Raw genomic sequence first — 57,671 nt, 5'->3', positions numbered from 1 at the left:
GTTGCGATCCGATATCCCTTTCATGATGCCGGGCCCCCGCATAATCATCGGGATGCGGCAGGTCCCCTGATCCGCTGTGCCATGCTCGCCATAAATCCCAAGCTCGCCCATGTTCTCGCCATGATCCGCGGTAATGATAACGATCAGGTCATCCATTACGCCCTTGGTTTCCAACAATTCAAAGATAGCTCCGATATGCTCGTCCATATGCCGAATACCGCAATCATAGCCGTCCACCATCGCTCGCAAATCCTCCATCGTCCGAATCTCTCCGGGATGACGCGGGTAATCGGGGGATACATCACTATTATACATGTTAATTTCGTTCACTCCATGCGGGCCGACCTTCTTCTGATGCTCCTGAAGCACGTCTTCAGTAATCCAATCCGGGAGAGGATCATGCTCGAATGGATTTCCCAGCGACTGAGGCGCCCGATACGGTGTATGCGGATCCCAGAAGTTCACATAGAGCATCCAGTTATCTTCGTCGGCGTTGCGATCCAGCCAGTCCAGCACGACCGGAGATACTTCTTCTGCAGACTCCAAGCCTCCCTTGCCCGTATTATACATTTCATTGAAGCCTGCATAGAAGGTCCAGGCGGAATGGCGTTCTCCGAACGGACTGATCAACGCGGTTTTCATACCGGCCCGGCGGAATATGGCGGGAAAACTCTCCGAAGCAAGCTTATCGCGGAAATCCCGCGTCATGCCTTCATGCCGGACATCGGCAGCTGTGCCTCCATGACCCACAACACCGTTATGAATACCAAACTTACCAGTCATTAATGCGGTTCTTGAAGGAAAACATGGAGCATCCGAGGTATAGTAATTGTCAAAACGCACGCCTTCCGCCGCGATTCGGTCAATGTTCGGCGACGTATTCCGGTGATAGCCATAACAGCCTAAATGATCCGGTCTGGTCGAATCCAAATCCAGTAATAACACTCTCATATCGTCATCGTTTCCTTCCTCTTGTCGAATTCACTTACCCTTCTCCAGGACTCATGTCAGCGTTTACAATAATCCTGCAATTGTCTGAAATTATAGGCCACCACTCTATACGCAGTCGATGTACATTTCATAAATTAGTTGTACGATTCCACTCCATTTTTTAATTATATAAGTAAGTTGAACTAAAGATTCTCAGCCCGAGCATCACTTCGAATACGGATTATTCTTCCGATCGCTGTTGCCCCCAGATTTCTATCAATCCATTAAAATTGGTTGAAATCCGGATGCAGTATATGCTTCCGATGCGAGCTTTCCTTTGGAAAGCTTTCGGGCGACCGCTACCGCTTCTCCAGAATAATTCCGCCTTCTCCGTTGAGGTTCCTCTTTTCATTAGTTCAATCTATATAGCAAGATTATGACAACCTATGAATGGCTACTCATTAGAAGTATTATTGTGCTAGGCTATAGGTATAAAATCACTGCGGGGTGTCGTCCTATGATCCAATTGATGAGCGTGAATTTTGATGATTACATTCCGAATTGGCGGACACAGCTGGAGACGATTGAGTACAATGTCCTGGTTGTGGTAAGAGAAGGCAAAGTGAAATATGAGATCAACGGGGAAGAAATCATTGCCGAAAAAGAAGACATGCTCTTTATTCCCCGATCGACAAGCCGCAGCGGCAGCAACTGGAATGGCATTCCCCATCAGAAACATACCATTCTCTTTACATTGGATCATCAAGGTTCCACAGGCATTCCATTTTTGGATGCGGGTCAATGCACGAAATTCAACCTATCCCATATCCAATATGCCTACCATCGTTGTGAGCGCTTGTACGAGGAAATGCGGGGCGGCAAAAGCTACCGCGCCATGATCTGTCAGGGCATCATGCAGGAACTGATAGGCATGTTGGCCCGTGAACTCGAGAAGACCGAGCTGCCACCAAGCAAAAGGAACTATGCGGATACCATCAAATCGTATCTGTTGGAGCATTACCGCGAACCGATCGAAATCGATGGATTAGCGAAGCTAATCCATCGCTCTCCGAGCTATGCTGCAGCCCTCTTCAAAGAGGTGTACGGTCTTTCACCGATTCGGTATATGCATCAGCTGCGCGTGCTCGAAGCGTGCAACCTGCTGCTTCATTCGGACATGACGATCGCTCATATCGCCCACTATTTGGGTTATTATGACACGTCCTATTTTTATCGGATGTTTAAAAAATACACCGGCCTGTCGCCCTCCAACTATGTGCACCAGGACGATCGGGCCGACGTTTCCATACTATTCACTTAATCTTGCTGGTCTTCACTCAAGTGTTGGCGGCTTCTGCCCCGCAAACTGAATAACATGGGATAAACCCTGATGCCCCTGGCCCTCCTGCCTGACGACCTCCCCCATGAAAAAATGGACAATCCGCCAATCCGCAAAGGGCTCGAGGAAATCCTCAGGTGCGTATAAAAATTGCTGATCTTGCGGCCCCCCGCTGCGATAAGGAATCTGGTACGGTGAATATACTTCGGTGAGGAAGTATCCTCCCGGCTTCACCGCTGTCTTCACACCTTCTAAAGTCCTCGTTCTCAATGCCTTAGGAAAATGTCCGAACACGCAAATAATCTCATCCCATTGATCCTGCTTCCACTGCGCTTCGTGCAGATCCACAAGCTCGGTGCTAATCTCAACGCCGCTGGCTTCAGCCAGTTTATTGGCTTTGTTAAGGCCGGACTCCGCATAATCCCATACGGTTACGCTCATGCCTTCGCGGGCCAGAAACACCGCATTACGCCCTTCACCCTCCGCGATCGCCAGCGCATCACCCGTTAATTCCAACCTCTTATGCATATCGGCTATAAATACGTTCGGTTCTGTTCCGAAGACGTAATCTTCTCCCTGAAACCGTTCGTTCCATGGATTCATCGTTTGATCACCTCACTTATTGAAATCAATGCTACCTAGTACAGGTTAAGGCTAACACTATTCTACCATTCCTGTCACATGGATACAGCATCACGCCTCAGGACCCGTATTTCTTCTTGTAATGGCTTAGGGTCAGGAGCGGCCATATGTGCCGGTAACTGTGATAATGTGAATAGAAGTTGCCTGGAAGACCCGCGCCTGTCGGGTATTTTGTCGTCCAATCGTCTTGCTGCAGCAATTCGATCATCTGGGCAATTCCTTTATTGACTGCAGCAGAAGGCTCCGGCTGAACCGTGATGAGTGCATCGAGTGCCCACGCGGTTTGCGAAGGTGTGCTGTGCCTCAACGGCTTGTAACGCATTACCTGGTCGCTGGTGCAAGATTCCCCCCAGCCACCATCGTGATTCTGAACCTGCAATAACCACTCCGCTCCTTTTCGGATCGCGGCATGGTCTTCCGAAATACCCACAGCCCTTAGACCTGTCAGTGCGGCCCACGTTCCATAAATATAACAAATTCCCCATCTTCCATACCATGATCCATCTTGTTCCTGATGAGAAATAAGCCAACCGGCTCCCCGTTTGATGAAATCGTGTTTCATATCGAATCCGCAGAAATTTCCGAGGTACTCCAATGTGCGTCCGGTCAGGTCGGCTTCCGAAGGGTCGATGGCGGCGGATTTGGCACCGTCTATCGCCAGCCATGTGAGCATTTCGTTGTTGGTATTTTTTTCGAAGGCGGGCCAGCCTCCGTCATTATTTTGCATGGAAATGATCCAGTTCAGTCCGCGATTCAACGAGTCCTGATAGACGGGTGCGGTATGGGCCAAGCTGTGCATCGCTCTTAAAGCCGCCGTTGTGTCATCTACGTCGGGATTCAAGGTGTTGGTGTCAGAGAATCCCCAGCCACCGGGAACCGTACCTCGGTTATGCAGACTCCAATCCGCCGCTTTGTCGTGCTGCCTGGATAAGAGATACGATCCCGCCCTCTGAACGGCTTCATGATGGCTGGCAACTCCGGACTCTTGCAGCGCATAGGAAATCAAGGCCGTATCCCAGATCGTAGAGGGCGAATTCTGAATCGTTGCCTTATCGTCATAACGGTTCTGCATCGCCGTTAACCCTTGAATGGCGTTCATGATGATCGGGTGTCGTTTATCATACTCTAACGAAAGCAATGCAAAAACCATAAGGATCGTGCTGCTTGCGTAACTGTAGAGAGTGCCGTCGGATTCGATTCGGTTTAGCATGAACTGCTCTGCCTTGTGTAGAGCAGCTTCATGGATATAACGGGGAGTCCCGAGCAGTCTGCTGAGACCCATTCGTATACTTTCCACGATCTCCCGGTTTTCCTGGGGGGATGGCTCATCGTGATCTTGGCGGGAATCGATCAGATCGGATAGATCCGGCGCTTTATCGGTTGTTATGGAGAATTTACGATCAGCCATGATCAGCATAGGAATAAGGTGGACGCGGGAATAACCCGAGAACTCAAAGAGATTCATTGGCAAATACGTTGGGAAGAGGATGATTTCCAGCGGTATGAACGAGATCGATGCCGGCCATTTGCGCTGACCCGTCGCTGCGAGAATCGCCTTCGTCAAAATGCTGTTGGATTTTCCTAATCCGCCTTGCGATTGAATGTAACGTTTGGCTCGAATCAACGGCTCGTCCGTTGGTTCACTGTATCCAGAATAGAGCAGTGCATAGTACGCATCGATGGATGCAGATATGTTACCTCCTTCTTCGTCGCGATACCATCGCCAGCAGCCCTCAGGCTGCTGTTCGGCAAGAATGCGAGCATGCAAACGGCTAATAAGCCCTTCATCCTGAATATCCAATATTCGAAAGAGAATGATCGTATAAGCATCCATCGTGATCCCGTTCTCAAAGCAAAAATGCCATGACCCGTCTTGATGCTGCCGCTGCATGAAGAAGTCAGTCAGCTTCATTATTTCCACATCTACCGTGCTCCGTACATTGCCCATTCCTATCGTACCTCCATCAAACGCCATGATGAACATTATATGAACACAGGGAGGAGGAAATGATGTGCTGCGAGTCATCAATCACGTGCGTCTTTTCCTTAAATACACCAAAAAGGCCCCCGAATGGTTCGGGAATAGCCTCTTTGCATGTGATATATAGTGGATCTACCAGGGACAGTCAGGATGCACCTGGAGCCTTGCGATCATAGAATGTCCAGCCAAATTTTGATAGCCGTTGCCAGGATCAGCACAGCCAAAATGATCTGCAGGATCTTCGTGTTCATCTTCTTACCTGCGGCTGCTCCAAGCGGCGAAGCGATGAGACTGGCAACAACCATAATGAGCGCCGGGATATAATCCACTTGTCCCGTGGTCAGCTTGCCCACCGTTGAGCCAATGGATGAGATGAAGGTGATCGCCAGTGAGGTTGCAATGGTCATCCGGGTTGGTATTTTCAATACAACCAGCATAATTGGAACGAGCAGAAAAGCACCCGCCGCTCCGACGATACCGGCCCCGATTCCGACCACAAGAGCCAGTCCAGCGGCGAGCCACTTATTGAACTTGACCTGGTCCAGCGGAATATCGTCCACGCCTTTGTTAGGAATGAACATCATAACGGCTGCAATAAGTGCCAGTATTCCGTAGATGAGGTTGATACCGCCTTCACTCATCATCTTGGAGCCGAAGCCGCCGATAAAGCTGCCCAGCAATATGGCTGACCCCATATAGATAATGAGCGTCTTGTTCAGATATCCGCCCTTGCGGTACGCCCAAACGCCGCCGATCGTGGCAAAGAATACCTGTACGGCGCTTATGCCCGACACTTCATGTGCCGTGAATGCCGCAAGACCGAACAGCGGCGGGATATACAGCAGCATCGGGTATTTGATTATCGAACCCCCAATGCCAACCATTCCGGAAATATATGAGCCAATGAATCCGATTAAAAATATCGTGATGATGAAGGTTATATTCAGTTCCACCCTGTTCCCCCCCTTACTTCTTTAGAAAAGGGAACCCATACTGGTTCCCCTTCTCTTTTTAATCTGTGTTGTTCCAGGCTCCATCTTGTTCTGACTTCTGAACTGAGCATCCTTCGTGCATATTTTGTTAATCCATCTATAAAGAACGGATGGTCCGGTCAGAATTAACGCACCGCACACCGATTCGGTCCGATCTCCATCTCACGCTGCTGGTCCGTGTCAGGATTCAATTTCCCCATGTTCGTTTGACGGATTTCCTGATAGCTATTAGGCTGTGGCGGCAGATTCTTCGTTACTATCGTTCGGAACTCTGCTTCATCGGTTATATTCAGACCATGGTTTTCCCGGTAAAGTTCCCCAAGTTTCTTCGCAGCCGTTCCGTCCTCATTCAGTTCTTCCATGATCATAAAATGGGCTGGCAGCACGATCAAATCATCCGATAATTCGGTATAACGGGCATAAAGCGTCTCCCGCAAATCGCTAACCCAATCCTCTGCAAGACCTGCCAGGTCCGGCCGGCCAATGGAATCGATAAACAAAATATCGCCTGTCAGCAGGTACTGATCATCGATAACAAACGAAGTGGAGCCAATGGTATGCCCCGGGGAATGAAGCGCTTCAATACGGATTCTTGTGCTGCCAATCATCACCTCGTTACCATCCTCCAGCGGTTCGTAATTATACACGACCTCGCCGGCATCCTTCGGCGGAAGCCAGTAAACTGCCCCCGTCTGCTCGGCAATCATTCGTCCACCGGAAATATGGTCCGCATGCAGATGGGTATCAAACACATGTTTAATTTCTGCATCAATCCTCTCAGCAAATTCAAGATAAACCTTCGTCATGCGGGTTGGGTCAAACAATGCTGCTTCCCCGTTCGATACCGCCATATAAGACAAGCAGCCTTTTCCTATTCGAACGAACTGATAGAGCGCGCCGCCGTCTGCCAAGTTGCCGACTTTCAGTGGTACAAGGTGTTCACTCCAGGCTTTCATTCCACCTTTCAAGTACGCGACATTCCGGCCGTGCTCGGCCAACATCTCAGCCACCATCACCGACGATCCTTCCTTGGCGCATACTACGAGTACTTCTTGATCGGACGGAATCCGATCAAGAATATCTTCCACCCCATCGATCAAATCAAAGTAAGGGATATTCAAATGCTGAATTCGCTCGCCTTCAATCTTCCAATCTTCGAAATCCGAAGGGTTCCTTACGTCCAATATGAACAGGCTCTCTTTCTGAATCGCCTTCATGGCCACCTCTTGTGCTTGCATTTCTCTTACTGTCATGTTGTTATTCCTCCTCGTAAGTTTAATCATCTATAAATGCTTCAACCTGCGTTTTAAAGCTCGGAATCACGCAGCATGCTTTAACCGGCGGGCTTCTTAACCATTTGATCAATCGTTTAAGCTCTTCGTTTGTCCACCCCAACCGCTCATGCCCGGCACTACGTTCACAATGCCTGTAAAGCCGTTAGCTGCAAGCTTTTGAGCTGCCATGTCACTGCGGGTTCCGGTACGACAGATGACGTAGATCTCATCCTGTTTGTTCAGCTCATCCATACGTTTATCCAGTTCACCAAGCGGCATGGATACCGCATTCGGAATATGCTCAAAGGCAAATTCCGCCGCTTCCCTCACATCCAGAACAACGATTGGTGCACCGGACTGCAGTTTCTCCTCCAGCTGTGCATGATCCGCGATATGCGGATAGGTTCGTTCTGCCGTTTCTTCTCCGGAAGCTTTGCGCAGATAGTGCTTCAGAACATCACCCTCTTCAATCGTTCCGAGATATTGGTGTCCTGTGCTTTCAGCCCATGCCTTCATATCGGCCTTGGACCCTTTGTCGGTTGCCTCTACCTCCAGCACTTGACCGGCTTCCAGATCCTTCATCACTTTTTTCGTGCGGACGATGGGCATCGGGCATGCCAGCCCTTTTGCGTCAAGCTTTACATTGGATTCAATTGCTGTCATATAATATCGAACCTCCATCGTATTATTTTCCATATACCACCAGGGGTATATTTCGTTTCAAAAAAAAGGTGCTCCAAACACACCTATTCTTTCTCAAATGTGAACACAGCTACTCTGTTTTGCCTTCCCATGCAAGCATGCCGCCCGTCATGTTGACGACTTGATAACCTTGACCCTCCAAGTATTCCGTTGCCCGGCCGCTGCGGCCACCGGATCGGCAAACCATGACATATTCCTTTGATGGATCAAGATCCTGCTTGCGGAATTCAATCAAACCCAGCGGAATGTTGATGGCGCCCGGAATTTTCCCTTCTGCGACTTCTTCCGTTTCTCGCACATCAATAAAATTCATAGTAACCCCATCATTCAGCTTCTGCTCAACTGCTTTTGGAGAAATCTCTCTCATGTTGATAAACAACTCCCTATTACAAATTTAGGACCAGGCACTCATGCCGCCTTTGACATTGGTCACCTTCTCAAAACCTGACTTCCTCAATGATTTGCTGGCTTTATTGCTTCGCATACCACTCTGGCAGATCAATACAACTTCCTGATCCTTGGAAAGCGAATCGCTGCTCTGCAGAAGCTGATCCAGCGGAATATTTCGAAAACCCCGAATGTGATTTCCCTTGAATTCACTCGGTGTACGGACATCAATGAACTGTTTGTTTGTGTCCTTCAGCTCATGCTTCAGCTGTGACGCGGTAATCTGTCTGACTCCCTTGGTCGGGAGAATTCTCCATACGAAAAACAGGACAATTAGTGCAATGAACATGATATTGAGTATATTCATCTTGAATTCCTCTCTTTATAGAGGCATAATTGCCTCTATTCCATTAGATAAACAAGTTCACATTGCCATTCTGGGCATCACCCAAATACGCCGCAACACCCGCGTACTCAATGCCGTCAAGCAATTCTTCCTTTTGCAAACCTAACAGATCCATCGTCATTGTGCATGCGACCAGCTTCACGTCCTGCTCCTGTGCCATCTCAATCAATTGCGGCAGCGGAACGGCATTGTGCTTCTTAATCACACCCTTAATCATTTTGGGACCCATTCCGGCAAAATTCATTTTGGAGAGTCCCATTTTATCGGACCCGCGCGGCATCATTTTCCCGAACATTTTCTCCATAAAACTCTTTTTCTTAGGCAGCAGCACATCCTCTTCCTTACGCAGTGCGTTTAACCCCCAGAAGGTGTGGAATATCGTTACCTCATGGTCATACGCGGCAGCGCCGTTTGCGATGATATAGGCAGCCATGGCTTTATCATAATCGCCGCTAAATAATACGATCGTTGTCTTTTTTGGTTCTGTCACGTTAAAATCTCCCCCTGTGAAATGATTAATGAAATTCGGACATCCACCTTACCCTTACCCCCATGGGTATTATGGAACTTAAAAAAATTTAGCCCTTTTTAATCCAAAATTTTAACACACCGCCGTCCTCTTGATGATCCAGCAATTCATTGCCTGTCGACTTGGCCCATGCGGCCAGATCACTCTTCGCGCCCTGATCGGTTGTATGAATTTCAAGCACTTGACCTGGTTCCATATCCTTCATCTCTTTCTTCGTTTTCACGATTGGCATAGGACATGCCAAGCCTTTTGCATCCAACACTTTTTCCGCGTTCATTATAATTCCTCCTTAGAAGTGATGAAAAAATATATTGTTAAATACCCATATGGGTATATTAAATGATATTGAATGTCGTGTCAATCATGCTTTAGTTTCCATCTTGATATGAATCAAAGGGTTAAGTCCTTCACTTATCTGCTTCTTACGAGCAGATTTACCGCTTCGACCACAAGCTTCTCTGTGTCCTGCCCGCTCTCTTCGGCTTTCTGTACGCACTCGACAAGGTTTGAACTGACTACGACGCCTATGGTGCGATCTATTGCCGTCCGTGTTGCCGAGAGCTGGGTGATCACGTCCTTGCAATCCTTGTTCTCCTCCATCATCTTCAGGATACCGCGCAGCTGACCTTCGATGCGTTTCACCCGATTCTTCATCTGATCATTGTAATTCATCTCGAATCCCTCCTATCCATATACTTTGTTATTTTATTTAACTAGAATTCATATTGTTTTACATGATATTAATATATACCCCCGTGGGTATATTGTCAAGTTCAAGATGCCATATATCCATAACGACTAGTCTGTTCACCACTTGTTTTATCCTGTTTGATATTTGTCACACACAGCATGGCTGCTATATGTTATGATACCCCATAGGGTATACAGATTCAATTCATAATATACGCCAATTAAGGGAGGAATAGACCATGAGCAAAAAAATCGTCATTGTCGGCGGTGTGGCTGGAGGGGCCTCGGCAGCAGCCAGACTACGGAGATTGGATGAGAGCTCTACCATTATTTTAGTAGAACGCGGTGAATATATTTCATTTGCCAACTGCGGCCTGCCCTATTATATAGGAGAAACTATACAGGATCGCAATAAGTTGATGGTTCAAACCGTGCCCGGCCTCAGCAGCCGATATCAGCTGGATATACGGAATCTAAGTGAAGTTACATCCATTCAACGTGATGAGAAGATGGTTACGATTAAAAACCTTAAGACCGGAGAAACCTACACGGAGAGCTATGATCACCTAATCCTGTCGCCCGGCGCGAAGCCCGTGGTGCCGGATATTCCCGGCTTGTCCGAAGCCCGTAACGTATTCACATTGCGGAATATCCCGGACACAGACCGAATCAAACATTTTATAGACCATAACAACCCGAAGGAAGCCATTATTGTTGGCGGCGGGTTCATTGGCCTTGAGATGGCGGAGAATCTTACCGATCGCGGCGTTCACGTAACAGTCATTGAAATGGCGAACCAAGTTATGGCACCGCTCGACTATGAGATGGCCGCTATCGTGCACTCGCATCTTCAGGAAAAAGGCGTTCGTTTGATTCTGGAAGACGGAGTTCAAGCTTTTCATGACGGCGGCCAACGAATCGAACTCTCCAGCGGCAACCAAATATCAACCGATATGATTTTGCTATCGATTGGCGTCCGTCCCGAGAATTCGCTCGCGGTAGACGCAGGTCTTCCCGTCCATGATCGCGGGGGAATTCAGGTGAATGAGTATTTGCAGACCGCTGACCCGAGCATCTATGCGATCGGCGATGCCATCGAAGTGAAGGATTTTGTTATGCAGAGCCAGGCCTTTATTCCTCTCGCGGGGCCTGCCAACCGGCAGGGACGGCTTGTTGCAGATCATATCTATGGGAAAAACAATAGCTACAAGGGCACGCTCGGTTCGTCGATCGCCAAGGTCTTTGATCTGACGGTTGCGGCTACGGGTATCAATGAAAAACGTCTCAAGCAGATACATGCACCTTATCAAGCTATCCATATTCACCCCTCGTCACATGCCGGGTACTACCCCGGGGCGTATCCCATTTCCTTGAAGCTGTTATTCCATCCGGAAACAGGTCAAATCTATGGGGCCCAAGCGATTGGAGCAGACGGCGTAGATAAACGAATCGATGTCATGGCTACAGCGATCAAGGGAAATCTCAGCGTATGGGACTTGACGGAACTGGAGCTCTCCTACGCGCCCCCTTATTCTTCCGCCAAGGACCCGGTAAACTATGCCGGATATGTTGCCACCAACATTTTGGATGGCTTGGTTGAAACGGTACAATGGCAGGAAATCAACGATCTGGTTGAGAACGGTGCAACCTTGATCGACGTTCGTGAGCCTAAGGAAAGGGAAGCAGGTTATATCCCAGGATCCATCAACATTCCGCTTAATGATCTGCGCAGCCGACTGAAGGAATTGCCGGAGAATGAAACGCTGTACGTTACTTGCCAGGTTGGGCTGCGCGGATATTTGGCGGCGCGTATTTTGAACGAGCATGGATTCCGGGTGAAGAACCTGGACGGCGGCTGGAAAACGTACGCAGCGGTTTATAAGCCATTATAATCGCTCCTAATTAAATCTGTCTGGAATCGATGGACATACTGCTTACAATAAAAAACAACATGCAAAAAAGCCCTGGAAAATCCGGGGCTTTTCATCTTTATATGCAATAGATAATGGCTTAGATCAGTTTGTGCGCATACCATTTCTTGCCGCGGAAGCGCCATAGGAAGACCGCTCCCCTTACGCCCCATTCACAGTTCATGGCCAGCCATACGCCGAGAATGCTCCAGCCCAGAACAATCCCCATAATATAACCGAGAATCACCCGGAACAGCCACATGGTCAGCATCGAAGTGATCGAGGTAAAACGCGAGTCGCCTGCCGCACGCAGCGCCGAAGGCAGAATAAAGCTTATCGACCATAGCGGAACCTGTACAAGGGTGTTAATCAACAGCACCACAAACAGATCGTTCACGATTTCCGGAGGCGGGTTGAACAGCCCGACCAGCGGCCGGTAGAGCGGCATCAAAATCAAACCCATCAAGGCCAGCGAGATTGCCCCAAGCCACAAAAAAGATTTGATGAACTTCCGGGCATCCGCTATATTACCGCGGCCGATGCATTGACCTACGACGGTTACAATCGTTAAGGACAACGCGCTGGCTGGAATTTGGAAGACGGCCGCAAGCGAAGACCCGATCGCGTTCGTTGCAATGGCGTACGTACCCAAGCTGACGATAAACACTTGAGTCAAGAGCTTTCCCCCGTTAAAAAACATCTGCTCGGCTGCAAACGGAAGCCCGATAAACATAATTTTGCGCAGCATGGATATCGGGAAGTGAAACAGATCTCGCAGACGGATATGCAGCGTGGCATCCACTCTGAACAGATAGTAGAGTGCGCAGGCCGCACCGGCAAAGCGGGCGATGTTAATCGCCAGCGTCATGCCCATAACGCCCATATTCAGCAGGGTGATGAATACGATGTTGAGCAGAACGTAGAGCAGGTTCATGATTAACGACAATGCCAGTGAAGCCCGGGTCTTGCCGATCCCCCGCAGCGCGCCGCAAACGGCCTGCACGATGGCAATTCCGATAAAGGAAGTACTGCTTCCGATCAGATACACTCGCGCACTCTCCAGCACCTCGGGTGACGCTGAGCCAAATAGCAGATTCAGCACCGGCTGATGAAGCCCAATGATCAGCAGCGCGATCGCTAAAGCGATCATCGCCACCGATGTAACGGTGGCCGCAGAAGCGCGGGATACCATCAAGGCATTGCCGCTTCCCTTATACTGCGCGACAACGACGGTGCCCCCGGTAGCCACCGCCACGAACACATTGATCAGGAAGATGTTCAGGGAGTCCACCATGTTCACGGCGCTGACCGCCGATACGCCCGACGAACTGATCATGGCCGTATTCACCAGGTTCAACCCGATGATGAATGCCTGGTCGATCAATATCGGGAAAAATAAAGCGAAAATCTGCCGGTAGTCCATCGACTCCCCGGATAAATGCTGTTGAAGCAAGCCGTTCATTTGGGTTCGTAATCGAACCAACATCTGTCATCACATTCTTTTCGTTGTAATATAAAAGAAAAAACTCTTCATGCGAAGAGCTTAAAGGCTTACGGTATTTAGAAATGGCTGCCGTAACCGTTCCGCTTGGGAGAGCTCACTCCCTCGCCAAGGGGACAAATACGGATTGATTCATTTGATCCGGATAAACCCCGTCTTTGATTGGAGGATACCACCAGACCCGTGTACTGTCAACGAATGTACGCCACAGGAAAAGACCGTAAACCGCTGATAAACGGAGCAACATGATAGTCTCCAGGTTGTAACCCTTTATATAGAAGCAGAAGAGGCTTCACCTTCTGTCAGAGCCTTTAGAAGGTGGCCTCTTCTGTAAAATGCCATGGATGTAATCAACTTGATCGTTCAGAGCACAAACGTGTCGGCATCCTTTTTCACTCACGCCAAATGTGAGAATTTATTTGCTGTTATCGATACAAGCAATAAGCCGTTTCTCCACATCCTGGGCAATGCCCCGCAGGGATTCAAAGGATTCATTCTCCACCATGCCAATAAGCGCCGTAGGCCTCGGGAGTCCGATCTTTGTTCCCCCTTCAAACTCATAAACGGTGATTTTACAAGGCAGGAAATACCCGGCCAAGTCGTTCTCGCTCAACACTTTTTTCGCCTCAATCGGATTGCATACCTCCAGTATTTCATACTTCTGATCAAACTCGATGCCCTTCTCATTCAATTTGTCCTGAATGCTGAATCGCCACAGCAAACCGAACTTCTCTTCGGCCAACGCTTGTTCCAATGCAGCAATGGCTTCGTCTACTGACTTATCCGTTTCTACCGTATAGTGAAACATGTTTATCCCTCCAGAATGGTAGTCATTTTATAATGCAGGTGCCGATCGCACTCGACTAGCCTTATGGTAGCCAATCCGGTATGGAAATACTTCCGTGACACTAAATAAATTAACCTGAAATAAAATCATGAATCATGGTTCTTCATCTTGATTATTCCGACTTGTTCCAGCGGTCATATGCATCCTGATAGATCTTCAGCATTTCATCCAGACCCATCTTGTTAATCATCTTCACATAATCGTCCCACTTCGTGAGCGGCTCCTGGCCAACAACAAACTTCGCTTCCATTTGATCGACATAGGTTTTAATGTCCGTCTTAATGATATTCAGTCTTTTTTGCTCATCATTGCTGAAATACACATCCGGGTATGCCTGCACCGCATAAGGGTTCAACTTCTCGTCCACCATTTTGTTGTAATCCGGCCCTTTGCCGTTGTCGCGCATAGCGTCAAATTTTCTTTCCTTGATCAATGGCAGTTGTCCGCCACAGTCCGGGGTTAACTTCGCCCGATATTCCTCACTGTTCATTCCTTCTGGAAAATCGAACTCCCACTTCGTTTTGGCGTCATCCAGCCATTTGATGCTGTTTCCGTAAATCCCGAGCTTGCTGCCTTCGGAGGAGTACAAATAATCGACCCACCGCATCGTCGCCTCAGGATACTTATTCTGACTCGTAATCGCGAATGTACCGCGGCGAATTTTCGATGATTTCATCGCCAGCTTCTCGCTGTTGACCGGACTGGTCAGCGTCCCAAGCATGGGATGCTTTAAATTGTCTTCCGGTTTATCAACCTTCAGGACGAGATCTGGAGATGAATGTGGGAAAGCACCGATTTGGTTCGAATTACCTTTGGCCGTCATTTGCTGGGACGTTTGTACAAAGGTTTCCTCATCCATCAGCTTCTCTGTGAACAGTTTGTTTAAATAAGCGAGATATTCCTTGTACTGATCCTGCACCGGATTGAAGCGGACCTTCCCGTCCTTTACCTCCACTTCACGGCCAAGCAAGCCGAATGCTGGCAGCAGCACACTCTGGAAGCCTCCCAGTTTCTCACTGGATATCGGAATTTCGTCATTCTTGCCGTTCTTGTTGGGGTCTTCGTTCTTGAACCGCTTCAGCAGCTCATACAGTTCATCCGTAGTCGTTGGTTCCGTCGTAATCCCCAAACTCTCCATCCAGTCCCCGTTCAGCCACAGTCTGTTCGGAACAAACGCACGAGGTTCATCGATAATGAGCGGAAGGGAGTAGATATGCCCGTCCACGGTGGTGATCGACTTTTTGATATCCGGATTATCCTTCATGAGCTTATTGAAATTCGGCGCATACTCCTCGATCAATCCTTCCAGCGGAATCAGATAACCTTGGCCGCCGTATGTAACTTCATCGTCAGGTGTAAGACCAGCATTGAAAAACACATCAGGCAATTGCTGGCTTGCGAACGCCAGGTTCTTAGCCTCTTGATAGTTAGCTGCTGGAGGCGTATTGAAATTAAAATGGATATTTGTCATTTCTTCCATTTGCTTAAATAGGACCATATCCTCCCAAGGCCCGTGAATGGCCGCTTTCGCTCCCATCATTGTCAACGTGATTTTTTCACCTACAATCGGGTAGCCGCTAGTATTGAAATTTTTCGGTTCTCCCCCACTTTCATTCCCAGCATGATTCGCTTTATTACCCGCGCTGCACCCGGCTAACAGAATTGCGCTGCTTAAAATGATACAGAAACTGCCTTTTAACCATTTTTTCATTTCTTTATTTCCCCTCTCCATGAGCTTGTATTGTTCATCATTTGTGAAATTCCAGGTGGCCCGTTAACCCTTGACGGAGCCAATCAGCACACCTTTCATGAAAAAGCGCTGCATAAACGGATAGATAACGATAATCGGCAAGCTGGACACGATCATGACGGCATACTTGATGATGTCGGCAATCCTGGCCTGTTTGGCCATCGCTTCCATGTCGTCTCCGGTCATCAGCATCGTATCGTTCATCTGATTCTGCACGAGGATTTCACGCAATATTAATTGAAGCGGATACAAGCTGCGGTCCTTCAAGTAAATGATCGCACTAAAGTAACTGTTCCAGTGCGTCACCCCATAATAAAGGGCCATGACCGCGATGATCGGAGCAGAGAGCGGAAGCACGATTTTCAAAAACAGAACGGTATTGGAGCAGCCATCGATTTCGGCCGATTCCTGAAGCTCTTTCGGAATATTGGTTTGAAAAAATGTGCGGCAAATAATCAGGTTATAGACTGCAACTGCATTAGGAATCAGCAGCGCCCACACGGTGTTCAGCATTCCAAGCCAGCTGACGAGCAGGAAGGATGGAATCAGTCCGCCTCCGAAAAACATCGTGAACACGATCAAGCCCATCATAATCCCGCGGCCTTTCAAATCTTTGCGGGAGAGCGCATAGGCCCCTGGAACCGTAAACAGCAGGTTGATGGCTGTTCCTGCAACCGTATACAAAATCGTGTTTCTGTAACCGGACCAAATCTCCGGATTTTGAAACACCCGCTGATACCCTTCAAACGTAATGCCTCTGGGATAAAGCCACATCGTCCCCTGATTCACATAGACAGGATCACTGATAGAAGCGCTGATAACGTATACGAGCGGGTATAAGACGATGATCAGGATGAAGAACAGAAATATGAAATTGATGATTTCGAACACTCTGTCCGATCTAAGTTTCCTTTTCATGTTTGTTATCCACCTTCCTCTACCATAGACTTGTCTCGTTTACTCTCTTGGCGATCCGGTTAACGGTAAGCAGCAGTATGAAATTGATGACCGAGTTAAACAAGCCAATCGCAGCCGAGAAGCTGAACTGGCCTTGCACAAGCCCGCTTCGGTATACGTATGTGGAGATAACGTCTGACGACTCCAGATTCAGTGGATTTTGCAGCAGGAATACTTTTTCAAACCCGACGGACATAAAGCTCCCTACGTTCAGAATGAGCAAGATCACCATCGTAGGCAGGATGCTTGGAAGATTGATATGCCATATGCGCTTCATCCGGGTGGCACCGTCGATCATCGCCGCTTCATGCTGCTGGGGATCGACTCCAGCCAGCGCCGCCAGGTAAATAATCGTCCCCCAGCCCATACTTTGCCATACACCGGATAGTACAAACACAGACTTGAACCAGCCCGGTTCGCCCAGAAATTGCACAGGTTCTCCACCCAAAGCCTTGATGGCCAAATTGACTAAACCGGTTCCCGGAGACAGAAAGGCGATAATCATGCCGCTCATAACGACAACGGATATAAAGTGAGGCGCATACGTTACGGTCTGCACCCACTTCTTGAACGCCCCGTTCTTCAGCTCATTGAGCGCTAACGCGATAATAATCGGGATCGGAAACCCGACGATCATTTCATATAAGCTGATGCCAACCGTGTTCCCTATCAGATCCCAAAAATAATAAGAATCGAAAAAACGCCTTAAATGCTCAAGACCGACCCAAGGGCTGTTCCATATCCCCGAACTGGGGGCATAATCCCTGAAGGCAATCTGCAGGCCATACAGCGGGAAATAATGAAATACAATAAAATAGGCCATCGTGGGCAGAACGAATAGATACAATTCCCAATTTTTGAGAACCGACTTCCATCTGCTTTTCCTTAACCCGCGCCCCGCACTTTTGGCAGCAAGCAGTGTCTTGGCTGTCATGAACCAACCAACCCCTTTCTCAAATTGAACTTGTGAACCACGGTTATTAAATCTCATGCTATCTGTTCGAAGATGTAATCGTAAATCTGTAGATATTGTTCTGGGTTGTTACTTTTTACATTGCCTGCCACGACAAGGCGGATTCATGTAAATTTGTTATTCTTGCTGCGGCTTGTCGATTCTTTACAATTCTGTATCAGCCCTCCTTATTAAGGATTACCTCTTCCCTGACCCGAAGCTAATGGACAAAAAAAGCGCGTCCTCTCGAATCGAAAATTTCGAGTAGAAACACGCGTTTTATCGAAACACTATACGAAGATTTACAGATTTGTACTTACGAATACAGTTTCCGGTATTGCCCAAGCGTTATCCCTTCTGTATTTTTAAATTTGCGCATAAAATTGGAGACGTCCGAATAGCCAACGCTGGCAACAATATCTTTAATCGCCAGATCGCTGTGCTTTAACAGCCGTTTGACCTCCTCCATGCGAAGATGGGTAACATATTCGGTGAACGTATAACCCGTCTGGTCCTTCATGTAACGGCTGAAATAGGAAATGGACATCTGGAAATGATCGGCGATTTTCTCCAAATTCAGGTCATATTCCTGGTAGTGCTGCTCAATATATTGGAAAATCTCGGCCCCCATGGCGCTATTCTTGCTTTCTTTATTGGCCTGCACATAATCGCATATGAGGTCAATGAGTCCGGTCATCCCCGCATCCAGTTGTTTCAAGGTCGTAAATTCCGCCAAATGGCTCCGATACTCTTGAGGAATACTCAGTTTCAATTCATTCATCGTTCTAAGGAACGTGTTGATCAGATCAAAACTCATACAGCGGAAGTAAAACAAGGATACTTCTTTTCCTTCTAGATCGTGCATGATGTTAACCAGTGCGGTTTTGGCGGCTGCATTGTTTCCCTGCTTCATGCTTTGCACAAGGCGGATTTGCTCTTCGATCGGGTACCATTCACTGCCTTCCTGCCATTCGGACATATCAGCGAAATATACGATCTCCCCTTTGCGGATTCGACCACTTTGCTCCATAGCAGCTGAAGCTTCAATGTAAGACCGATTCGCATGAATTAGCCCGGATACCGGGCTGCCCACGCCGACCGTTGGCCGAAATCCGCAGCAGTGCTCGAACAGCCGAGCAATTTCGCCTCCAATTTCCTCTTGGACTTGGCGCAGACATGATTCGTTGCAGCCCGTGCTAATCAGGATGGCGAGGGACTGATCTGGTATGAGTTCTACTCCATACCCAACCGCATCTGTCATGGATATCTCGGACAGCAGCCGCAGCAGCTCTTCCCGGTTCTGCGTGGATATGTACTCACTCCCGTCCATCGGGATAACGGTCACAAAGCAGTTCTCTTCGGGAAGCGATAAATTTTCCCGAGACAAAAAAGCTATCGTCTCCTCCTCATCCTTGATCAAACCTAATATCAGTCGGACAAAAAACTGCTCACGCACAATCGGACGCTGTTCATCGATTCTCTTCATCAGGTCGCGCGTCGCCTGAACGGAATCGCGGATCAAGTCGAGCTCATTATGGCGGCGGTCATCGTTACCATGCGTCCATACCTGTAAAGTCCGTACATAGTCTGCGATGTTCCGGATCGGACGGTATTGTCTAGTCGAGAGCTGTACGGCGATCAGAATCCCGAAGGCGACAACTGCTCCACAAATGAGCAATACAAAGGTCCGCATTTCCAGTACCCTTCCCAAAAACTGGTCGGTTGGCATAACGATGACATAAGACCAACCCGTCCATTTTGATTTAGCCTGCATTAGAGAATAATGTTCGCCGCCTAGCTTGGCATCATGAATGCCATCCTGGGTCTTGGAGACAAGTAACTGTTTAGCATCCTGTTCTGTCAGGTCGTTCTCGTGGCTTCTTGAAGCCAGAATGCTGTCCTTGGAATCCAGAATGTAAACGCTACCATTAAAATCCCCTAAAATAGGACCAACCAGGTCGGTCAGCATCGATTCACGAATGAAGAAGCTAACCGTGCCGTAAGGCGATTGGCTATTGCGTGGAATCGGGAACATATACATCAGCACGTTTTGCTGTTGGCTGCTGCCCGAGACCGTAGTCTGGATACGACGGATCTCAGGAATCTGTAGTCGGCTCATTTCCTCGTCCAGGCGAATCCCGTCCAGGTCACTAAATCCGTATACCCGCTTTGCAAATGTATCAAATGAGTTGATTCCGGACGAAGTATACAGCCGCTCATCCCCATGGAAATAAAGCGCGACCTCATCGACTATCGTATTATTTGCCTTATATTTGCCCAGCTCATCCACCGCTTCAATTTCCTTGTATTTCCCGCTCTTCACTACGAATGGAGTCAATTCCGAGTCAATCGAAATCCTTGAAGCCGTGTTGTCCAGACCGCGTGCCAATAAGTCGAACGTATTCTTGACCTGATTCAGCTTGTATACATTGGATGCCTCAATTTCACTTTTGAACCGTACGACCGCATTATAATACACGACACTGCTAAGGATGATGAACGGTATGGCAAAAATCAGTACATGCGACAGTAGAAATTGATAGAACAAGCGAGAATTCGTTTGTTTGCGCCTCATTGCTCTCCCCCAATATTTAGTTCTGGCAGCAAATTAGACTGGAATGCAGTTTTTCTTTAAATAATACAACTCCTTCCATTTATTATTCGTACAATATAGGCGTTATTCGTGAGTTAGTCAATACAGAAGTGGCAGCTAACCATGACGTATAAAAGGCTTGTAATCCAAAAATCCCGCTCTCTCCGTTGTTACAAGAGAGAGCGGGATTTGGATCACATATGTGCTTCTAGGCGTTAGATTCGGCTGCTTCTTTTTCCGATAAAAGCCAATGTGTAAATCATACCTCCAGCTACGATAACCAACGAAAACAGAAGTAGCAAGTTGCTGTACAAGTCTGCCTCAGCATTCCATAACATCGGAAGAAGCGGGAAATCCAGCCATCGTCTGGAAAGCAAGCCTCCTACAATTGCGACTCCGATCCCTTCCGATAAGAAGCATGCAAAATTAAGCATTCCCATCCCTGCACCCGCTTCTTTCTCTTCCAGAGAATCGGAAACGATGGTTGAAATCACCGTCTTCACAAAAGAAAGGCCTCCAAATACAAAAATCAGCATACCTGTTACAATCCAAGGTGATTGATCCGCCAGCACAGCCATGGTTAAAAAACCACCGATAATCATCAAGGCTCCTATATAGAACACAAAATGATGACCTTTCTTGTCGACGAGTCCCCCCCCTAACATGCCAAACAGCATGACGCTCATGGCACCAGGAAATATAATACCCGCGCCAATCATGTCCGTTGACAAATGATGGACGCTTCTCATCAGATAAGGCACCATGGACAGAAATCCGGCTACTATGCCCAAAATGAGGCAGCCCGTGATCGTTCCGGCGATGAACTTCTTCCTTATGAATAAATAAGGTTCGATAAATGGATTCGAGGCCCGTTTGATACGTGCGGCGAATAATACGAGCGCTGCTAAACAGCCAGCCAGATACATCCAATGTTCATGGGTCGTAAACAAGGTAAGTAGCACTACGCCAACGGAGAGCATAGCTGCTCCCATAACATCCATGTTCCCTTTCTGTTCGGTCTCATCCGGCAGCACTTTTAAAAAGAACGGAATCGTTGCAAGCGTCATAAGAGGAAAAACAAACAACACCGACCAGTGCACGTAATGGGCAACAACGCCTCCGATGACAGGCCCGATTCCTTCGCCCGTTGCAACCAGTGATCCTATAAGACCAAAAGCTCTTCCGCGATGACTGGCATCGAAATAACGTACAATCATGACCATGACCAGCGCAGGGATGGCAGAGGCTCCCGCCCCCTGAATAAATCTTGCCGCAATCACAGCAGGTAAATAGGCATGTGCCGCTAATCCCAGCATCGACCCACTTCCGTACGTTACGATGCCTATAATGAGCATTTTTTTGATCCCGTACAGATCCGATATTTTTCCATACACAAACGAACCTATGGCAAACGACAGCATAAAGCCTGTATTGACCCAATTGGCTGTCGATGGCTCCACATGAAATTGTCTGGCAATATCCGGAAGTGCCACATTAAACACCGTTTCATTCAAAACGCTGAAAAACACCAAAAATCCCAGCCAGGCAAACGCGCCTTTCGCATTTGTGATCCGTAATTTTTGACTTGGTTGAGTAATCTCTTCCACTTGGTAGTTGCCCCCATAAATTTAGGGGAATACGCAGTTTATAGGGTCAATGATGCGATTTCCCTCAAATTTTGTACCCAAATCCATGTTTTTTGCCGCATGCAATAATCCTCCTTTGAAATTTCTAATCTTTAATATAACATACGGTTTAGGAAGACGAAAAATACAATGATATAGAAGCAGATGAGGATTCACATGTTGTTTGCACCTTTAGAAGGCGCCTAAATACTCCCCCTCTCCCCATGTGCGGCACCCTCCTCTCAAAGTATCACTCCCTTCTACCGTTAAGCTTAAACGGTGGCTATCATCTGCTATCGCGCATCTTTCCTTGGTCACTACTCCATACCAACGCTATCAATTTGCATAGGATATCTAATGATAGATTCAAGGAGGTCTGGTAGCATGACAACCCCTATGGAATTTGATGCCATTTTCAGTCTGGGTCACAACTGTCAGGTTGCCGCCCAGCTAAGAAGAAACAAGCTGCGTCATGCAGCAGGTCCGTGGGACTGGTTCAACTTCGCTTCGACCCGTGAATTTTGCAAAGTCATTAAACATCAAATCAGCGATTTCATGCTCCGGGATAACCTGGACATTTATGGTAAATCCGTGAACTGTTACTATGTACGCGACAAACGATCCTCCTGTTTATCCTTCCATGATTTCAAGAACAACCCGGAAGAGCAGCCGCTATATGACTACCCCGCTTTTCGCCAACGGCTGGATCGAAGAATCGAGCGCTTTAACCGCTGCTTGAATTCTGAACAAAAGACTCTGCTCGTACGGATCATCCCGCATAAAAAAGATGCTGAGACGATTGATCAGATTATTCGCGAAACTTACTCCAATCCGAACGTAACCCTATTATTTGTCATGCTTAGCAGCAGTCCGAGTATTGTTACTCTTCCTTCTTTCTCGGATCGGGTGCTCATCAAGCAAATACCGAAAGGGCCTACATGGGAGGGAGATTTGGAGGCTTGGAAGACCATTCTTGGAGGATTTTCGCTCATTTCAGGGGAATAAGTGTTTGACAAAACCAAAATTTACCTGTATATTTACAAAAAAGTGAATCGGAGCTCTTACGAAGGAAGCACCCGTAAGTCTGGCGTTGAATGCGCCTTTCTAACGGGTGCTTTTTGTCGTGAGTCCGGCCATCCTGTCATGATGCGACTGCCGCTAATGATAATTATTCGTTATGTTAAGGAGCGATGTTTATGTTTAGAAGATTACTGATCTCATCCCTTGTTATGGCACTATTTCTCACTTTAATCCCCATGCCTTTCGCAAATGCAGCCGCGATCGAGTTCACCGATACGGTTCAAGCCCAATTGAATGCCACGGCGGACCGGGCCGGCGGAACCGTACGTACCAAACTCATCAATCAGTACGATAATTTTAAATCGGAACGAAAGCAAGCGATGGATTGGGATGATCGAATCTCTTCCCTTCGTTATGCCAATGAAGCCAAAGCCTCGGAAACCCGCAAAAGAATCAGCGAAATCGATAAGGACAAAATCCGCAAGCTGGAGGAGCAGCTCCAAGCAGCCAAAACCAAGTACCAGCCGCTGTTTAATACCTATACCGCACTCAATAAGCAAATTGCCGCAGCTAAGAAACTCAAAGACAAAACGCTCTCCAAGATGCTGCAGTCACAAGCTGGTGGCATGAAGATCCTGGTTACCCTGGGGCGTGAGGATATCCGAAATAAGCAGGCGGCACTTACGGCAGCCAAGAAAGAGAAAACTTCCAAAGCGGCAAAGGTGCGCTCTATCCTGTCCGAGATTGAATCCTACAAAAGCAAGATCAAGGGCGATAAAAGCGCAATCTCTACGCCGAATAAACTGATGACAACCGAGTGGAAAAATTTCAAAGCAGCAGTAAAGGCGAATGAATCGGCCAGAACCAGCGATACCCTTTCCAGGCTGCTGACGCTCTCCGGTCAGATCCTGACGAAAAAGAAAAGCATTTACAGTCACGAACAAAAAATCGAGTCTATCATTGCACGTGCAAATGCGCAATTAAAGTGACGCTTTCAAGAATCCCACCATACAAAAACAACTTCTGCCGAGGGCAGAAGTTATGGTTCGATATGCAACAAGTCAACTCAACTTGAAGCCGTTTGTAACGGGTATTGGAATCCAGCCAACCTGGATTGATCAAGCAATGGATAGTCATATAACATGCCTTCATAAATAACTTCGAATGCCGGATGCTGAAAGAAATCATTCGGAGTTACTGTGGAGGAAGGGCGATTCCATAGATGGATTCTGCTTTGCTTCATCGCTTCCGCTACGAATTGTGAACAGAAGTAGGATCTTTCTCTCATAATATCAAGTCCCATCAGCACGCCGAACATACCGATGAGATTGTACCCGTAAGCATCCTCTTCATCCTTATAATTTTGAATCACGTTTCTTGCCGCCTCGAATTGCCCCCTTGTGACCTCGAGTCGGAGCAGAGCGCAGCGCGTACCTGGAAAGTGACGGAAGGTTCCTTCGTATACATCTTCCTCAACAAATCCCCCAACCCAGGGATTGTTGGCGCATTTGCGGCCAAAGCTGAACACTTCATTCAAGTTCTCGTCCAGCGCCAGCGAAGCATGATTATAGGGCGCGGCTGTAATTCGTTTAATAAGTTTGGTAAACATCGTACCCGTATCGGTCAGTAGAACATATATATTTTGGTTATCGGACATTTGGCTTTCCCCCACATACATTGATTACATTTTTCATTGAATCCGGATTTCGTCAAATCCTTCGTTAATTCCATTGTAATAGAGGCAAGCCGTTTCCATAACCGACTATAGGTGTGAATAGGACCTGGACCTAAGTCGAGTTCTCACCTGACCTGGCAATGTGATACCCATAACTATACCCCATATAAGCGACGATAGGAAGATGGCGTCATGCCTTCATGCTCCATAAATCGCTTGTTAAAGTAACTGACGCTCGGATAGCCCGCTTCTACTGCAATTTGTCCGATGGTTTTTTCTTTATGGTCGAGCAGCCACTGCTTTGCCATCTGAAGACGGCAGCGCGTCACAAAATCCATCGGGGTCATCTCCATGACATTTCGGAATAATTTGCAGAAATAGTAAGTGGTTACGCCAAGTCTGTCCGCCCACTCCTCCAAAATAAACGGCTGTGCCGCTTCCTGCTGCATGATCGGCAGCAGTTCAAGAATCCGGTTGGCCGAGTTGTTCGATTTATTGTCCGATAATGCGGACGCCTGCTCCACGAATACGGCTAACAAGGAATACGTTAGCGTGGACAGCTGCGCAGGCTTGAGCATCCGGTGGGTCTCCGCCTCACATAACAGCGCTTCATGCGCTTCCTCAAAGGCTGACGGCTGCCGAATGCTCCACAGCTGGCTTTTATGAAATCCACGTTCGATGAAATAGTTCTGCAGCCCGCTGCCATAAAAGTGGAACCACCGCACATCCCACGGATCGTCCTCGCTGGTGTAATAACACTGAGCCTGCATAGGAAAATATAGCACAGCTTCACCTGGGCCAAGCGTATGAACTACATTTTCGATTTCAACATACCCTTTACCGGAAGCCACATAATGAATATTGAAATTGTTCAGAGACCCGGCTGCCCGCGAAACGGTATGGTCCAGTTCATCCCGGTATATCCCTACTGATTCGGGCAGGCAGAAGAATGGCATTTGCGGAAGGGTTAACAGATGACTTTGTCGTTTCATCATAATGCTCCTCAAATGACAATATTGTTGTATTAGACTACAAAATAATATTATATCAATTTTAATTCTTGTCTTTTATAATCGCAATATAATCTTAATAAGTTGTATAGGAGCTGATGAACATGACTCAAAAACTTCGTTGGGGAATCCTTGGCTGCGCCAGCATTGCCAAACGCTCGGTCATACCTGGTTTACAGCAATCCCGTCTCAATGATGTCGTTGCCATTGCGAGCCGCGACCAGGCAAAAGCAGCACAAACGGCAGAGGAACTGAATATTCCGACTGCATACGGCAGTTACGAGTCCTTGCTCGAGGATTCATCTATAGATGCTATCTATATTCCACTCCCTAACCATCTACATAAAGAATGGAGCATCCGTGCGGCGGAAGCCGGTAAACACATTCTATGTGAAAAACCGCTTGCGCTGACGGAAGCGGAAGCAGCTGAAATGGCTGAAGCAGCAGCTAAAGCCGGCGTAGTGCTGGCCGAAGCCTTTATGTATCGCTATCACCCGCGGTATGACTTGATGAAGGAAATGATCGACGCCGGTGCCATCGGGGACATTCGGGGCATACGCAGCGCGTTTACCTTCAATAGCTCCGCCAATCACGGGAATGTCCGTTTCCACAAGGATTGGGGCGGCGGCTCGATTTATGATGTCGGCTGTTATCCGATCAATGCCGCGCGCATCCTGCTGGATAAAGAGCCGGAAGCTGTTACCGTTCAAGCTTTCTTCTCCCCTGAGCATGACCATGTCGACATGATGGCATCCGGACTAATCGAATTTGGAGGCAATGTAGCCCTGACATTTGATTGCGGAATGTGGGCGGCTTATCGCAACCCTCTTGAAATTGTGGGTACGGATGGCCTGATTGAAGTCCCTTACGCCTATAGCCTGCCTGAGGACGGAGCGAACTTCTTCTTAACGACCGGCGAAGGACGTAAAGAAATCGAGGTTCCTCGTGCAAACGCATACAGTGAACAAGGAGATCATATGGCCGAAGCTATTTTGAACAGTAAGCCTCTCCGCTACTCTGCAGAGGACGCCATTCACAACATGAAAGTTATTGACGCCTGTCTGCAATCTGCCCATGAACGGAAGCGAATTGTATTGTAAATACACCCAAGGAGGATATGAATATGAAATATATATCAATCAAGGGATTAAACAAACCCGTCTCTGCGCTAATGAAAGGAACGGACTACTTCTATCATGATTCGTATGAAAAAGCAGCCGCGAATATGGATGCTTACCTGGCTATCGGCGGCAATTCCGTTGATACCGCCCACATCTACTGTGGAGGTCAAAGCGAAGAAGTCATCGGCAGATACATGCAGGAAAGAGGAAACCGGGATCAGATCGTCATCCTGACCAAGGGTGCCCATCATGACCAGAACGGCCCGCGCGTCAATAAAAAAGACATCAAGAGTGACATCACAACGAGCTTCGAAAGACTGCAAACGAATTTCATCGATCTGTACGCGCTTCACCGTGACGACCCTGAGGTTCCGGCAGGTGAAGTTATCGAGGCCCTGAACGAATACATTGCCGATGGCAGCGTGGGCGCCATTGGGGTATCCAACTGGACATGGGAGCGCATCCGGGATGCCAATGCCTATGCCCAGGCAAATGGATTGGTCGGTTTCTCCTTCAGCAGTCCGAATCTCAGTTTGGCCAAACCAAACGAGCCGTTCTGGAAAGGCTGCGTGTCTGCCGATGCAGAGACGATTGCGTGGCATGAAGCCGAGCAGTTCCCGTTGCTCTCATGGTCGTCCCAAGCAAGAGGATTCTTCACCGGCCGATTCACGCCGGAAATTCGGGATAATGCGGATCTGGTGCGGGTGTTCTACAGCGATGAGAACTGGGAGCGACTAGAGCGCGCTAAACAGCTGGCGGCATCTAAACATGTGACAGCCATTCAGATTGCGCTCGCTTACGTGCTGAACCAGCCCTTCCCAACCTGTGCGCTGATCGGTGCGCAATCAGCCGAAGAATTAAAATCCTGTGATGAGGGTTCAACCATTCAGCTGACAAGGGAAGAATTGGACTGGTTAGACCTAACGGTGGATCAGCTCTCTTCAATCTAAATGTTAAAAGCGCCCTGTCCAGGATATTTTCATCCTGCTCAAGGCGCTTTTTTATAGGCTAATGAACCATCTGAAATCTTATACTAATACGAAGACATCCTGTCTCCTGCAAAGCGATAATGCGAGGCTGCCTTGGGACGCGAAACTGTGTATGATTAACCTTCTCATCCACTTTAGTCTCTTACTCTGAACCCTTGTAACATGCCAGCAATCACATCCATTGTTTCCTCGATGCCCTTATCGGTTGCAGGCATTTGAGCGACCCAGAGCGAACATTCGTTTAATGCACCGGACAAGGCATGCGTCATAGCATCAACGGGGATTCTCTTCATCATTCCCTGCTCCTGCATCAAAGTTAACTGCTCCCACAGATGACTCATCGAATGCAACTCGTCCATCTCGCGCCAAGCCTCCCAGCCTACGACACTAGGACCGTCAATGAGCATAATCCGCTTATTCTGCGGCTCTACCACAGCAGCAATGAAAGCCCGGCAGCCAAACAGGAGCTGCTCCCAGGGATCCTCGGAGCTACCCGCTTCCGTCTCGACGCGCTGTGCAATTTCCGATTGCACTAATTCAAGCACGGCCAGGAACAAACCTAGTTTATTCTTAAAGTGATGATACAGCGCGCCGCGGGTAACGTTAGCTTCGTCGGCAATTTCCTCTAGTGCCGCATTGGCATAGCCTTTTTCCGTAAATTGTGTTCTGGCTATCTTCAACAGCAGCTGTATTGTCTCGTGGGTTTCGCTTTTGCTTCTTCTCATAATTAGCGTTGTTCTCCCCTATGCATCATTCTCTGGAGTCAACCTCATTAGGTGACCACACTTCTTCATTATACTGCTCCAGAAAGGTCTGGGAAGGCGGAATGATCTTGATCATGTCAATCAGCACCCCATTTGGGTCACTGGTAATAAAATGCCGCTGACCAAATTCCTCATCCCGCATCTCCTGATGAAGCTGCAGCTTTTCGTGGATGATCAGCCTTTGGTACTCGGCATCCACATCCTCCACCTCAAAATTAAGAATCAATCCCTGTGCAGGTTTCTGAAAAGGGGACGGTACCGTGGGATGGTCTTTGGACAAAATGGCCATTTCATAAGCGCCTTGTTCCTGGTCTCCCTGCTTCAGGCTTACATACCAATCCGCTTCAAAAACAATCTCAAATCCAAACAACCGTGTGTAAAACTCTGCGCTTTCGGCGATCTTGTCTGTCATGATCACAGGATAGAATCCTTGCAGCTTCATATGGAAAACCTCTCCTCTATTTGGAATGAATCCAATTTAACATACACACAGAATGTATGTAAATATAATTTTAAAAAATTTCCACAAACGAAGAACCTGCAGACCAGACTGCAGGTTCTTCGTTTGCTACCACAACAAGCTGACAGCCAAAAGATTAAACAATGCTAGCGGCAATATTACATTAGGATTAGGCCCGTATGGCACAAAGGGCGTATATCCGGGAAAGAATCCTCTGTTGCCTTGTTCTACAAGAATGTACACATTTTTTGCGTCTACGTTTATGACGACGCCTTCGATGGCTTCATCATCCATCGTATGCACTCTTACCTTGCGATTCACCACATTTTTCATAGCAGCATGGGCGCTTTCTCTATGCTTCTTCATGGAATGTACCAGATGGTGATCGCATTGAAACAGCATTTGCGGTTGCGTTGAATAATTGTTCATGATGCTCCTCCTTCATTCTCTTCTATCCGCATTGTATGCAAATGTCCCGTCAAGGGTGTTCGCCTATGTGGAATCCGTTTAATGCATCGCGGATACGGGTATAGTACAACCAGATGAAGGAGGGTTAAACACCATGGACAAACAAAATATACAGTCAAAACCCGGCAGCTTTTTTATTAAAGATGACGGAAAAACGTTAGCCGAAATCACCTATTCGCCTCAAGGTAACGGAGTGATCAGTATCGATCACACCTATATCTCACCCAGCCTGCGTGGTCAAGGAATCGCCGACGAACTCGTTCGAAAAGTAATAGGGTACGCTCGGGAAGAAGATTTGAAAATCATCCCCGCTTGCTCCTATGCCGGACATTATTTTGACAAAAACGTCGATGATCGTGTCCTGCTGCACAAATAAAAAAACGAGGATAAAACAACATCGGTAATCGGATGCACTCGTACGGTTACACTCGCCCGCCAGCCATAAGAATGCTCCTCTTATCGGTTGGCTTTTACGCGCCTTCATGTCCAAGTTCAAATGTAACACTGGTATTTTCTATTGCGATAAAGCGATCCTATCCTCTATGATCAAATGGAATAGCTTAACTTAGGGAGGCAACTATAATCATGAGGCAAACAGCGGAACATTGGGTCTGGGAACAGATGTTTGATAAATTGCCTATGGGGGCGATCCTGATTTCTGCGGTTGACGAGCCTGTAGCGAAGGTTAATGATCGTTTTTGCGAACTTGCCGAAACCAATCGTTCAGACCTGCTTCAGCTCAAACCTTCCGAAATCCAAATTCTATCCAATCTATCGATTCAACAAACATTGCAATCATTGACATATGACCACACATCCACGCTCAAAAGAGACTCTTATTTTATCCGCCATAACGGTAATCAAGTCCATGTCTCTGTGACGATTTCCCTGCTGAAACATCCCACCCCTGGAGAGGCTCCCTGGATATTATGCTGTATTGATCCCAGGACCGAACAGGAGAAGTGGTCTTTGCCGTCGACCATTAAGAATGATGAGCTGCTTGCACTCATCTCCAAGAGCGGACAAGATCTTATATCCATCAGCAACGCTGACGGTATCATCGAATACATCTCACCTTCTGTGACGGAAGTACTCGGATACACCCAAGAGGAAATGACGGGCCAATGCCGGATCGATTACTATCATCAGGTGGATTCCGAGCAAATGAAAGAACCGGGAAAACTATTTTCAGAGGACGATAGTTTCGTTCGACGCATTCGCCATAAGGATGGGCATTATTTATGGTTTGAAACGTCTTTTCAGCTGGTACGGGGAGTGCAAGGCGAGGTTACTAAGGTCCTGGCCATTGGACGAAATATTACCAAGCGCAAAACGGATGAGGATACGCTGGCCCACGCGCAGCGGATTGCCAAGATCGGTTCCTGGCGATGGGACTTGATCACGCAGACGCTAACCTACAGCGATGAAATGAGGCGAATTTACGGATATCAGATCAATGCCACCGAACCAAACCATAACACGCTGCTGTCATTGGTCGTGCCTGAGGACCGTGAGCGGCTGGAGGCGGCGGTAAGCAGAGCCATTCTAGGGAATGCGAATGAAATCATCTACCGGATCCAGCTTCAGGACGGACAAATCCGAACCATACGAGCTCAATGGGAGGTCTCCGTTACGAATGAAGGCAGACCCATGGAGATGGTTGGCATGGCGCAGGATATTACCGAGCAGGTGCTGATTGAACAGCAATCGCTGGAGAACGAGAACAAGTACAAGCTCATAACCGAAAACTCCCTAGATTTCATATCCAGCAGCACCATAGACTGTTCAACGTTTCTATATTGTTCACCTTCCTGTTATTCACTGATTGGATATCGTCCGGATGAGCTGGTTGGCACCAGTATATTCGATTACGTATACGCTGAGGATATCATACCGCTTCAGGACTATTTTAAGCATTGCCTGGACGGCAAATTGCTCACACCAATCACCTTCCGTTATATACATAAGGATGGCAGGCACATCTGGTTTGAAGTCAATTGCAAGTACATTAGCACGCAGGACGGCCAAAAGAACGAGATCATTTCGATTGCCCGCGACATTTCCGAACGAAAGCTGATGGAATTTAAGTTAAAAGAAAGCGAGCAGCGATATCGTTCTCTATTTGAGTATAATCCATCGGCCGTATACTCCATGAATTTAGATGGCGACTATCTAACGGCCAATCAGAATTTGCAGGACCTGACGGGATACACCCTGGACGAGCTGATCGGGATGTACTTCGGACCGATTGTTGCGGAAAAAGACATGGCCCGCACGTTGTTTCATTTTAACCAGGCAACAGAAGGCATACCTCAGAGCTATGATCTGACGATTATTCATAAGGATGGGCATCCCATTGACATCAATACGATTAACATCCCGATTTTCGTGGATGACGAAGTGGTCGGCGTCTATGGCATTACCCGGGATATCACCGAGCGCATGCGAACCATGGAAGAGATCAAGAAGCTTAGCCGGGAGCTCACCCTTTTGCTGAATACGGTGTCCGAAGGCATTATCGGACTGGACATTCACGGACAGGTCGCATTTATCAATCCGGCAGGCGCAGCTATGCTGGATTATGAACCGGCCACCACCATCGGAAGACCTTGCGACCAGATTATCAAAGAAATTCGCCATGACGGTACTTTTTATCGAGGGGATGATTCTCCGCTTGTTCAGGCCGTCAAACAGGGCGTCCCGCTGACCAGAGCCGAAATCGTACTTTGGCGAGGCGACGGAACCAGCTTTCTGGCAGATTATCAAGTCAATCCGATCTGGGATCAAGGTGAGCGGAAAGGCGCTGTCATGGTATTCCGCGATATTACCGATGAGAAAGAAATCATCCGGGCGAAGGAGCATGCTGAACGGGCAGATCAAGCGAAAACGGAGTTTCTGACCATGATGAGCCACGAACTCCGCACGCCGATGAACGGCATCATCGGCATGATTGAGCTGTTACGAACGACCGAGCTTGACGAAGACCAGCTGAATTATACCCATATTCTGATGGAGAGCAGCAGCTCGCTGCTTCACATCCTGAACGAGATCCTTGATTTCAGCAAAATCGAGACCGGCAATATGACACTCATTCATGAACCGATCGATTTACGTTCCTTGCTTGAAGTCGTCGTTGATTTATTCTCGGCCAAAGCCAAAGAAAAGGGGTTACTGTTATCCTGCAGCATGAACAGCTCCACGGTACCCGATGTGATCATCGGCGATGCCCTGCGGCTGCGGCAAGTGCTTGTTAATCTCATCAGCAATGCCATCAAATTCACACATGAGGGCAGCATCATGATGAGTGTCGAGGGACTGCGCAGGACGGGCACCCAGGAAATCACGCTTGCTTTTCAAGTAAGGGATACGGGAATTGGCATCCCTGCTGAACAGCAGCATCAGCTATTCACCTCCTTCTCGCAACTTCACCCATCCTTGAATCGCAAATATGGCGGTACGGGGTTGGGGCTGGCGATCAGCAAAAAACTGGTCGAGCTGATGGGAGGGGTCATCGGCGTCGAGAGTCGTGAACATGTCGGTTCCTCCTTCTACTTTACGATCCCGACCCATACGCTGCAGGACGATATCACGGACAAATAAACTTTAGAGTCTCTCCTATATCCTCCACAACCAAAAGGGTGATCTTCAGCAAATGAGCTGTTGACCACCCTTTTCTCCTATATGCAAATGGTACTATTCCTCGTACAGGGTCTCCAATTCGTCAATTAATGAGCCAACATAAGCTACCGCTTTGGAGATCGGTTCAGGAGTGGACATATCGACTCCCGCCATTGCCATTAATTCCAGCGGACTCTTGCTGCCTCCGGCTTTGAGGACTTGGAGCCAACGGTCTACAGCCGGTTGTCCTTCCTCGCGAATCATTTGTGCTGCAGCTGTTGATGCAGTCAGTCCTGCGGCATAAGTATATGGATAAAGACCCATATAATAATGCGGTTGCCGCATCCAGGTAAGCTTCGCTCCTTCATCGAGCTCGACCACGTCACCCCAGAAATCGGATAACACGGCACCTTTTAGCTCAGATAGCTTATCTGCGGTAATCGGCTCATCCGCCATCGCATGGCGGTATACCCGTCGCTGCATTTCCGCTTCCAGAAGGTGAGTCACGTAGTTATGGTAGTACGTGCTCAGAAGCTGAAGAATAACAGAGCGCCGCATCCGCTTATCCTCGGATTGACTAAGCAAGTGATCCGCCAGCAGCAGCTCGTTCATCGTTGAAGGCGCTTCGATAAAATACAAGGAAGGACGCGCATTGGTAATACGCTGATGGTTAGCTGCCAGCATCAAATGACCGGCATGCCCGACTTCATGCGCTAACGTAAAGGCATTGCGCATATTGTCCGCCCATGCCATCAGGATATAAGAATGTACTCCGTATACGGAGGAACAGAACGCTCCTGTAGATTTACCCATATTATCGGCATAATCCACCCAGCGCTTGGAGAACGTGGATTTAACGATCTCGCCGTATTCAGGACCCAGAATCGACAAAGCACTGGAAATTGTGGAGCAAGCTTCTTCATAAGTGACGCTTGGATTGAAATCCGTATCCATCGGCGCTTTCAAATCGCAGAACAGCATTTGATCCAGCCCAAGCACACGCTTCTTCAGCTTCATAAGTCTCCGCATATGCGGAGCTAACTCCGTCAGAATGGTATCATGGATATTGTTGTACATCTCCATGGTCACTTGCTGCGGCTTCAGCAGCATGTCCGTTACCGAATCATACCCGCGAAGCCGGGACATCACCACTTGCTTCTTCACTTCGGTGGCATAAGCCTCGGCAAAGGTATGGCGCGATCCCTGCAGTGACTTCGTGAACGAAGCATAGGCTTCGCGTCGAAGCTGCGTATCCTCGGACATTTCGTAAGAATTCTCGTACAGACGGAACGAGACCGGTTTGGTTACGTCATTTACTTGAATATCGTCAAAGGTCATATCCGACAGCTTGCTGCGCAAATAGATGCGGTAAGGGGAACCGAGCACCTCTCCTAGCGATGCTAGCACGCTCTCCGTCTCAGGGCTCAAGCGGTGAGGCTTGGTTTCCAGCAACAATTTCAAGCTTCGGGCATAAGGAACAAGCCCTTCTTCCTTCGTTATGTAATGTTCGACGGCTCCATCTTCGAGATCCAGCAGCTCCGATACAATAAACGTCAGAGAGGATTGGATACGTGAGAGAACATCGCCCGTTTTGGCCGAATTCGCCAAGTTAGCCGGGTTGGTTCCGTCCTCCGATTGCCGTAATCTGGCATACGCTCCAACTTTGCCGATTCTTTCCATCAAAGCTTCCTGTTCATTCAAGCATTCCAGAAGAACAGATGCACCCTCTCCCAGCCTGCCTTTGAATCGTGTCAATTGAGCAGCTTGCGATTCAAGCGCTTTTAACCCCGCTTCGAATTCTTCTTGCGAGGCAAACAAATCATCCAGATTCCAGGTTGCCTCGATTGGAACCTCACTTCGTGTCAGCAACTTCCCCATGGATACAACTCCTCTCGTGTCTTTTACTCTCGTGATTGACGACAGCATTTACTAAATGAATAGCAACTGTATAACAATTCCATCATATCACAGTTTTTCAAGGGACCGTATCCGCTTTTTGGCCTTGACTTGGGACCCTATTTATGGATATAGTTGTTTTATACTCTTATCTAAAGGAGAGATTTTGATGTCGGTGGTCGTTCTTAACTAACCAAATTTCATATGGATCGAAATGTAAAATTTTGGGCATTCCCTGTATGGGGATATGTTTATTTTTTGATGGATTTTCATTTCATCCGTTGAATTAGTTAAGAACTGCGGATATCAATTGAAGCCCCTTTAGGGTTTATTCAGATATGATATGGTCATCCGTGCTGAGTTCAGCACGGATTTTTTGGGTCTCCCCTCTTTTATGCAAAAGGGTTATTTGGAGTTGTCCCATAACGCCATGCCATCGGAATAACGGTCTATGGGCGGAAAGCGAACCTTAGTAGTTCGCTTTCCGCCCTTTTTTGCATTGTATGCCATCCATTTTATAAGTCAAAAGGAGAATGAAGCCCATGAAACCATTCGCATTAAACAAATTGGAGTACGATAGAATACGCACCGAGCTTGAACGCTTTGCCGTATCGTATCTGGGAGTCGAGCATATTCGAAAGATGGCCCCCCTCACTCAGATGAAAGCCATCCGCAATAAACTGAATGAAACGGAAGAAGCCAAAACCCTGCTCCATACCGGAGCTAGCGTCCCTATTCCTTCACTGGAGGGAATAAAAATGGTCCTGGATTTGCTCGGTACCGGCTATGTCCTGTCTGAGCGCGATTTCGGGAATATGGTCCAATATCTGAGAAGCTGCCGCCAGCTCATTCAATATATGGATGCCAAGGACGACATTGCTCCATTGATCAGTTCCTACGCCTCTTCCATGCATGAACTGCGTCCGCTTCTGTCCGAAATCGAACGCAGCATTCACGGCGGACGTGTCGTGGACAGCGCCAGCAAAGATCTGGCAAAAGTCCGCAAAAAAATCATCATGACCGAGGAACGGATCAAGCGTAAGCTCGACAGCCTGATGAGCCGTTACAAAGGGATCATGCAAGAGCATGTCATCAGCAAGCGCGGAGGACGTTACGTGCTGCCCATCAAGAAGGAGCACCGTAAATCCGTGAATGGCTCGATTCTGGATGAATCGGCCAGCGGACAGACCGTATTCATCGAGCCTTCCGACCTGCAGGCACTTCAGATGGAATTAAATCTCCTGCACGCCGATGAAGCCCGGGAAGAAACGAAAGTGTTGAGTGATTTAACCGCACTTGCCGAGCAAAACCAATTCGAACTGAAAACCAATGCCGACATTGTTGGAATCTACGATTACATCATAGCCAGAGGCAAGTACGCCATTTCCATCGGCGGGCGCAATGTGAGCCTGAACCAGGAAGGGTTCATCCATCTAAAATCCGCGGTGCATCCTTTAATCGGCTCCACAATGGTACCGCTGGACTTCACCATCGGGAAACGGTATAAAACCTTGATCATTACAGGACCTAACACCGGCGGCAAAACTTCAGCGCTCAAGACGGTTGGACTCATTACGGTCATGGTTCAATCCGGTCTGCTGGTTCCTGTAGCGGATGGCAGCCATTGCGCCATCTTTGACGAGGTTTCCGTCGATATCGGAGACGGACAGAGCTTGGAGCATGCCCTTAGCACGTTCTCTGCACATATACGCAACATCCGCGACATTTTGCAGACGGCTAGCCGGTCCACGCTGGTACTGCTCGATGAGATGGCGTCCGGAACGGACCCTGGTGAAGGCGTTGGATTGTCGATCGCCATTTTGGAGGAATTGAGTCAACGTCAAGCAACGGTCGTGGTCACCACCCATTTTACCGAAATCAAAAATTTTGCCGAGCGCACAGCCGGCTTTGAGAACGCCCGCATGGAATTTGACGCCGACACACTTGAGCCGCTCTATCGTCTGCGGATCGGTGAAGCCGGTCACAGTTATGCCTTTGTCATTGCCGCGAAGCTGGGTATTCCGGAGTCGATTATAACCAGATCGCGTGAAATCACGGCAGCGGGAGCTGCAAGAGGCGACATGGTCCTTAGACATGATGTTCGCATAGAGCCCGAAGCATGGGCAGAAGAAGCGAGTCTGGTAGAACACGTTAACTTACCCACAGGCGAACAAGATGAGCTAAAGAATGTTCAAGATCATGTAGAGGAAGATGAGAGTTCCCCCTCTTCCCTCTATCAACTTGGCGATCGTGTCTATGTGCCTTATTTGAAACGAAGCGGAACCGTGTATGAAACCATGGACGGCAGAGGAAATATCGGTGTTATGATTCAGAAGGACCGGCTGAAGATTAACCATAAACGGCTGAAGCCTTATATCGCCGCCAAGGATCTTTACCCGGAGGATTATAATCTTGATATTGTTTTTGAGAGCAAAGAGAACCTGAAGAAGCGTAAACTGATGAACCGCAAGCACGTCGAAGGACTGCAGATTGAAACGAAGCCGGAGTAACGAAGCTCTTCGGATGAGTCGCAGGATATCCATAAAGAATCCGCAGGATTTGCGAGGAGAGAGATCACGATGAACATACGTACAGAAACCAAACACGATTATGAGAAGGTCCAGAACCTTCTCATACAGGCTTTTCCCGGACAGGAAGAAGCGCTTCTGGTACAACGGCTGCGGGAAGACAAGGCCTTTCAACGGGAATTGGCCATCCGGCGTATTATCCCCGTTACGGCTTTGTGCAGGCCAGAACCTATGGGATCGACATAACACAATTCACGGTTTCCGATGAAGCGTTCATGGTTGCCTAGCTTCAGCCAGGCGCACTCGACCACCTGCATGGCGAATTCCGTTTCCACTCCGCATTCGAAGATTTGGGGTAAGTCGAGCTGCAAAGTCCATATCATCCGAATAGGTTTGGTCAAGCCGGGCAACCTTGGTGGCATTCAGCTTCTGATATGTTGTACAATAAAGTCTAAATGACTATTTGAAGGATGGTTTTCAACATGTATGTAGCTCAGGATTGGCAAGATTACGAGGTCATCGATACCGGAGGCGGGGAGAAGCTGGAACGCTGGGGCGACGTGATTCTCAGACGTCCGGATCCGCAGATCATATGGCCGATTGAACGTGAAGATGGACAATGGCGCGGTGTTCACGGACACTATCACCGCAGTTCGTCCGGCGGCGGGCAATGGGACATGAAAAAGCAGCTTCCGGACCGGTGGACCATCTCATACGACCAATTGAAATTTCATATTCGACCAACCAATTTTAAACATACCGGTTTGTTTCCGGAGCAGGCAGCCAACTGGCGCTGGATGATGGATAAGATCGCTTCAGCCGGACGTCCGGTCAGCGTGCTGAACCTCTTCGCCTATACCGGAGGAGCAACCGTCGCAGCCGCCTCGGCCGGCGCTCAGGTTGTCCATGTGGATGCTGCCAAGGGGATGGTTCAATGGGCCAAGGAAAACGCGGCATTGTCCGGGCTCGCTGACCGTCCTATCCGTTATATCACGGATGACGTATTTAAATTCGTGCAACGAGAGCAGCGTCGGGGGAACAAATACGATGCGATTATTATGGACCCTCCATCTTATGGCCGCGGACCAAGTGGAGAAACGTGGAAGCTTGAACAAAGCTTATACCCATTTCTAGAAAGCTGCATGAGCATCGTATCGGATAATCCGCTGTTTATGCTGATTAACTCCTATACGACGGGCATCTCCCCTACCGTTCTGAATAACATGCTGACCATGACCATGAAGCCGAAATACGGCGGCATCATCAGTGCGGGTGAAATCGGATTGCCGATTACCCGCTCCGGTATGAACCTGCCATGCGGCATCCTGGGTCGATGGGAGTCCTGATTCGATGAGCAAGCGGGAACCAGCAGCATATCCGGTAGTGCCGATTCTTTTCGAGGATAATCATGTGTTAGGTGTAACCAAGCCGGTAAACATCCCCTCCCAGGAGGATGCTACCGGCGATCCCGACATGCTGACCATTCTGAAACAGGACATTAAGGAGCGCTACAATAAACCGGGCAATGTATTTTTAGGGTTGGTGCATCGGCTGGACCGTCCGGTTGGCGGAGCGATGGTCTTTGCCAAGACCTCCAAAGCCGCATCCCGATTATCGGAAGCCGTCCGCAGTCGCAGCTTCCGCAAGCAGTATGTAGCGGTCGTTCACGGTGTTCCTTCGAAAACTTCAGGCCAGCTCGTGAATATGCTGTACAAGGATGCAAAAACCAACACCGTCCACGTCACCTCTAAAGGTACGGACGGGGCCAAGGAGGCCATTCTGGATTACACCGTGCTCCAAACAGCAGAAGGCTTCAGCCTCGTCCTGATCGAGCTGCACACAGGCAGGCCGCACCAAATCCGTGTACAGTTGAGCCATGCGGGACATCCGCTGTACGGAGATCAGAAGTACGGAAGCAAGGTGAACAAAGCCGGGCAGCAGATTGCCTTATGGTCCGTATTGGTCGGATTTCCGCACCCCGTTACCAAAGAGGAAATCGACATCCGTTCCATGCCGCCATCCGTCTATCCTTGGAGTCTCTTCTCGATGGACAAGCTGGAGGCCACATAACGGTTCTATACAATAGAACTCAAAAAAACGAAATCCATCCTTGGATTTCGTTTTTTTATGCCTCTGTTTCAACGTGGTAAATATTGTAATATTTTATCCCTCTATCATCATATATTCTCCCTTTACTTTTAAGGGAGAATGTCGAAAAATAGTAACCGGAACTGTTTAACATTTTTTAGGTTATTTGTACAATCATGGTATGAACTTCATATTGGAGTTTATATAGATCATGGCTGCCAAGGATGATCCAGGATTGTTCATGAATGGAGGCTTGTCGGTTCGGTCTTTCATGTTTTGAACAGAGCAAGTAATCCTGCAACTCAAGGAGGCTTGATCAGCAACAGAAGTCTGCTGAATTTCAAATTATATATTCAAGGAGGTATTTGTTATGGATCAGGCTCAAAGTCAAACAAATCACCGCTTGCATTTGAAACCGCTGTGGATTTTTTTAGGAAGCACCCTGTTGTTCTTCACCATTATGATCATCACGGCAAGCAGCGTTTCCGCTCATGGTTACATCGAATCACCGGCCAGTCGTGGTTATAAGTGCAAGCTCGGAGAGAACACCAACTGCGGCAGAATCATCTACGAACCGCATTCCCTGGAGGGGAAAGGGAACTTCCCGATCGGCGGACCGGCTGACGGCCAGATTACCGGTGCCGGAATCTTTACCGAGCTGTACGAACAGACGCCTACACGCTGGAGTAAAGTGAACATGAACGGCGGACCGAACACGTTTAAGTGGGTGCTGACCGCGGCCCATGCCACATCTGATTGGAAATATTATATTACGAAAAAAGGCTGGGATTCCAGCAAACCCCTCGCACGCGCAGATCTCGAATTGTTCTGCTCCTTCAATGACGGAGGCAAACAACCGCCGAACACCGTAACCCACACTTGTAACCTACCTACCGACCGCACCGGCTACTATCTGATCCTCGCCGTATGGGAAATCGCCGATACAGGTAACGCCTTCTACAACGTAATCGACGTGAACCTGAATAAGGGCAGCGGGAATCAGGACACGCAAGCTCCAACCGTACCGGGTAACTTGAGAGCCACAGGCGTCACCAGCAGCAGTATTTCGCTCTCCTGGAACGCTTCTACGGATAACGTAGGGGTTACAGGCTATGAAATCTATCAAGGCTCCAATCTAGTAACCACGGTATCTGGATCTACCTTGAACCACACCGTAACCGGTCTGCAAGCATCAACCTCTTATACCTTTACGGTAAAAGCACGCGATGGAGCAGGCAACGTTTCATCGGCGAGCAGTCCGTTAACCATTACCACATCAAATCCCGTCCCAGACACGCAAGCTCCGACGGCCCCTGCCAATTTACGATCTGTCGGTTTTACTTCGACAAGCGTATCACTAGCCTGGAACAATTCCACGGATAACGTCGGGGTAACCGGCTATGAAGTTTATCGGGGCACAACGCTGGTGGCCACGGTATCCGGCAGCACGCTTTCCTATACGGTCAGCGGGTTGACGCCAAACACAGCCTATAGCTTCACCGTTAAAGCTCGTGATGCGGCTGGCAACGTCTCCCCTGCAAGCAATGAGCTGCAGGTTACCACGGCGGACGGCTCCACACCGGAAACTCCGGCTTGGGCACCTAATACTTCATACCAGCAGGGAGCTTTAGTCACATATGGAGGCAATACCTATGAGTGCCGCCAAGCCCACACATCCCTGCCTGGTTGGGAACCCTCCAATGTCCCGGCATTGTGGTTGCTTAAGTAATTCCATTACGTCTTGTGGCACATTCGAAATCGTGGTGTGACCATGATCTTGATGTTCAATAAGATGAAGGTATATGTAACAGCCCCCAAGGTAGCTGCCGTATGTAGCCGCCCAGGGGGCTTCTCTACGTTTGCAACGTAAGCTTTAGCTTCAAGAACTTACGCCTCAACCAGAACTTCCTTTGGAGCTGTATTAATCTTTCCTAATAGATAGATAAGCAGCTGTTGATTATGCGAAGATATACGATTCAGAATGTGGGAAAGGTACTCATCCCTAACCTGTAATCCGCGCGTATATTCCTCTCGCCCTTTATAGGATATCGTCACCCAGACGATCCGTCTGTCATTTTCGTCCCGTTCCCGTTTGATCAATCCATTCTTCTCCATCCGGTCCAATAGCATCGTCACGGCTGCCGGACTTGTGGCCAGGTAAGGAATGAAATCGGAAGGTTTCATTCGCTTCTGCTCAGCAAGCACCTCCAGCACCATCAGTTGCGATTCCGTCAATGTCGGTGCTAATCCGGCTTCCATATGGAGCTTATAGTCCTTGGCCAGCTTGGACCACACCTTGGCGAATTCGGCAGTATGCATGTTTATCCCGTCCCTTCAATTATGTCTGTCATGATCAAACATCGGATACCATCCGTGGATGTTGCACTGTACTTCGGTGAATGGATTTCGTTTGAACCCAAGTCATGATTCCATAATAGTTTATAGGATTAACTTTTCGTGGGTGACCTCCCAATATCCTTCTTTTTTCGTTAAAAAATATAATTTCTAATCAAGCGACAAAACCCGCCACCCCTTATATGACGGCGTTTTTCAAGGTTCACCTTACTTCGACATGGCCGGGCATATGTCAAATAGTATAAATAACAGCTCTCATGTTATGCAACGCAAAATATAGCAAAAGCACCTCGACAAATATCATCGAAGGTGCTTTTCGTCCATCTATCTTACCTAAACTTGAAACTGCCTAAACGAAGGATGTTCCTTCATTCTTGTTTAACTTTCTTTGCCTAACTCCGCATGCGGAAGACTTACCACATCGACAATCTGTCCTTGCTTGCCAACATCGGCAAGCAGCTTGCCTATCGATTTACGTTCCGCGATCGGAATTTTCTCCGTATGAATCAGATAAGCTTGCCCGTCTTCGCTGTACGCCATAATCTGCAGCGGTTCACGGCAATAGAATGCACCGACAATGGCGCTGCCGTTAGGCTTCACCCGCTTGCCTTCCTTGAACTCAAACGTGGCCATTCCTTTTCCGCCGCGGCTTTGCGTCTGGTAATCCAACAGCAAGCTGCGCTTACCATAGCCAAGATCCGTGATGGTCAAAATTTCACCCTCATCGTTCTCCACCCATAACGCTGCAACGACTTCATCCCCGTCACGGAGCTGGATTCCCCGGACCCCGCCGGAAACGCGTCCCATGGCGTTGACTTCCTGCTCATTAAACCGGATGCTCATCCCTTCTTTCGAGATCAGCACAATATCTTTATTGCTATCACTTACGACGACTTGGATAATGCTGTCTTCCGCAGCAACTTTAGCTGCCGCAACAGCGCCAGCCCGCTTGGTGACATACTCCTTGAGCTCTGTGCGCTTCACCTGACCTTTTCGGCTGACGAACACAAGTGATTTACCCTCTTCTTCAAAGTTTGACACCGGAATGACCGAGACGATGTGATCCTCTTTCGGCACCTGAATCACGTTCACAATGGCTGTACCGGCATCTTTCCATTTGTATTCCGGAATCTGGTGAACCGGCAATAAGAAATACTGTCCACGGCTCGTGAATATGAGCAGATTCTCCAGAGTATTGACTTCAAACAGTCGGGTGATGTAATCCCCTTCCTTAACGCCTGAGCTTTCCAGCTCACCGCCGCTTCGGGTGAAGGATAACATGCTGGTACGCTTGATATAGCCTTCATGAGACAGAGTGACGAGCACGTCCTCGGCGTTAACCAGCACTTCCAGATTAACCTTGATCTCTTCCACTTCTTCCTGAATGACCGAACGCCGGTCGATACCGTACTTCTCGCGAATTTCAAGCAGCTCTTTGCGAATGACGGCAATCAGTTTCTTATCGCTGTCCAGTATCGCACGCAAGCCCTCGATTTTCTTCGTCAGCTCGTCCAGCTCTTTTTGCAGGGAATGAATTTCAAGGTTCGTAAGGCGGTATAATTGCAAAGTCAAGATGGAATCGGCTTGTCGCTCCGTGAAACCGAACATCCATTGCAGATTGTTCTGGGCATCCTGGCGATTCTTGGACGCTTTGATCGCCGCAATGACCTCATCCAGGATATTTAAAGCCTTTACCAGGCCTTCCAATACATGCGCCCGATCCTCTGCTTTCTCCAGCTCGTACTGCGTCCGGTGCGTGACAACTTCACGCTGATGCTCGATATAAGCGGATAACATGTCTTTAAGCCCCAGCTGTTGAGGGGTTTTATTCACGATCGCAACCATATTGAAGTTGTACGTAACTTGCAGATCGGTTTTCTTGAACAAATAAGCAAGAATCCCGTTTGCGTCGGCATCCTTCTTCAGCTCAACGACGATGCGAAGTCCTTCCCGTCCGCTCTCATCGCGAACCTCGGCGATGCCCTCAACTTTTTTCTCCAGTCGTATGTTCTCCATAGCGGTAACAAGCCGGGACTTAACAACCTGGTAAGGAATTTCCGTGATGACAATCTGCTGCTTGCCGCCGCGAAGCGATTCAATTTCCGTCTTCGACCGCAGATAAACGCGGCCTTTGCCTGTCCGATAGGCATCCAAAATGCCTTCGCCGCCCATAATGATTCCACTGGTCGGGAAGTCCGGACCTTTGATAAAGGTCATAATTTCAGCCAGCTCAATCTCCGGCTTCTGCATGACAGCAATACAAGCATCGATCACTTCCCGCAGATTGTGAGGCGGGATTTCAGTCGCGAAGCCTGCGGAAATCCCACTAGCTCCGTTCACAAGCAGGTTTGGGTACCGTGAAGGCAGCACAACCGGTTCCTTAGCCGTGTTATCAAAATTATCCTTGAACAGCACGGTCCGCTTCTCGATATCTCGAAGCAGCTCCATGGCAATCGGCGACAATCTGGCCTCGGTATAACGCATTGCTGCTGCAGGATCATCATCCTGGGAACCCCAGTTTCCGTGACCGTCTACAAGCACATGCCCCATCTTCCATGGCTGAGCCATCCGAACCATACCTTCATAAATCGAAGAATCCCCGTGCGGATGGTAATTACCCATGACATCCCCGACCGTTTTCGCCGATTTACGATATGGTTTATCCGGTGTGTTACCCGAATCGTACATGGCATAAAGAATCCGGCGCTGAACGGGTTTCAGGCCGTCACGGACGTCCGGGATCGCCCGGTCCTGAATAATATACTTGGAATACCGGCCAAATCGGTCACCTACGACCTCTTCCAGATAAGCCGGTAAAAATTGCTCCGATAAACTCATTCCTTCACCTTCTATTCCTCAAACTCCGCGAAGTTGACATTTTCTACAATCCACCGCTTGCGAGGGTCTACTTTATCCCCCATCAGCGTAGACACACGACGCTCCGCTTTGGCAGCATCATCGATTTGTACCTGCAGCAATGTCCGTGTTTCCGGGTTCATCGTCGTTTCCCATAATTGCTCCGGGTTCATCTCGCCCAATCCTTTGTATCGCTGAAGCTCATAGTTCTTGAATTCCTTCAAGTAATTAGCCAGCTGCCCTTCTGTCCAAGCATACCGTACCGTCTCCAGCTTTCCGGATTTGCTTGCGATTTTATATAGTGGAGGCTGCGCAAGATAGACGCGGCCTTCATCAATCAGCGGTTTCATGTACCTGTAGAAGAACGTAAGCAGCAGCACCTGAATGTGAGCGCCATCCGTATCCGCATCGGTCATGATGATAATTTTCGAATAATTGCTGTCCCCGGCGGTGAACTCCGTACCGATTCCTGCGCCGATCGCCGCTACAATCGCACGGTATTCATCATTCTTCAGGATATCGGCCAGCTTCGATTTTTCCGGATTCATCGGTTTCCCTTTAAGAGGCAGTATCGCCTGGATTTTCGAATCCCGTCCCTGCTTCGCAGAGCCGCCCGCGGAGTCCCCTTCAACAATAAACAATTCGGTTCTCGTAAAATCCTTGGACTGCGCCGGCGTCAGCTTGCCGCCCAGATTGGAGCTTTCGCTGCGCTTCTTGCCAGTGCGCATCTCATCTCTTGCTTTACGAGCCGCTTCGCGCGCTTTGGAAGCCTGAATAGCCTTCTTCAACAGCGTTTGTGCAATCTGCGGATTCTCCTCAAGGAAGATTTGCATCTTCTCCGTGACAATGCTGTCAACCGCACTGCGCGCAGAGGCGCTTCCGAGTTGGTCCTTGGTCTGGCCGACAAATTCGACCTCTGCCATCTTAACGCTGATGACGGTCATCATGCCTTCCCGAAGATCATTCCCCTCCAGGTTCTTGTCCTTTTCCTTCAAAAGGTTGTTCTTGCGGGCATAATCATTCATGACACGGGTATACGCTGTCTTAAAACCCGTCTCATGCGTACCGCCCCCGCGCGTCGGGATGGAGTTAACGAATGAAGCCAACGTTTCGGTATAGCCTGCATTATATTGAAGGGCGATTTCAACTTCGATATCATCCTTCTCCGCATAAAAATGGATCACATCATGCAGCACATCCTTGCCTTCATTCAAGAACTGGACGAACTGGCTTGCGCCACCTTCATAGAAAAACTCTTCCCCATTACCGCTGCGCTCGTCTTTCAATACAATCCGAAGCCCGGAGTTCAGGAAGGCAATTTCCTGTAAGCGCTCTGCAAGTGTGTCGTAGTTCAGGTGCGTTCCCGTGGTAAACACGCGTGCATCCGGTTTAAATGTAATCTTCGTGCCGGTTTTGTTCGTATTACCAAGCACTTCAAGGCCCGTTACCGGTTCCCCGACATGCTCTTTTCCTTTTTTGTCCTGCCAGTATTCAAACCGTTGGCGGTGAATTTTACCGTCACGGTAAATTTCCACCTCCAGCCACTCGGACAGCGCATTGGTCACAGATGCGCCAACGCCGTGAAGACCGCCGGACTTCTTATATCCGGAACCACCGAATTTACCGCCGGCATGCAAAATCGTAAATACAACCTGCGGGGTGGGGATGCCTGTCTTGTGCATTCCGGTTGGAATACCTCGTCCGTTATCGTATACCGTCGCGGACCCATCTTTATGCAATGTAATTTCAATTCTCGAGCAGTACTTGGCCAAATGCTCGTCTACGGCGTTGTCCACAATTTCCCATACCAGATGATGCAAGCCTGACGAGCTTGTGCTCCCTATGTACATGCCTGGCCGTTTGCGAACCGCAACGAGACCTTCGAGCACTTGAATGTCGTCAGCATCGTATCCTGAACGGTTGTTACCGCCGTTCTTCGATGACTCTGCAAACATATCGATCTGTTCGACCATTCATGCTCCTCCTTCAATTTCACGTATCTAGTGTATTTCTATTTCTACATTTCAATATTTTAGAAGAACGCTGTTCTCTAAAAAATGCAAACAAATGTTTCATGCTTTGTCCATTTTAATTCAAGATATCCCTTCTCGTAAAGACACTGAATGAAACAATAACCGCACAAATTGCCCAGAGGGCCAATACGGCAAGGGAAAAATTCAAAGTCATCCCCTCAATTGGCGGCAAATTGCCGGCTAAATAATTGGTTAAATTCAGGTTTACCATGAACAAATATTTCGCGCTGCTCCACGCCGATGCCATATTCGTCAGAATATTTCCGGCAATTAATGCCGCCATCATAATCACAATGCTCGCCGCTGTACTTCGAACCAGCACGGACACCATAAAGGCCAGCATACCAACACATACGCCGACAAACCACACCAATCCGCCCTGCATCAGCAAATACTTCCACTGAGGAACAGCATGAACACCGGACATATCCACATCAGAACCAACAATTTGGAATCCCGTGAATACCGGTATGTCAAACCCCTTGTATCCGAAGGCAAGACCGGAGATCAGATAGGCTATGACAAAGGTGGACACGACAATAAGAGACGTAAACATGATCAAGGCGATCAGTTTACTCAGCAGCACCTTCCATCGCTTCACAGGCCTTGTCAGCAGCATCTTGATGGTCCCAGTCGTCCGTTCGCCGGAGACAATATCCGAAGCGATGGCCATAATGAGCAGCGGGATAAACAGGGATATCGCATTATTCAAAAATTCCCGTGTGAACGTAACCCCGTTTGGTTGATTAGGATTCACATCATGCTGCAAATAATACTGCATTTGCTGAATAAAGATTTGCCTGTATCGTTTCCATTCGTCCGGTACCCTGTCACTGCTAAGTGAATTCTCATTATCCGTGATTCGCTGCTGAAGCTCAAGCCGCCAGTCACTGTTGAACTTGTCCCGGCTCCGTTCAGCCGACTTCATCTGGGCATAGGTAAACATGGGAACCAGAACAAGAAGAACGAGCAGGACAACATAGAACCGCTTTCGTTTGATAATTTTGATACACTCGTTCTTGATCAGGGGCAACAGGTTACTCAATGCTCTCACCCTCCGTCATCTGCAGGAATAGCTGCTCCAGCGTAGGATTGATCCGATGAACCTCCCGGACCTGTACTCCCGCCGCTACCAGCCGTTCCACAGCTCTAGACGTGTATGTAGTGCTCATACGAGTCACAATAGCGTCCGAAGACATGCCTGCAAGCAAATTATCGTCAAGCACCTCCTCAGGGCGGTCGACAATTTGGCAATAATCCAGCTTTTGCAATATTCGTTTCCCTTGCACGGCAGGATTTAGATCCCAGATGACATGATCACTGCTGCCGGCAATCAATTCCTCGACCTCGCCAACCGCAAGCACTCTTCCGCTGCTGATGATCGCCACGCGATTGCATAACAGCTGAATTTCGCTCAGCAGATGGCTGGAGACAAAAACAGCCAGCCCTTTTTCCGCTAATTGGTGTATGAACTGCCGCATCTCTTTGATCCCTTTGGGATCAAGACCGTTTGTCGGCTCGTCCAGAATGAGCAGCCTCGGTCTGCCGAGCAGGGCCTGGGCTATCCCGAGCCGCTGCCGCATTCCCAGTGAATATGTGCTCACCTTGTCATGAATTCTTCGATCCAATCTCACCGTATCCACAACTTCTTGTATTCGCTGTTGGTCAATGCCGGGCTGCATTCGTGCAAAATGCTCAAGATTTTCCCATCCCGTCATATACGAATACATTTCCGGATTCTCCACGATGGACCCAATATAACGCAGCGCCTGCTCCTGCTGGCGGTTCACATCATAACCGCAGACCTCGATCCTGCCGGAGGACGGTTTAATCAGGTCCACAAGCATGCGGATCGTGGTCGTTTTTCCTGCCCCGTTGGGCCCCAGGAACCCGAAAATTTCGCCTGCGCGCACGTCGAATGACACATCATGTATAATCCATTTTCGACCGATTTTCTTTTTCACATGCTGGACAGATAGTACGATTTCTTGAGCTTGTTCATTCATCGAGTTCCAACTCCCCATATGACATCCTCATCATGCCTACAGCATACCCTCTACAATTCGATCCGCTATCGCCTGATATCCTGCCCCGTTCGGATGAAAATGGTCCGAGGACAGATACTCGTCCAGCTTGTGCTGAAACAGATCGAACGTGGGGACCAATGTCATATTGGGATCCCGGTTCACGATTTCCATGACCGCATGATTCCATGCAGAGACCACAATATTGCCGGGTATCAACAAGTCTTCCAAATCGGAAAAAGGATGATACAGACCGATATAAACGATTCGCGCATCCGGATTAATGAGGCGAATTTTCTCCAGAATCGCCTGCAGGCGTTCAGATGCCTGCGGCAATGCAGCCATCAGCTTAGCAGGTTCGAGCTCCAACTCATCGGAATCCGCCGCCCCTTCCATCAGCCCACTGCCTTGAAAGATATCATTGCCTCCAATCGAAAGCATAATGACATTGGCTTGCTTCAAGGCATACTGTATTCCCTTGTCGTCCAGCTTGGGAAGGAGTCCTTCGGTAGTCATTCCGTTTATGGCCAGATTCGCCAGCAGGCTCGCTGTTCGTCCATCGCCATTTAATTGATCCACGCTTCGGCGGACAAACCCGCTCCCGGTATTATCCCCCGTTCCCTTGGCCAGTGAATCTCCAATCGCAGCTACCTTTAAATCATTCGGCAAAACCGTTTGTAACGGAGCGCTCTCCGGCTTCTTCGGCGCTGTCTTTTCTTCGGACGCCTCGGATCCCTCACCAGTCAGCAAGGGCTGTCCTTGCGGATCATTAATATCCTTAAACGCATACACAAAACCAAGAATAAGCACAATCGTTACTATAACCGACACGGAGGCAGTGATTCGCCATATCCATGCAGATGATTTCATGACATTCCCCCTACAAAATTCCTCATGTACATTACCTTAAGACTTCTATAAAAAATTTGCAAATCAAAACACGCAAAGAAGGCTGCCCCGGACGCAGACTTTCGATGCGTGACCGGGGCAGCCCTTTTCATATGAAACAAGATAAGTGCTTATTCACTGATGAATTCTTGAACCCAATACCCGTTGTAATATCCAACACCGATTTTGGTGAAGTTCGGAGACAGAATATTTTCACGGTGACCTTGGCTATTCATCCAGGAGTTCATGACTTCCTGTGGTGTACGTTGCCCTTTAGCAATATTCTCACCGGCATAGCCGTATGAAATACCGTAAGCTTTCATCATATCAAACGGAGAACCATGCGTCGGTGAAGTGTGGCTGAAATAATTGTTATCACTCATATCCTTCGCTTTATCCAGCGCCACGGTTGTCAGCTTAGCATGAACCGTTAGCGGCTTCAGACCTGCATTCGCACGTTCTTTGTTCACCAATGTGACAACTTCGGAAGCAAAATTCGATTTTTCCGTTGTACCCGCAGATTCGGAAGGCTGGGACGGTGTTGTAGATGGAGTGCTGGTCTCAGGCTTACTTGTTTCCGGTTTGCTGGTTTCAGGTTGAGTCGTTTCTGGTTGAGTCGTTTCTGGTTGAGTCGTTTCTGGCTTGCTTGCCTCTGGCTTGCTTGCTTCAGGAGTTTCAGCAGCTGGCTTGTCTGTCTGCGGTTTTTCCGTTTGCGGCTGCTGAACCACACATTTAAACTGTGATTCCAAGCCTTGGCTCTTCAGGAATTCCTGGATCTTTTGCTGCCAGTTTACATAATTATCGTTCTCAGCAGGTGCGGCAGACGCCGTAGTTGGAAGCATAATGCCAACAGCCAGTACAGCAGCGATGCTGCCGCCTGCGATTTTCTTTATCCAATGGTTGTTCATGAATGCTCATCTCCTATGCTCGTAGTTGTAGAGTTTATCTGACCGTCCATTCTGCGGTGTGAATTTCTAGGGTGCTGGACGATCAAACATTAGTTACATTTTTGTAATCTCGTACGAACACATTGTAACACATTTGATATCTTCGGCAATCCTACAATTGTTGGAAAAGCGTCCTTGAATTCCTACCTACCTATATAAAAGAGCGCCTGTTGGCTCAAGCCCCAGACCATATGTAGTGATAGATTCCTTATTAAAAGCGATGAATCGTTTCCTATTAACGGTAGTCCTCTAATCGAGTTTCTGGCCAAACAAGAAAAAACCCATCCCAAAAAATGGGATGGGTTAATGAAAAGACCAAGACTACAGCTTTTTACTAAACTGATATCCAGCCTTTTCAAATCCAATATGCTCATAAAATGCATGTGCGGGAGCAAGTTCTTCCCGGTTTCCGCTTGTGAGAAACAAGAGGTGGCTACCATGCTGTCTTCCCCATGTCTCTGCACCGCGAATCAATCTTTTGCCAATCCCTTGGCCGCGGCAGCTTGAGGTTACAATAACCGAAGTAATTTGAGTGACCGGTTCGGTCATAGTGAAGGATTTGACTTGACGAAGCATGATCATACCAACAACAACACCATCAACCTCAGCAATCAGATTGCCGTATAATGGATTGTCGTTCATGGCTTCCATCCGTTCCCGCATGACATTCAGCGTGGTCGGATAATTCAGTTCGCGCATCAAGGATGTGACAGCTTCCAAATCATTCTTCTCAAAGTTTCGAATCAGCAGTGCAGGCGCAGATAATACGCTTTCGATGCTCATTATACCCTCATGCTTCCCTTCTTCTATGAATTCTGAGTAAACTCTACTTCTATTTTGTAAGTTTATGAAGAAGATTGCAAGTATCAAGCGACATTTTTTTTACATTTGTGTCGGTTTTGTTAAACCTTTGTTAAGTCGTTTTTACAAAAATCGGTATTGTGCTTCAATCAGCCCATGGTACGTTCCCTGCTTCTGCATAAGCTGGCTGTGATTTCCTTCTTCGATAATCTTGCCATGATCCAGCACGACGATATGATCGGCATGGCGGATCGTTGACAAACGATGGGCTACGATGAAGGAGGTTCGGCCCTGAAGCAGCACTTTAAGAGCTTCCTGAATTTTCAACTCTGTCTCGGTATCGATACTCGCCGTTGCTTCATCCAGGATCAGAATCCGCGGATCGGCAAGGAGCGCTCTGGCAAAGGACAGCAGCTGCCGCTGGCCCATGGACAGCATATTCCCGCGTTCCTCAACCTCCGTATCGTAACCGCCCGGCATCTGGACAATAAATTCATGTGCGCCGACTGCCTTGGCTACATCCTCTATCTCCTCATTGGTCGCATCCAGACGGCCAAACCGGATATTATCCCGAATCGTTCCGGAGAATATAAAGGTATCCTGCAGCACGATGCCAATCTGGTTTCGAAGACTTTCAACCGTTACCGATTGGATATCGTATCCGTCGATGGTTAATTTACCTTCGGTAATATCATAGAATCGGCTGAGCAGATTAATGATAGTACTCTTGCCTGATCCGGTATGACCGACCAGCGCAATCGACTGTCCTGCCTTCACGTCCAGATTGATGCCTTTGAGAGCTTGGCGTCCTTTTTCGTATTCAAACACCACATTCTCCAGCTTGATGTCCCCTTTAATCGTCGGCAATTTCTTCGCCCCAGGCTGATCATCAATGCTTGGCTTCTCGTCAATAAATTCAAAAATACGTTCAGAGGAAGCCATGGCGACAAGCAATTGATTATACATTTGGCCAAGCCGATTGATCGGCTCCCAGAAGTTCCCTACATATTGGGTAAAGGCAATTAACAGACCGATGGTAAGCTCGCCTTGTTGGATCAACACGGCACCAAGCCAGAACAAGATCAGTGAACCAAAACCACCGGTAATTTCGATAAGAGGCCCGAACCCTTGGTTCATGGCAGACGCCTTATCCCAGGACTTTTTGCTGTCCATGTTCATGTTGTCAAAGAACTTCATATTCTCTTCTTCTTGTGTGTAAGCTTGGGTCACACGGATCCCCTGAATCGATTCATTCAAGTGGGAGTTAATCCGCGAGTTCCGAATCCGCACATCCTGCCATGCACGCCGGATGCGTACACGGAGTTTAGTCGAAATGAAGAACATAATCGGTACCGTGACAATAACAGCAAGACCGAGCTTCCAGTTTATTAATAGAAGAATGACCACAATACCTACAAGCTGCACGCAGTCGATGATCAGGTTGACAACCCCGTTAGTAAACAAATCCTGCAGGGAGTTAACATCATTCGTAACCCGGACCAGCACAGATCCAGCCGGACGCTTATCGAAGAAATTAAAGGACAAGCGCTGAATGTGCTGGAACAGATCGGCTCGCAGGTCATAAATGACCCGCTGACCGATGATATTCGTAAACTTGATACGGAATATCCCGGCAACCCATTGAATGATATACATCGCCAGAACCGCGATGGTAATCTGATACAACAAGGTCAGACTTGGATTCCCATTCTTCGGTTCGATGGCTTGGTCAATGGCCAAACTGGTCAAGAACGGAATGGCCAGCTTCGTAATAGTACCGATGACCATCATGAGCCCGATCAAAGGGAGGATCTGTTTCGCGTATGGTTTCATATACGAGATCAGACGTGTCAGCTGCATCCAGTTAAACGGTTTCTCAATCGCATCGTCGTCCTTGTATACAAAACGTTCATTGGTTTCTTCCGAGGGCTTCCGCGGCCTCGGAATCTTTTGCTTCTGATGCGGTTCAGTATTTACATTGGCGTTCATGCTTGCACCTGCCCTTGCTTACCTCCTGCTTGAGCTTGCTTCGCAATAAGGTCCGCATATTGTATTTTGTATACATCCTGGTAAGGCCCCGGCACCGCAATCAATTCGTTATGCTTGCCGCGCTGTACGACTTTTCCTTCATCCAGGACGAGAATTTCATCCGCATGACGCAAGGAAGAGATCCGGTGAGCGATAATAAAAGTCGTTCTGCCGTTCATGACTTCCTGGAAGCCGGACTGAATTTCATGCTCGGTTTCCATATCCACTGCACTGGTGGCATCATCCAGGATCAGGATTTTCGGATCTTTCAGAAGGGCACGTGCAATCGCAATCCGCTGCTTCTGTCCGCCAGAGAGTCCCATCCCCCGTTCACCGACAATGGTATCGTAACCATCCTTCATTTCCATAATAAAGTCATGGGCTTTGGCCAGCTTAGCAACACGGATGATTTCTTCCATGCTAACGTCCTTCATGCCGTAAGAAATATTGTTGCGGATACTGGACGAGAACAAGAAGGTCTCCTGGAAGACCGTGGCAATCTGACTGCGCAGACTCCGGATCTTAATATCATTAATGTTCATGCCGTCTAGTTTGATGCTGCCCTGATTCACATTGTAGGCATGCATCAAGAGCTGAATAATGGTCGACTTACCGGACCCCGTTCCCCCAAGCAAACCGATTACGGAGCCGGGACGAGCATCCAGATTAATATCTTTGACGGCTGCCATCTTGTTACCGTAAGCAAAGGTGACATTATCAAATACGACATGACCCTTCACCTCGTTTGGCACCAAATCTACCGCACGCTCACGGTCTTCGACATCAATCGGCTGATTCAGCAGCTCCAGCACCCGTTCACCCGATGCCTTGGACTGCGTGTAGTTATTAATGTGAAACCCGATTCCCCAAAGTGGGCCGATTATGTACCAGATCAAAGTGAAGAAAGCTGCCAGTTCCCCTACCGTCATGGAACCTTGGATAACCATCCCTCCGCCGATGGCAAGCAAAATGACGACACTGATATTCGCAAAGAGCTCCATCATCGGAAAGTAACGTGCCCATAGTGAAGAGGCAAAAATCTGGTTGGTTTTGTAACGCTCATTCCGTTCAGAGAATTTCTCCACTTCGTGCGGCTCGCGAGCAAAAGACTTAACGGTGCGAACACCCGTAATATTCTCCTGAACCGCGGTCGTCAGCGAGCTCAGCGCGAGACGCATTTCCTGGAAAGCCGGATGGATCTTGGATTCGAACTTCAGAGCAGCCACAACCAAGAATGGCATCGCTACCAAAGTAACCAGCGTCAATTGCCAGCTGATGGTAAACATCATGATGGAACCAAAGGTTATCATCAGTACTAAATTGAGAAGTTGGGCAAAACCGAAGCCGATAAACATCCGGATTGCTTCCAAATCCCCGGTAAGCCGTGACATCAAATCCCCTGTCCGTGCCGTGTCATAATAGCGGAACGATAGAAATTGCAATTTTTCATAGCAGGCGTTTCGTAACGAGTATGCCAGGTAGTTACCCAGCCTCCCCCCAAAATAACCGTGCAGAAACTGCATCGAAGCTTTAAGAATGACCACACCCAGCACAGTGAGCGCCAGCTGCGGTACGATGCCGTAATTCTCCAGCTTGATTGCATCGTCAATCAGCACCTTCAACAGCTGCGGATAGACAAGTCCTAAAGCGGTTGCAATCGCCAGACACAGCATGGAAAGAAAAAGATAACTTCGTTTCTCCCAAAAGAAGCCCTGCAGTTGCCTGAGAACATTCATGTTTATCCTCCTTTGGATTATTTTCGTTCAGGTTATGTAGCATTTATGAAGTTTATCATCGAGCTGAACCCGCGGCAAAGAGGGAAAACCGTCATAAATGAGCCAAAAGGACCTAAAGGGGGCAAATAGTAGAACTTATCTTTGTTTCATAATGAAATCATCGGGAATTCTCATTAATACTAGGGGATATAATCACATTGTCAGTCCCTTCAACCATCAGGCTTCATCCACTCTTTTCGACTTTTTTGAACATGCTTACAAAAGGGTAATATCCTAAGCTGATTTCATCCTAGTGAAGAACGTTGTAGCGGATTAAAATACGTCATACCATCCTCTTGACCTTCTTCAGCCCGGATAAGCATAGGAAAAAAGGCGCCCCGCCATGATGGCATAGGGGACGCCTTTGCATAAAATCAGCCATTACCGAGCTGCCTGAATCATAACCTCCAGTTCATCTGCCAGCTTACTCCACATCAACGGAGATTGACCGTCCCGCAGCGAACCGAGGATGGCAGCCATGGATTCCTTCAGCTGTTCCTCCAACACAGATCCATGATGCTGCAATGAACGCTCACTCATCCGAACATAGTGGTCCATCAACTGCTCTTCCCGAATGCTCACCACACTCGCGACAGCTTCCTTCACCTTCGGCTCAGCCGCTTCACGAAGCTTGGAGCTTCCACTACCCTCAAAGAAATGTTTCGGGTTCTTAAAGGTCGACCAGAAGGACAACCAATCCCCCTGTATTTGCAATTCCGTTTCTTCCAGCTCCGGCGGTGACCAGTCCTTATCCCGCCGGATAGCAAGAGACAAACCCTCGGCCATACCGTTGATATCCGCTGCTGCTTTAAACGCTGCTTCTTCGGTTAATTTGCGACCGGCCATCTCTAATCGAAGCGTTGTGGCCCATAACTCCTGATCCAGCTCCAAGGATATCGTCCGCATCAAATCGCGTCCGCAAGCCGCAAAGGCCGACTTCAGGTGACCTGCATCCTCCCGGAGCACGGAAGGATTAAACGACTCCTGAAAGAAACGGTTCATGGCATAATCCAGCCGCTGCCGTACATGAAACAGCAATTCGCTGCTTTCCTGCGCGATATCGCGAGACATGTTAATCTCCGTTAAAGCCACAAGGCGGGATAAGGCTTGTTGATGAACCTCTTCCAGCTCCACGATTTTACGCTCACGTGAGGTCTCATCCTGGGCTGCCATATCGGCCCAAGCCCTGATTCGATCCCTCACCGAAGCCAGTTCATCATAACCCGCGCGCTCGGAAAGCCTTGGCAGCTCTTCAACCGCAAATTGACTAAGCGCTCCTTCGAATACAGGGAACCCCGATTCCTTCAATTTTGCTTCATCCCCATACAGCTTACTATCCAGCGCCGCCAGACTGGAAACAGGGAAGATATGCGGGCTGCCTACTCCACTGGATGTCAGGTTGGTACGAACATGCTTCACCACCTCATCCAGCTCCTCTTCGGATTGTGCAAGGTCTGCGGCATTGACGATAAAAAACATTTTATCCAGCGCAAAACTGTCTTTAACTCTGCCTAACTGGGACAGGAATTGATGATCCGCTTTGGAGAAGGCATGGTTGTAATACGTTACGTATACGATCGCATCCGCATTCTTAATATAATTAAACGTTACGCCCGTATGCCGGGCATGCAGGGAATCGGCTCCAGGCGTATCCACCAGCACGATTCCTTGCTCTGTCATCGGACAGCTGTAATACAGATCAATCCCATCGACAAAACAGGATTTGGTTTCGTCCGCCACATAGCCACGATATTCCGTCAATTCTACTGTTTCTGTCGTACCCAGTTTGGACTCCATCACATCAAAGCCCGCAGCGGCGGCCTTCAGAAACCCGTAATGCGGCAAGCCTGCCGGGTGAATACCGGCCGGATTCAAATCTTCAGCCGCGTCTCGCCAATTCCCCGGATTCGGTTCTTGGAGACCCAGCACGCTGAAGGAGTACTTCAGATCGTCCCACCACATATCGCGGCTCTTCATGCGCACGGACGCGGTACCATGGGCATTCCCTTCAGCCGGTGCCAGAATCCGATTCACCGCCGCCGTTGTCGGGTGCGGAGACACCGGCAAGACCGATTCGCCAAGCAGTGCGTTGGCGAAGGAGGACTTCCCGGCGCTGAACGCGCCGAACAGCGCCAACGTGAACGAGCCGCCCGCAAGCGCATCCGCGCGGGCGGTCAGATCCCGCGCGGCCGATGCCAGCGCGGGGTGCGGCGCCAGCACCGCAGCCGCTGCGCGCAGCTCGGCTGCCGCGGCATCCAGCCGCTGGCGCCGCTGCGGTGCCGCCGCCTGCGCCCCTGCGGGGCGGGGCGCCGTGCACCCG

General features: G+C 48.6%; 48 protein-coding genes (1 of these 48 running past the window's edge). 13 read left to right on the top strand and 35 right to left on the bottom strand.

Features of this window, described 5'->3' with window-relative positions:
• A protein-coding gene (locus ABEW73_RS29995) for a sulfatase family protein (protein WP_430165496.1) crosses the window boundary here: on the bottom strand, positions 1–951 show its 5' portion. 510 nt of this gene lie to the left of the window's left edge; only the first 951 of its 1,461 coding nucleotides appear in the window; it begins with the start codon at positions 949–951; its stop codon lies off the left edge, out of view.
• Positions 952–1,447: 496 nt separating this feature from the next.
• Here ABEW73_RS29995 and ABEW73_RS29990 point away from each other — a divergent pair, with 496 nt between their 5' ends.
• Positions 1,448–2,251, top strand: coding sequence for a helix-turn-helix transcriptional regulator (locus ABEW73_RS29990; protein ID WP_430165499.1), 804 nt, complete (start codon positions 1,448–1,450; stop codon positions 2,249–2,251).
• 12 nt (positions 2,252–2,263) lie between these two features.
• On the opposite strand, the gene ABEW73_RS29985 is transcribed toward ABEW73_RS29990, so the two are convergent.
• The 10 genes from ABEW73_RS29985 to ABEW73_RS29940 all read right to left on the bottom strand — a co-directional run bounded on the left by ABEW73_RS29985 (position 2,264) and on the right by ABEW73_RS29940 (position 9,854).
• A complete protein-coding gene (locus tag ABEW73_RS29985) occupies positions 2,264–2,872 on the bottom strand; it encodes a class I SAM-dependent methyltransferase (RefSeq protein WP_430165502.1) in 609 nt (202 codons plus the stop codon).
• Between the two features lie 97 nt (positions 2,873–2,969).
• Entirely contained in the window at positions 2,970–4,859 is a 1,890-nt protein-coding gene (shc, locus tag ABEW73_RS29980; protein WP_430165505.1) for a squalene--hopene cyclase, read from the bottom strand.
• 203 nt (positions 4,860–5,062) lie between these two features.
• Positions 5,063–5,839, bottom strand: a complete 777-nt coding sequence (locus ABEW73_RS29975; RefSeq protein ID WP_430165640.1) for a sulfite exporter TauE/SafE family protein — start codon at positions 5,837–5,839, stop codon at positions 5,063–5,065.
• Positions 5,840–6,009: 170 nt separating this feature from the next.
• Positions 6,010–7,137: an MBL fold metallo-hydrolase gene (locus ABEW73_RS29970; protein WP_430165508.1), complete on the bottom strand. Its 1,128-nt coding sequence runs from the start codon at positions 7,135–7,137 to the stop codon at positions 6,010–6,012.
• A 108-nt stretch (positions 7,138–7,245) separates the two neighbouring features.
• A complete protein-coding gene (locus ABEW73_RS29965; RefSeq protein ID WP_430165510.1) occupies positions 7,246–7,821 on the bottom strand; it encodes a sulfurtransferase TusA family protein in 576 nt (191 codons plus the stop codon).
• A gap of 109 nt (positions 7,822–7,930) precedes the next feature.
• Positions 7,931–8,227, bottom strand: a complete 297-nt coding sequence (locus ABEW73_RS29960; protein ID WP_430165513.1) for a rhodanese-like domain-containing protein — start codon at positions 8,225–8,227, stop codon at positions 7,931–7,933.
• Between the two features lie 27 nt (positions 8,228–8,254).
• Positions 8,255–8,614 carry a rhodanese-like domain-containing protein gene (locus ABEW73_RS29955; protein WP_430165516.1) on the bottom strand — a complete coding sequence of 120 codons (360 nt, stop codon included), beginning with the start codon at positions 8,612–8,614 and terminating at the stop codon, positions 8,255–8,257.
• A gap of 43 nt (positions 8,615–8,657) precedes the next feature.
• The gene (locus ABEW73_RS29950; RefSeq protein WP_076321091.1) at positions 8,658–9,143 is read right to left on the bottom strand and encodes a DsrE/DsrF/DrsH-like family protein; all 486 of its coding nucleotides are present in this window, start codon (positions 9,141–9,143) and stop codon (positions 8,658–8,660) included.
• Between the two features lie 88 nt (positions 9,144–9,231).
• Positions 9,232–9,459, bottom strand: coding sequence for a sulfurtransferase TusA family protein (locus tag ABEW73_RS29945; RefSeq protein WP_430165519.1), 228 nt, complete (start codon positions 9,457–9,459; stop codon positions 9,232–9,234).
• A gap of 134 nt (positions 9,460–9,593) precedes the next feature.
• Positions 9,594–9,854, bottom strand: a complete 261-nt coding sequence (locus ABEW73_RS29940) for a metal-sensitive transcriptional regulator (RefSeq protein WP_098743178.1) — start codon at positions 9,852–9,854, stop codon at positions 9,594–9,596.
• A 257-nt stretch (positions 9,855–10,111) separates the two neighbouring features.
• Here ABEW73_RS29940 and ABEW73_RS29935 point away from each other — a divergent pair, with 257 nt between their 5' ends.
• Positions 10,112–11,764 carry a CoA-disulfide reductase gene (locus ABEW73_RS29935; RefSeq protein WP_430165522.1) on the top strand — a complete coding sequence of 551 codons (1,653 nt, stop codon included), beginning with the start codon at positions 10,112–10,114 and terminating at the stop codon, positions 11,762–11,764.
• A gap of 118 nt (positions 11,765–11,882) precedes the next feature.
• Here the strand turns inward: ABEW73_RS29935 and ABEW73_RS29930 are convergent, their stop codons facing one another.
• The 7 genes from ABEW73_RS29930 to ABEW73_RS29900 all read right to left on the bottom strand — a co-directional run bounded on the left by ABEW73_RS29930 (position 11,883) and on the right by ABEW73_RS29900 (position 21,953).
• Positions 11,883–13,268, bottom strand: coding sequence for an MATE family efflux transporter (locus ABEW73_RS29930; RefSeq protein ID WP_430165525.1), 1,386 nt, complete (start codon positions 13,266–13,268; stop codon positions 11,883–11,885).
• A gap of 430 nt (positions 13,269–13,698) precedes the next feature.
• A complete protein-coding gene (locus tag ABEW73_RS29925) occupies positions 13,699–14,091 on the bottom strand; it encodes a DUF302 domain-containing protein (protein WP_430165528.1) in 393 nt (130 codons plus the stop codon).
• 151 nt (positions 14,092–14,242) lie between these two features.
• On the bottom strand, positions 14,243–15,841 hold the full coding sequence (locus ABEW73_RS29920; protein ID WP_430165531.1) for an extracellular solute-binding protein: 1,599 nt from the start codon (positions 15,839–15,841) through the stop codon (positions 14,243–14,245).
• Between the two features lie 63 nt (positions 15,842–15,904).
• A complete protein-coding gene (locus ABEW73_RS29915) occupies positions 15,905–16,807 on the bottom strand; it encodes a carbohydrate ABC transporter permease (RefSeq protein ID WP_430165643.1) in 903 nt (300 codons plus the stop codon).
• 10 nt (positions 16,808–16,817) lie between these two features.
• Entirely contained in the window at positions 16,818–17,771 is a 954-nt protein-coding gene (locus ABEW73_RS29910) for an ABC transporter permease (protein ID WP_430165534.1), read from the bottom strand.
• 334 nt (positions 17,772–18,105) lie between these two features.
• Positions 18,106–20,364 carry a helix-turn-helix domain-containing protein gene (locus ABEW73_RS29905; RefSeq protein WP_430165537.1) on the bottom strand — a complete coding sequence of 753 codons (2,259 nt, stop codon included), beginning with the start codon at positions 20,362–20,364 and terminating at the stop codon, positions 18,106–18,108.
• A 233-nt stretch (positions 20,365–20,597) separates the two neighbouring features.
• Positions 20,598–21,953, bottom strand: coding sequence for an MFS transporter (locus ABEW73_RS29900; protein ID WP_430165646.1), 1,356 nt, complete (start codon positions 21,951–21,953; stop codon positions 20,598–20,600).
• A 438-nt stretch (positions 21,954–22,391) separates the two neighbouring features.
• Here ABEW73_RS29900 and ABEW73_RS29895 point away from each other — a divergent pair, with 438 nt between their 5' ends.
• Entirely contained in the window at positions 22,392–23,012 is a 621-nt protein-coding gene (locus ABEW73_RS29895; RefSeq protein ID WP_430165540.1) for a DUF1796 family putative cysteine peptidase, read from the top strand.
• Between the two features lie 191 nt (positions 23,013–23,203).
• Complete coding sequence (locus ABEW73_RS29890; protein WP_430165543.1) at positions 23,204–24,016, top strand: hypothetical protein; 813 nt, start codon at positions 23,204–23,206, stop codon at positions 24,014–24,016.
• A 77-nt stretch (positions 24,017–24,093) separates the two neighbouring features.
• Here ABEW73_RS29890 and ABEW73_RS29885 read toward each other — a convergent pair whose 3' ends face one another.
• Positions 24,094–24,684 carry a hypothetical protein gene (locus ABEW73_RS29885; protein WP_430165546.1) on the bottom strand — a complete coding sequence of 197 codons (591 nt, stop codon included), beginning with the start codon at positions 24,682–24,684 and terminating at the stop codon, positions 24,094–24,096.
• Between the two features lie 173 nt (positions 24,685–24,857).
• Positions 24,858–25,694, bottom strand: coding sequence for an AraC family transcriptional regulator (locus tag ABEW73_RS29880; RefSeq protein WP_430165549.1), 837 nt, complete (start codon positions 25,692–25,694; stop codon positions 24,858–24,860).
• 122 nt (positions 25,695–25,816) lie between these two features.
• On the opposite strand from ABEW73_RS29880, the gene ABEW73_RS29875 reads away from it, so the two are divergent.
• Both ABEW73_RS29875 and ABEW73_RS29870 read left to right on the top strand, forming a co-directional pair.
• Positions 25,817–26,812, top strand: a complete 996-nt coding sequence (locus tag ABEW73_RS29875) for a Gfo/Idh/MocA family protein (RefSeq protein WP_430165552.1) — start codon at positions 25,817–25,819, stop codon at positions 26,810–26,812.
• 23 nt (positions 26,813–26,835) lie between these two features.
• Positions 26,836–27,783 carry an aldo/keto reductase gene (locus ABEW73_RS29870; protein ID WP_430165555.1) on the top strand — a complete coding sequence of 316 codons (948 nt, stop codon included), beginning with the start codon at positions 26,836–26,838 and terminating at the stop codon, positions 27,781–27,783.
• A 173-nt stretch (positions 27,784–27,956) separates the two neighbouring features.
• On the opposite strand, the gene ABEW73_RS29865 is transcribed toward ABEW73_RS29870, so the two are convergent.
• The 3 genes from ABEW73_RS29865 to ABEW73_RS29855 all read right to left on the bottom strand — a co-directional run bounded on the left by ABEW73_RS29865 (position 27,957) and on the right by ABEW73_RS29855 (position 29,475).
• Positions 27,957–28,547 carry a TetR/AcrR family transcriptional regulator gene (locus ABEW73_RS29865; protein ID WP_430165558.1) on the bottom strand — a complete coding sequence of 197 codons (591 nt, stop codon included), beginning with the start codon at positions 28,545–28,547 and terminating at the stop codon, positions 27,957–27,959.
• Positions 28,548–28,572: 25 nt separating this feature from the next.
• Positions 28,573–29,028, bottom strand: a complete 456-nt coding sequence (locus ABEW73_RS29860) for a VOC family protein (protein WP_430165561.1) — start codon at positions 29,026–29,028, stop codon at positions 28,573–28,575.
• A 126-nt stretch (positions 29,029–29,154) separates the two neighbouring features.
• Positions 29,155–29,475 (bottom strand): hypothetical protein, encoded by a 321-nt coding sequence (locus ABEW73_RS29855; protein WP_430165564.1) that lies wholly within the window; start codon positions 29,473–29,475, stop codon positions 29,155–29,157.
• A gap of 133 nt (positions 29,476–29,608) precedes the next feature.
• Here ABEW73_RS29855 and ABEW73_RS29850 point away from each other — a divergent pair, with 133 nt between their 5' ends.
• Positions 29,609–29,890 carry a GNAT family N-acetyltransferase gene (locus tag ABEW73_RS29850; RefSeq protein WP_430165567.1) on the top strand — a complete coding sequence of 94 codons (282 nt, stop codon included), beginning with the start codon at positions 29,609–29,611 and terminating at the stop codon, positions 29,888–29,890.
• Positions 29,891–30,099: 209 nt separating this feature from the next.
• Positions 30,100–33,114, top strand: coding sequence for a PAS domain S-box protein (locus tag ABEW73_RS29845; protein WP_430165571.1), 3,015 nt, complete (start codon positions 30,100–30,102; stop codon positions 33,112–33,114).
• A gap of 93 nt (positions 33,115–33,207) precedes the next feature.
• On the opposite strand, the gene pepF is transcribed toward ABEW73_RS29845, so the two are convergent.
• Complete coding sequence (pepF, locus tag ABEW73_RS29840; RefSeq protein WP_430165574.1) at positions 33,208–35,010, bottom strand: oligoendopeptidase F; 1,803 nt, start codon at positions 35,008–35,010, stop codon at positions 33,208–33,210.
• A 560-nt stretch (positions 35,011–35,570) separates the two neighbouring features.
• On the opposite strand from pepF, the gene ABEW73_RS29835 reads away from it, so the two are divergent.
• From ABEW73_RS29835 to ABEW73_RS29815, 5 genes are all read left to right on the top strand, one after another.
• Complete coding sequence (locus ABEW73_RS29835) at positions 35,571–37,538, top strand: endonuclease MutS2 (protein WP_430165577.1); 1,968 nt, start codon at positions 35,571–35,573, stop codon at positions 37,536–37,538.
• A gap of 69 nt (positions 37,539–37,607) precedes the next feature.
• Positions 37,608–37,802: a hypothetical protein gene (locus tag ABEW73_RS29830; protein WP_430165580.1), complete on the top strand. Its 195-nt coding sequence runs from the start codon at positions 37,608–37,610 to the stop codon at positions 37,800–37,802.
• Between the two features lie 236 nt (positions 37,803–38,038).
• On the top strand, positions 38,039–38,902 hold the full coding sequence (locus ABEW73_RS29825) for a class I SAM-dependent methyltransferase (RefSeq protein ID WP_430165583.1): 864 nt from the start codon (positions 38,039–38,041) through the stop codon (positions 38,900–38,902).
• Between the two features lie 4 nt (positions 38,903–38,906).
• The gene (locus ABEW73_RS29820; RefSeq protein ID WP_430165586.1) at positions 38,907–39,626 is read left to right on the top strand and encodes an RluA family pseudouridine synthase; all 720 of its coding nucleotides are present in this window, start codon (positions 38,907–38,909) and stop codon (positions 39,624–39,626) included.
• A gap of 388 nt (positions 39,627–40,014) precedes the next feature.
• Entirely contained in the window at positions 40,015–41,373 is a 1,359-nt protein-coding gene (locus ABEW73_RS29815; RefSeq protein ID WP_430165589.1) for a lytic polysaccharide monooxygenase, read from the top strand.
• A gap of 158 nt (positions 41,374–41,531) precedes the next feature.
• Here ABEW73_RS29815 and ABEW73_RS29810 read toward each other — a convergent pair whose 3' ends face one another.
• From ABEW73_RS29810 to ABEW73_RS29760, 11 genes are all read right to left on the bottom strand, one after another.
• Entirely contained in the window at positions 41,532–41,963 is a 432-nt protein-coding gene (locus tag ABEW73_RS29810) for a MarR family transcriptional regulator (protein WP_430165592.1), read from the bottom strand.
• Between the two features lie 414 nt (positions 41,964–42,377).
• Positions 42,378–44,837 carry a DNA gyrase subunit A gene (gene gyrA / locus ABEW73_RS29805; protein WP_430165595.1) on the bottom strand — a complete coding sequence of 820 codons (2,460 nt, stop codon included), beginning with the start codon at positions 44,835–44,837 and terminating at the stop codon, positions 42,378–42,380.
• An 11-nt stretch (positions 44,838–44,848) separates the two neighbouring features.
• Complete coding sequence (parE, locus tag ABEW73_RS29800) at positions 44,849–46,828, bottom strand: DNA topoisomerase IV subunit B (RefSeq protein WP_098743121.1); 1,980 nt, start codon at positions 46,826–46,828, stop codon at positions 44,849–44,851.
• A gap of 115 nt (positions 46,829–46,943) precedes the next feature.
• Entirely contained in the window at positions 46,944–47,933 is a 990-nt protein-coding gene (locus ABEW73_RS29795) for an ABC transporter permease (RefSeq protein WP_430165598.1), read from the bottom strand.
• Complete coding sequence (locus tag ABEW73_RS29790; protein ID WP_430165601.1) at positions 47,926–48,894, bottom strand: ABC transporter ATP-binding protein; 969 nt, start codon at positions 48,892–48,894, stop codon at positions 47,926–47,928. The genes ABEW73_RS29795 and ABEW73_RS29790 overlap by 8 nt, the downstream gene beginning before the upstream one ends.
• 36 nt (positions 48,895–48,930) lie before the next feature.
• Positions 48,931–49,782, bottom strand: a complete 852-nt coding sequence (locus tag ABEW73_RS29785) for a GDSL-type esterase/lipase family protein (RefSeq protein ID WP_430165604.1) — start codon at positions 49,780–49,782, stop codon at positions 48,931–48,933.
• 149 nt (positions 49,783–49,931) lie between these two features.
• Complete coding sequence (locus tag ABEW73_RS29780; protein ID WP_430165607.1) at positions 49,932–50,708, bottom strand: CAP domain-containing protein; 777 nt, start codon at positions 50,706–50,708, stop codon at positions 49,932–49,934.
• Positions 50,709–51,068: 360 nt separating this feature from the next.
• The gene (locus ABEW73_RS29775; protein WP_053493894.1) at positions 51,069–51,530 is read right to left on the bottom strand and encodes a GNAT family N-acetyltransferase; all 462 of its coding nucleotides are present in this window, start codon (positions 51,528–51,530) and stop codon (positions 51,069–51,071) included.
• 141 nt (positions 51,531–51,671) lie between these two features.
• On the bottom strand, positions 51,672–53,537 hold the full coding sequence (locus ABEW73_RS29770; protein ID WP_430165610.1) for an ABC transporter ATP-binding protein: 1,866 nt from the start codon (positions 53,535–53,537) through the stop codon (positions 51,672–51,674).
• Entirely contained in the window at positions 53,534–55,312 is a 1,779-nt protein-coding gene (locus ABEW73_RS29765; RefSeq protein WP_430165613.1) for an ABC transporter ATP-binding protein, read from the bottom strand. Before ABEW73_RS29765 ends, ABEW73_RS29770 begins: the two co-directional genes overlap by 4 nt.
• 420 nt (positions 55,313–55,732) lie before the next feature.
• A partial coding sequence (locus tag ABEW73_RS29760; RefSeq protein ID WP_430206417.1) for a dynamin family protein occupies positions 55,733–57,671 on the bottom strand: 1,939 nt, incomplete at its 5' end.

Source organism: Paenibacillus lautus (assembly GCF_050482385.1).
Taxonomy (GTDB): domain Bacteria; phylum Bacillota; class Bacilli; order Paenibacillales; family Paenibacillaceae; genus Paenibacillus_AQ; species Paenibacillus_AQ lautus_B.
Note: the sequence above shows the minus strand (reverse complement) of the source record. Positions and strands in the feature narration are given on the sequence as shown.

Bases quoted from the DNA above. Each gene is read 5' to 3' on its own strand.
- ABEW73_RS29990 (WP_430165499.1), top strand. From the start codon at position 1,448: ATGATCCAATTGATGAGCGTGAATTTTGATGATTACATTCCGAATTGG.
- ABEW73_RS29985 (WP_430165502.1), bottom strand. From the start codon at position 2,872: ATGAATCCATGGAACGAACGGTTTCAGGGAGAAGATTACGTCTTCGGA.
- shc (WP_430165505.1), bottom strand. From the start codon at position 4,859: ATGGGCAATGTACGGAGCACGGTAGATGTGGAAATAATGAAGCTGACT.
- ABEW73_RS29970 (WP_430165508.1), bottom strand. From the start codon at position 7,137: ATGACAGTAAGAGAAATGCAAGCACAAGAGGTGGCCATGAAGGCGATT.
- ABEW73_RS29965 (WP_430165510.1), bottom strand. From the start codon at position 7,821: ATGACAGCAATTGAATCCAATGTAAAGCTTGACGCAAAAGGGCTGGCA.
- ABEW73_RS29960 (WP_430165513.1), bottom strand. From the start codon at position 8,227: ATGAGAGAGATTTCTCCAAAAGCAGTTGAGCAGAAGCTGAATGATGGG.
- ABEW73_RS29955 (WP_430165516.1), bottom strand. From the start codon at position 8,614: ATGAATATACTCAATATCATGTTCATTGCACTAATTGTCCTGTTTTTC.
- ABEW73_RS29945 (WP_430165519.1), bottom strand. From the start codon at position 9,459: ATGAACGCGGAAAAAGTGTTGGATGCAAAAGGCTTGGCATGTCCTATG.
- ABEW73_RS29940 (WP_098743178.1), bottom strand. From the start codon at position 9,854: ATGAATTACAATGATCAGATGAAGAATCGGGTGAAACGCATCGAAGGT.
- ABEW73_RS29935 (WP_430165522.1), top strand. From the start codon at position 10,112: ATGAGCAAAAAAATCGTCATTGTCGGCGGTGTGGCTGGAGGGGCCTCG.
- ABEW73_RS29930 (WP_430165525.1), bottom strand. From the start codon at position 13,268: ATGTTGGTTCGATTACGAACCCAAATGAACGGCTTGCTTCAACAGCAT.
- ABEW73_RS29925 (WP_430165528.1), bottom strand. From the start codon at position 14,091: ATGTTTCACTATACGGTAGAAACGGATAAGTCAGTAGACGAAGCCATT.
- ABEW73_RS29920 (WP_430165531.1), bottom strand. From the start codon at position 15,841: ATGAAAAAATGGTTAAAAGGCAGTTTCTGTATCATTTTAAGCAGCGCA.
- ABEW73_RS29910 (WP_430165534.1), bottom strand. From the start codon at position 17,771: ATGACAGCCAAGACACTGCTTGCTGCCAAAAGTGCGGGGCGCGGGTTA.
- ABEW73_RS29905 (WP_430165537.1), bottom strand. From the start codon at position 20,364: ATGAGGCGCAAACAAACGAATTCTCGCTTGTTCTATCAATTTCTACTG.
- ABEW73_RS29895 (WP_430165540.1), top strand. From the start codon at position 22,392: ATGACAACCCCTATGGAATTTGATGCCATTTTCAGTCTGGGTCACAAC.
- ABEW73_RS29890 (WP_430165543.1), top strand. From the start codon at position 23,204: ATGTTTAGAAGATTACTGATCTCATCCCTTGTTATGGCACTATTTCTC.
- ABEW73_RS29885 (WP_430165546.1), bottom strand. From the start codon at position 24,684: ATGTCCGATAACCAAAATATATATGTTCTACTGACCGATACGGGTACG.
- ABEW73_RS29880 (WP_430165549.1), bottom strand. From the start codon at position 25,694: ATGAAACGACAAAGTCATCTGTTAACCCTTCCGCAAATGCCATTCTTC.
- ABEW73_RS29875 (WP_430165552.1), top strand. From the start codon at position 25,817: ATGACTCAAAAACTTCGTTGGGGAATCCTTGGCTGCGCCAGCATTGCC.
- ABEW73_RS29870 (WP_430165555.1), top strand. From the start codon at position 26,836: ATGAAATATATATCAATCAAGGGATTAAACAAACCCGTCTCTGCGCTA.
- ABEW73_RS29865 (WP_430165558.1), bottom strand. From the start codon at position 28,547: ATGAGAAGAAGCAAAAGCGAAACCCACGAGACAATACAGCTGCTGTTG.
- ABEW73_RS29860 (WP_430165561.1), bottom strand. From the start codon at position 29,028: ATGAAGCTGCAAGGATTCTATCCTGTGATCATGACAGACAAGATCGCC.
- ABEW73_RS29855 (WP_430165564.1), bottom strand. From the start codon at position 29,475: ATGAACAATTATTCAACGCAACCGCAAATGCTGTTTCAATGCGATCAC.
- ABEW73_RS29850 (WP_430165567.1), top strand. From the start codon at position 29,609: ATGGACAAACAAAATATACAGTCAAAACCCGGCAGCTTTTTTATTAAA.
- ABEW73_RS29845 (WP_430165571.1), top strand. From the start codon at position 30,100: ATGAGGCAAACAGCGGAACATTGGGTCTGGGAACAGATGTTTGATAAA.
- pepF (WP_430165574.1), bottom strand. From the start codon at position 35,010: ATGGGGAAGTTGCTGACACGAAGTGAGGTTCCAATCGAGGCAACCTGG.
- ABEW73_RS29835 (WP_430165577.1), top strand. From the start codon at position 35,571: ATGAAACCATTCGCATTAAACAAATTGGAGTACGATAGAATACGCACC.
- ABEW73_RS29830 (WP_430165580.1), top strand. From the start codon at position 37,608: ATGAACATACGTACAGAAACCAAACACGATTATGAGAAGGTCCAGAAC.
- ABEW73_RS29825 (WP_430165583.1), top strand. From the start codon at position 38,039: ATGTATGTAGCTCAGGATTGGCAAGATTACGAGGTCATCGATACCGGA.
- ABEW73_RS29820 (WP_430165586.1), top strand. From the start codon at position 38,907: ATGAGCAAGCGGGAACCAGCAGCATATCCGGTAGTGCCGATTCTTTTC.
- ABEW73_RS29815 (WP_430165589.1), top strand. From the start codon at position 40,015: ATGGATCAGGCTCAAAGTCAAACAAATCACCGCTTGCATTTGAAACCG.
- ABEW73_RS29810 (WP_430165592.1), bottom strand. From the start codon at position 41,963: ATGCATACTGCCGAATTCGCCAAGGTGTGGTCCAAGCTGGCCAAGGAC.
- gyrA (WP_430165595.1), bottom strand. From the start codon at position 44,837: ATGAGTTTATCGGAGCAATTTTTACCGGCTTATCTGGAAGAGGTCGTA.
- parE (WP_098743121.1), bottom strand. From the start codon at position 46,828: ATGGTCGAACAGATCGATATGTTTGCAGAGTCATCGAAGAACGGCGGT.
- ABEW73_RS29790 (WP_430165601.1), bottom strand. From the start codon at position 48,894: ATGAATGAACAAGCTCAAGAAATCGTACTATCTGTCCAGCATGTGAAA.
- ABEW73_RS29785 (WP_430165604.1), bottom strand. From the start codon at position 49,782: ATGAAATCATCTGCATGGATATGGCGAATCACTGCCTCCGTGTCGGTT.
- ABEW73_RS29780 (WP_430165607.1), bottom strand. From the start codon at position 50,708: ATGAACAACCATTGGATAAAGAAAATCGCAGGCGGCAGCATCGCTGCT.
- ABEW73_RS29775 (WP_053493894.1), bottom strand. From the start codon at position 51,530: ATGAGCATCGAAAGCGTATTATCTGCGCCTGCACTGCTGATTCGAAAC.
- ABEW73_RS29770 (WP_430165610.1), bottom strand. From the start codon at position 53,537: ATGAACGCCAATGTAAATACTGAACCGCATCAGAAGCAAAAGATTCCG.
- ABEW73_RS29765 (WP_430165613.1), bottom strand. From the start codon at position 55,312: ATGAATGTTCTCAGGCAACTGCAGGGCTTCTTTTGGGAGAAACGAAGT.